The following is a 56,196-nucleotide window of genomic DNA, read 5'->3' on the forward strand; positions in this document are numbered from 1 at the left end:
GGCCGCCCTGTCCACGGCCGACTCCCCTGGTGCCTTTGGCGTGGACAGCGTGGCCTTCCTGGTCGCCGGCCATCCTGGAGCCAGCCCCAAGCCGATTGCCAAGGTGGCGTCGGGCGGCGAGCTGTCGCGCATTTCGCTGGCCATTGCCGTGACCACCAGCGAGCTGGGCGAGGCCGGCACGCTGATCTTCGACGAGGTGGACTCGGGCGTGGGCGGCGCCGTCGCCGAGACCGTGGGCCGCCTCATGCATGCGCTGGGCCGATCGCGCCAGGTGCTGTCCGTCACCCATCTGCCGCAGGTCGCGGCCTGTGCCGACCACCACTATCTGGTGGCCAAGCAGCGCGCAAGGCAGGGCACGCTCAGCACCGTGCAGCCGCTGGACAGCACCGCGCGCGAGGCAGAGCTGGCCCGCATGCTGGGCGGCGAGCGCCAGTCCGAAACCACGATGGCCCATGCCCGCGAAATGCTGGCCATGGCGCGCCAGGCACCCCCGCCCCGCCCGGCGCCGCGCAGGCCCGGCCGGCAGCGGCCGCAGGCCGACGCGCAGCGTACCCGGCCCAAGCCGGGCCGTGCGGCCAACGGCGCGCGCAACACCAATGGAGGCTGATGCCATGTCGCTTGAGATCGTGCTGATCACCGGGATGTCCGGATCGGGCAAATCCGTCGCCCTGCATGCGCTGGAGGATGCCGGCTACTACTGCGTGGACAACCTGCCTCCCGAGCTGCTGTCCGCCTTCGTCGAACTGGAGCACGGCCGCCACAGCAACAAGGTGGCCATCGCCATGGATGCGCGCAGCGCCGGGGGATTGCCCCAACTGCCCGGGCAGCTCGAACGGCTGCAGCGCCAGGGTGTCGTGCCCCACCTGGTCTTTCTGGACGCCACCACGGGCACCCTGGTGCGGCGCTTCTCCGAAACGCGGCGCCGCCATCCTCTGTCGCAAGGGCCTGTCGCCGAGGGCCGCCGCGCCCTGGTGCAGGACATAGAAACCGAGCGCGAACTGCTGGGCGAATTGCGCGAGAAATCGCATGTCATCGACACCAGCCACCTGCGCTCGTCCCAGCTGCAAAGCTATATCAAGGAGCTGATTGCGGCCCCGGTGGGCCAGATGACCCTGGTCTTCCAGTCCTTCGGCTTCAAGCACGGCCTGCCCTCGGATTCCGACTATGTGTTCGATGTGCGCATGCTGCCCAATCCGCACTACGAACCCCAGCTGCGCCCGCTGACCGGCATGGATGCGCCCGTGGCCGAGTTCCTGCGCCAGCAGCCCGGCGTGGACCAGATGCGCCGAGACATCCAGCAGTTCCTGGAATCCTGGCTGGACATGATGGCCAGCAACCACCGCAGCTATGTCACCGTGGCCATCGGCTGCACGGGGGGCCAGCACCGCTCGGTCTTCCTGGTCGAGGAACTGGCGCGGCACTTCGCCCCGCGCTGGCCCACGCTGTGCCGGCACCGCTCGCTGGACAGCCGGCCCACCCCCAAGCCTGCCGACCTGCTTGCGCACGACATCTGAAGCGCCAGGGTCCGCTCCCGGAATACTGCGATGCAAGGCATGCCGATGACGAACGCCCCGCGCGTGTTGCTGGTGGAGGACGATCCCGCCATCGCGCGCACCGTCTGCTATGCGCTGGAGCGCGACGGCATTGCCGTGCGCCACTGCCTGCAGCTGGCAGACGCACGCGCGCAATGGCAGGCGCAGCCGCCCGATGCCCTGCTGCTGGACGTGGGCCTGCCCGATGGCAACGGCCTGGACTGGTGCCGCGAGCTGCGCCAGGCCGGCGCCGCCGTGCCGCTGCTGGTGCTCAGCGCACGCGGCGAGGAAATGGACCGCGTGCTGGGCCTGGAGCTGGGCGCCGACGACTACCTGACCAAGCCCTTCAGCCCGCGCGAGCTGGTGGCCCGCACCCGCGCCCTGCTGCGCCGTGCGCAGCGCCTGCAGCCCGCGCCCACAGCCAGCACAGCGCCGCCGGCAGATGCCCTGTTCAGCATCGATACGCAAGGCCAGCGCGTGCGCATGCAGGGCGTGCCCCTGGAGCTGACGCGGCGCGAGTACCAGCTGCTGCGCTGCCTGCTGGAGCGCCCCGGACGCATCCTGAGCCGCGAGTTCCTGCTCGACAGCATCTGGGGCCAGGACAGCGACAGCACGGACCGCACCGTGGACACCCACGTCAAGACCCTGCGCGCCAAGCTGCGTGCCCAGGTGCCGCAGCAGGACTTCATCACCACCCACCGCGGCATGGGCTACAGCCTGACGCTGCCGGGCTGACACGCCGCCGCACGCCATGCGCCTCGGACTGCGGCTGTTCTTCGCCTTTTTCGTCATCAACGGCCTGGCCGCATTCTTCGTGCTGCGCGTCTTCATGGTCGAGGTCAAGCCCAGCGTGCGCAAGGTGACCGAGGACACGCTGGTCGAAACCGCCTACGCCCTGGCCGCGCTGGCCAGCGACGACATGGCCAGCGGCGTGCTGCAGCAAAGCCCCGCGGACAGCCGCTTCGCGCACCACATGCAGGCCTATGCCAACCAGACCGTCAAGGTCTGGATCTGGGACACGCGCAAGACCAGCCTGGACATGCGCGTCACCATCACCGACCAGCAAGGCCTGGTGCTGTTCGACTCGGCCGGCCTGGACCAGGGCGCCGACTACTCGCGCTGGCGCGACGTGCACCGCACGCTGCGCGGCGAATACGGCGCACGCACCACGCGCGAGGTGCAGAACGACGAGGCCAGCAGCGTCATGTATGTGTCGGCACCCATCATGGTGGAAGGCCGCATTGCGGGCGTGCTCACGGCCTCCAAGCCCGCGCACTCGGTGCAGAAGATCGTGGACAGCGCGGAAAGCAAGATGCTGCGCGGCGGCCTGCTGTTCCTGCTGCTGTCGGCCGGCGTGGGCTTTGCCGTGACCTGGTGGCTGGTCATCCATGTGCGGCGCCTGCGCAGCTATGCCCAGCAGGTACAGGCGCCCACGCTCAACGAGGCCGCCTCCCCCACCACCGCCCCGCCCATGCCCGAGGCGCCACGCATGCCCGGCGAGCTGGGCGAACTGGCCCGTGCCATGGAGAACATGCGCAGCCGCCTGGAAGGACGCGACTACATCGAGGGCTATGTGCGCGCCCTCACGCACGAACTCAAGAGCCCCGTGGCCGCCATCCGTGGCGCAGGCGAGCTGCTGCAGGAAGACCTGCCCGCCGCCGACCGCGAGCTGTTCGCGCGCCAGGTGGTGGACCAGTGCCAGCGCCTGCAGAACCTTGTGGACCAGTTGCTGCGCCTGAGCCAGCTGGAGCAGCGCCGCGCCCTGCACGCGCACACGGCCTGCAGCCTGCAGGCCTGTGCCGAACAGGCCATGGCGCAAGTCCACAGCGCAGCGCACCAGCGCCGCATCCAGCTGGTGCTGCAAGGCCAGGACAGCAGCGGCCCCTGGGAGCAGGACCTGGTGGTGCTTGCCCTCAGCAACCTGCTGAGCAACGCCATCGACTTCGCCCCCGAGGGCAGCAGCATCCAAGTGGACCTGGAGCCCGGCCGTGTCAGCGTGCGCGACCACGGCCCCGGTGTGCCCGAGGCCCTGCTGGGCCGGCTGGGCGAGCGCTTCTTCACCACCCCCCGCCCCAACGGAGAACGCAGCGGCACGGGACTGGGCCTGTCCATCGTGCTGCGCATCATGCTGCTGCACGGCGGCAGCATGCAGGCCGCCAACGCCCAGCCCGGGCTGCGTGTCACGCTGAACTGGCCACTGCGGGCACACTGACGCTCCCCTATCGGCCCTGCGAATCCGACTTCACACCCGCTTCACACACTTCATTCCGGCCACACAGCCACCGCCCAGACTGCGTCCACGATCAACGAACGGGATGTGGAATGAAGAACCGACTGCTTGCCAAAGGCGTGGCCCTGCTGGTCATGCTGGGCCTTTTGATGCTGGGCCTGGGCCTGGTACATGACGTGGTGCGCGACCGCATACGCAACCGCGACAACGCCGTGCAGGGCGTGGTCGCCAGCCTGGCCGGACGCCAGACGCTGATGGGCCCGGTGCTGGTGCAAAACTGCACCGAGACCACCGGCATAGAAAAGGGCAGCAAGACGGAATGGACCACGCGCCAGTTCCAGCGCATGCTGCTGCCCGACCAACTGCGCCATGAGGCAACGGCACGCATGGAAGAGCGCTCGCGCGGCCTGCACCAGGTCAGCACCTATGCCATGCAGGACAGCATCAGCGCCAGCTTCACGAACGCCGCCCAGTACCTGGAAAAGCCCTCCATCGACACGGCGGCCAACCAGACCGTGCGCTGCGGCGCACTGCGGGTGGCGCTGTCGCTGACCGATCCGCGCGGCATACGCTCGGCCACCATCGAGGCCGGCGGCAAGAGCCTGGACGTGGGACCCGGCACCTCGCTGGAACGCTACTCGCAAGGCCTGCAGGCGGAGCTGGCGCCTGCCCTGCTCAAGAAGGACGAGCCCCTTGAGCTGAAGATTGCCCTGGAACTGGTGGGCACCGAAAAGCTGGCCTTCGTGCCGCTGGGCAGCCACAGCCAGGTCCAGCTGTCGGCCGATTGGCCCCACCCCTCGTTCGGCGGCAGCTTCCTGCCCAACCGGCGTGAAGTCAGCGACAAGGGATTCAACGCCAGCTGGAATCTCTCGGCACTGGCCTCTTCCGCGCGCCAGGCCTTCACCGACCAGCAGCCGCTGTGCCAGCCAGGCCGCCGCGACATGGAGGAATACGCCGCCACGGCGCACGCACCCAGCAGCGGCCCCTGCCTGGAGTCGCTGGACACAGACTTCGTGGATCCCATCAACGCCTACTCGCTGAGCGACCGGGCCACCAAGTACGGCCTGCTCTTCGTGGTGCTGACCTTTGTGGCCGTCGGCCTGTTCGAGGTGCTCAAGCAATTGCGCGTGCACCCCATCCAGTACCTGCTGGTGGGATCGGCGCTGTGCAGCTTCTTCCTGCTGCTGATCAGCCTGTCGGAGCACATGGGATTTGCCAGCGCCTACGGCATTGCTGCCTCGGCCTGCGTGCTGCTGCTGGCCTACTACGCGAGCCACATCCTGGGCAGCCTGCAGCGCGGCCTGCCGTTTGCTGCGGGAATCGCCTCGCTCTACGGCCTGCTGTATGTGCTGCTGCAGCTGGAGCAAAGCGCGCTCATCGTGGGCTCCATCGCGCTGTTCGCCGTGCTGGCCCTGATCATGGTCTGCACACGGCATGTGGACTGGTATGCCTTTGGCCGGCAGGATGGCGACCGCGGCGATGCAGACGCAGGCACCCGCCCAACCGTGGGAGCGCTGCAGCCATGAACGTCCTCACCGACACCCCTGGCACGGCCGATGTGCCCGGCGTGCGCAGCCCGCTCGATCAGGCGCTGGAACGCCAGCGCTGCGAGCAGGCCTGGCACCAGGCGGTGCAAAGGGGCGACCGCCAGGCCCTGTTCAGCCTGCGTCTGCACATTGCCGAGGCCGCCGCACGCGCACGGCGCAAGCCGGGCGCACGTGAACAATGGCTGGCGTGGATGCTGCTGCGCTGCGCCCTGCTCCTGCCGCGCCGCACGTTCTAGGAAGACGCGGCGGCCTTGGGCTTCAGCCCGCAAACTGCGCATCCAGCAGCTTGCGCACCGGGGCCGGCAGGCCCATGTCGGCCCAGGCCCTGGCATCGGCCCAGCAGCCCTGGCCGTCTGCCATGGCAGCATCCGGGCCGCTGCCATGGACAGACACGCGCACCGGATGCAGATGCAAATCACGGTGGGTGAGCACATGCAGGAAAGCCGGCAGCTCGGTCCAGTCGGCGGATCGTGCGGCGGGCCAGTGCCGTGCGGCGGCCTGCTCCAGCGCCTCGCGTTCATTGAACACGGGAGGCGCATAAAGGCCCGCCCAGATGCCCTGCTGCGGGCGGCGCTCCAGCCAGACGCGGCCTTGCCCGTCCACGGCGATCAGCAGCCACCAGGCCTCGGAACTGCGCTTGAGCTTGCGCGTTCGCACGGGGTAGTTTTCGGGATTGCCGAAGCGGGCCGCCCGGCACTGCGGCTGCAGCGGACAGACCAGGCAGCTGGGCTTGCGCGGCGTGCAGATGGTGGCACCCAGATCCATCAGGCCCTGGGTATAGCGGGGCATGGCCTGCTGCAGGTCCTCGGTGGGGCACAGCTGCTGGGCCAGGTCCCACAGTTCGCGCTCGTTCCTGGACACGGCCAGATCGGCATCGAAGGCCAGCACGCGCGTGAGCACGCGCCGCACATTGGCATCGAGGATGGGCACACGCTCGGAAAAGCAAAAGGACGCGATGGCGCCCGCCGTGGACCGGCCTATGCCGGGCAGCGTGGCCAGATCCTCGGCCCTGCGTGGAAAGGCCCCCCCCCACTCCTGGACCACGGCCTGGGCGCAGCGGTGCAGGTTGCGCGCACGGCTGTAGTAGCCCAGGCCGCTCCACAGCGCCAGCACGGCATCCTGCGGCGCGGCCGCGAGGCTGGCGACATCGGGAAAGGCATCAAGGAAGCGCTGGTAGTAGCCCAGCACGGTGCTCACCTGGGTCTGCTGCAGCATGATTTCAGAGAGCCAGACGCGGTAGGGATCGCGCGTCTGCTGCCAGGGCAGGTGATTGCGTCCATGCGACGCCTGCCACTGCACGACGGGCGTGGCAATCGAGGGAAAGGTCAAGATATCAAGCAGTCAGTGAAGTTTCCTGTGCAGCCTTTGCCAGGCCGGGGAAGGCGGGCGTGGGCGACAGGGGTTGCAGCAGTTCCATGGTGGCCTGTCCCAGCTGCAGCTGCAAGGCCGTGAGCTGTTCGTCGGCGGCCTCGATTTCGGCAATGCGCTCGACCAGGCCCGAAGCCGCATTCTGGATGCGGTCCACCGCTTCGATGCGGCGGGCAAAGCTGCGCTTGCGCTCTTTCAATTGGGCATCCAGCTGGGCCGTGGCGGACTTGCTCCACATGTCCACGTCGTTGGCCGCAGACTCGAAGACCGTGCGCAGACGCATGGCAAGGGCCTTGATCAGCCGCTGGGCAAACGCGGGATTGCTGCGCCTGAGCGCGTGGCCCAGGCCCAGGTACTGGGTGTAGCTGGCCTCGATGCGCTGCAGGTCGCCGCCGAACTCGGTCAGCTCCAGCTGCGCAGGAGCCTGCAGCGAGAAGCCGAACTCGGCATTGAGTTCCTTGAAGGTCGCGCCCAGCATGGACTGGATCTCGCCGGCCTGCGCCTGGGCCCGGGTCGCCACGGTGCGCAGGCGTTCAAAGGTTTCCGCGTAGACCTTGCGCGCGCCCAGCTTCAGGCCGCGCTGCTCCAGCGCCTCCTTGAGATCGACCAGTTCCTGCTTGAGCGCGCTGGAACCGAGCTGGCGGAAGATGTCGCGCAGCATGCGCATGTGCACCAGGCGCACGGCCTGGATCCTGGCGGCGCTGGCATCGAAATCGCGCTGCTCGCTCTCGATGCGGTTGCGCATGGAGGCAATCACGCTGGCGTTCTTGCCGCGCAGGCTGCGCAGCTCGGCCATCTGGTCGTCCAGGTCGCGGCGGCGGATATTGAGCACGCGCTCCACCTCGACCTGCAACTGCTGCACATTGGCCCTGACAGCCGTCTGCAGCACCTTCTGGCGCTGGCCCATGATGCCCTCGGCCAGCATGTTCTCGAACATGGGCAGCCCGCTGGCCTGCAGCAGCGCCTCGTTGCCGGACACCTTGGCCACCAGGCCCTTTTGTGCCGACACGGGCAACACCCGCTCCACAGGCAGGCCCAGCATCTGGGCCGATTCCTGGCGCTGGCGCTGCAGTTGGGCCTGCACCTGCGTCGCGGAGCTGAGGCTATCCCACAGCGTATCTATCTTGTTGAGCACCACCAGTCGCGAATCGGCCAGTGCCTGCTGGCCCGACGCCGCATCGGGCGGCAGCACATGGTCGCGCCAGATGGCCAGGTCGGACTTGGTCACGCCGGTATCGGCCGCCAGCACGAAGACCACGGCATGGGCCTGGGGGATGAGGTTGACGGTCAGCTCGGGCTCGGCACCCACGGCATTCAGGCCGGGCGTATCCAGAATGACCAGCCCCTGCTTCAGCAGGGGATGGGGCATGTTGATCAGCGCGTGGCGCCACATGGGCACCTCCACCAGGCCCTGCTCATCCACGAAGGGATTGCCGCCCTGGTCATCGTCATGCCAGAAGCCCCAGGTTCGCGCCAGATCCACCGACACCTTGCGCACCTCGGCCACCTTGGCCAGCGTGTCGGCAATCTGCTGGGCATTGTTCACATCCAGCGGCAGCTGCAGCCAGGCCTCGGGCCGGGCGCGCCACTGGCCCAGGCTTTCCAGCGATTCGCGCGTATCGATGGGCAGCAGTCGCAGGCTGGGCTGCAGTTCGGCTTCCCAGCCCAGCTCGGCCGGGCACATGGTGGTGCGACCTGCGCTGGCCGGCATGAGGCGGCGGCCGTAGTGGGCGAAGAAGACTGCGTTGATCAGCTCGGACTTGCCGCGGGAGAACTCGGCCACGAAGGCCACCATGACCTTGTCGCCGCGCACCTGGGCTTCCAGCCGCTGCAGCCGCTCCTGCACAGCGACATCCAGCAGCTCCTGGGACTGCAACCATTCGCGCAGCGCATGCAATTGCTGCGCAAAGCCACGGCGCCATGCGCCGTGCTGGTCGAATTGCTCGTTGAATGATGGTCCCACGTGTTTCCCCCGCCATTGCATCGCCAATGCCTGCCGATGCTTAGTGATCGCCTCGACATTGCGCCGCAAGCGTGATGCCTTTTCTCATCAAAATATAGCACCGTCGCCCCGTTTTGCCCGCAGCAGCGCCCCAAGGCCGGCCCCTGGAACGGGGGGATTCAGGGCAAAACATCGTTTATTTACAAATGAAACAATATTTCACCATCAATCCAGCGCGGCTGAGGGGTGATTTTTCAGAAATGTGAGCTTCCCGCACAGACCCGATATGAATCTCGCGCAGACTGGCCTCCACAAGCGTTACGAGACGTTGAGAATTCGCTCCTCTTTTTGAGGCCATCTCACGCTTTCTGACACCGCGCGCAAAAGTAGGTGCTGCGCTGGCCCTGGCGCAGCAGCTGTATGGGCGAGCCGCAATGCGTGCAGGGCTGGCCCTCGCGGCCATACACCTTGGCCTGCAGCTGGAAGTGGCCTGCCATGCCGTCGGGCGCCGAGAAATCACGCAGCGTCGTGCCCCCTTGCTCCACCGCCAGTTCCAGCACGCGGCGAATCTCCTCGAACAGCCGGCGCACCTTGCGCGGCCCCACCTCGCAGGCCGGCTGCGTGGGCGCAATGCGTGCCATGAACAGCACTTCGGACGCATAGATATTGCCCACGCCCACCACCACGCTGCCGCTCAGCAGCAATTGCTTGATGGGCGTACGGCTGGCCTTCAGACCGGCCTTGAAGGTCTCGAACAGGAAGCTGTCATCCAGCGGCTCCATTCCCAGATGGTCCAGCAGCCTGCGCGCCCAGGGATCGTTCTCGGCCGGCACATACATCACCGCACCGAACCGGCGCGGATCGTGCAGGCGCAGCTGGCCCTTGCTGGTGTGCAGATCGAAATGGTCATGCGCGCCCGCCGGACCCAGCGGCAGCTCGTGCGGCGCCACGAAACGCAGGCTGCCCGACATGCCCAGATGCAGCATGAGCAGGCCTTCGCTCAGCTGCATCAGCAGGTACTTGCCGCGCCGGCGCACGCTGTGCACCTCGCGCCCGGTCAGAAGCTCGGGGGCAATGCCCAGAGGCCAGCGCAATGGCTTGCCCAGCGCCACGGATTCAATGCGCGCTCCGGCGATCTGCGAGGCGAACGCACGCCGCGTGACTTCTACTTCTGGCAATTCGGGCATGCGATCCGGGTTGTACTGAGGTTGTGCGAAATGCGGGCCGAGGCTTCGATTATTATGATTCGATGGATCATCGCCTTCGCCTTCAGGGACTCGCCGTGGCAGCAGCCCTGGCCATGGGTTCCGCCACTGCCTGGGCACTGCCTGGCAAGACCGCAGCCACCATCGAGACGGAATCCCCGGAACCTCCATCGTCCGCCGCCGCGTCTGCCGAAGAGGAGCGCGCAGCGCTCAACGCCGAACTGTTCTACGAGATCCTGGTCGGCGAAATCGCTGCCAGCGAAGGCGCGCTGGGCGATGCCCAGGCCATGATGATGGAGGCTGCGCGCACCAGCGGCAGCGAGCAGCTGTACCGCCGTGGCACGGAACTGGCGCTGCAGTCGCGCTCCGGTGAGCGCGCACTGGCCAATGCCCGCGCCTGGCTGGACGCCTTTCCCCAGTCACGCGATGCCAACCGCTTCGTGCTCCAGATCCTGGTGGCGCTGAACCGCATCGCCGATACCGGCAGCTATCTCAAGCGCGAGATCGAGGCCACGCCCGCTCCGTCCAAGCCCGCCACCTATCTGGGCATCACCCAGCTCTACAACAACGCCAGCGACAAGGCCCTTGCTGCCGATGTGGTCGAGCAGGCTATGGCCGGCGAAACCGACAATCCGGCCAGCGGCCCGCTGGCCTGGGCCACCATCGGCCACATGCGCCTGGGCGCCGGGCAAAAGGCCGCAGCCATGCAGGCCGTGCAAAAGGCCCAGGCGCTGACGCCCGACACAGGCCCCGTGGCCCTGCTGTCCATGGAGCTGCTGGAAGCCGGCATGCCGGAGGCGGAACCCATCGTCAAGCGCTACCTGGCCAAGAACCCGTCAGCCCAGATGCGCATGGCCTATGCCCGCGTGCTGCTGGGTCAGCAGCGCCTGGACGAGGCCCGGCAGCAACTGGTCTCCATCACCATGGATTCGCCCGACTACGCCGAAGCCTGGGCCACGCTGGCCGCCCTGCAGCTGCAAACGAACGATGTGGGTGCGGCTCAGGCGTCCACCGAGCGCTTCGGCAAGCTCGTGCCGCAGATTCCTGCCGGCGTGGCGCGCAGCGCCGGCCAGTCCCAGTACTACCTGCTGCAATCACAGATCGCTGAAAAGCAAGGCAGGTTCGACGAGGCCGATGCCCTGCTGCGCCGCATCGACGATGCCCCCAACCTGCTGAGCGTGCAGGCGCGCCGAGCGAGCCTGCTTGCACGCCAGGGCAAGCTCAAGGAAGCGCGCGCCCTGATCGAAGCCGTGCCTGCCAGCGGCCCCAGCCAGCAACGGCTCAAGCGCCTGGCCGAAGTGCAGCTGTTGCGCGACGCCAATCAGAATGCCCAGGCCTATGCGCTGCAGGCCGAGCTGCAAAAACAGGACCCCGAAGACGCCGAACTGGCCTACGACACGGCCCTGCTCGCGGAGCGCATCGGCAAGCATGACGAAATGGAGCGGCTGCTGCGCGGCATCATCGCGCGTCGGCCCGACTTCCAGCATGCCTACAACGCGCTGGGCTACTCCTTCGCCGAGCGCGGCATCCATCTGGACGAAGCAGAAAAGCTCGTGGGCAAGGCGCTGGAGATGTCGCCAGGCGACCCCTTCATCACCGACAGCCTGGCCTGGGTGAAATTCCGCCAAGGCAACCTGGACGAAGCGCTCAAGCTGCTTGAAAGCGCCTACGCCTCCCGCCCCGACGTGGAGATCGCGGCGCACCTGGGCGAGGTGCTCTGGGTCAAGGGCGATCGCGAACGCGCGCAGAAGATCTGGCGCCAGGGCCTGGCCTCCAGCCCCGACAACACCACGCTGCGCGACACCCTGCGCCGCCTGGGCGTCTCGCTTTGAGCCGCCGCGCCGTGCCCCACCCCGTGCCCCATCGTTTGCGCCGCATGCTCATACGCCGGCAGCTGTGCGCCACGGCTGCTGCCACGGCGCTACTGACTCTGGCCGGCTGCGCCCTGCCACCCCGCCAGCTCCAGGCCGATGCAGCAGCACCGGCCGCCGCCGGGCACTGGTCGGGCCGACTGGCGCTGCAGGTGGAAGATGCGCAGAACCAATCCTTCAGCGCAGGCTTCGAGCTGCTGGGCACACCCCAGCGCGGCGAGTTGCTGCTGTTCACCCCCCTGGGATCGACGCTGGCACGCCTGCTCTGGGCGCCAGGACAGGCCAGCCTGCAGCAAGGCGAGGACCGCAAGACCTCGGACTCGCTGCCCACGCTGGTGCAAGAGCTGACGGGCAGCGACCTGCCCATCGCCGCCCTGTTCGACTGGCTGCAGGGCCGGGCCACCGCAGCCGCAGGCTGGCAGGTCGATCTCTCCCGCATGGAGCAGGGCCGGCTGTCCGCCCGGCGCCATGACCCGCAGCCGCCGGCAGCGCTGCGCATCGTGCTCGACACACCCTGATTTGCGCCGGGCGCGCCCTCTGCCCCCCCCATCCCGCCGCACCCGCCTCCATCCCTCTCATCCTCTCCAGCCCATGCGCTCGCTCCACGACGTGCCGGCTCCGGCCAAGCTCAACCTGTTCCTCCATATCACCGGCCGCCGAGACGATGGCTACCACCTGCTGCAATCGGTCTTCATGCTGCTGGACTGGCACGACACGCTGCACTTCGACAAGCGCGGCGACGGCAACGTCAGCCGCGAGAACCTCTCGGGCATGGCCCTTCCTGCCGACGACCTCATCATGCGGGCCGCACGCGCGCTGCAGCAGGCCACCGGCTGCAGCCAGGGCGTGCACATAGGCGTGGAAAAGCGCCTGCCGGCACAGGCCGGGATGGGCGGAGGATCGTCGGATGCGGCATCCACCCTCATGGCGCTGAACCGCCTGTGGCAACTGAACCTGACCCGGCGCGAACTGCAGCGCATTGGACTGGGCCTGGGCGCAGATGTGCCCTTCTTTCTGTGCGGCAGCTCCGCCTGGGTGGAGGGCATAGGCGAGCACATCACGCCGCTGGAGCACAGCCATGCCCTGCCGCCCCAGCGGTTCGTGGTGGTCAAGCCCGAGGCGGGACTGGAAACCCTGTCCATCTTCCGCGCCCCCGACCTCAAGCGCGATCATGCCCATGCTACAATCGCCGACTTTGCTGCAGATCACTATGGCTTTGGCCAGAACGACTTGCAGCCCGTCGCCGAAAGGCTGCAGCCTGAAGTGAAAAAAGCCATTGATTGGCTCAAGTCCTTCAAACTGCGTGCTAGAATGACGGGCTCGGGAAGTGCAGTATTTGCACCACTGACGCAAACAATCGACTTCGAGAATGCCCCAGGCATCTGGAATGTCAGAGTTTGCAGGAATCTGCAGGCCCATCCCCTCAAGGATTGGCTCAAAGATGAGAGTTTATAGGCTGTCTGCCTGCGGCAGAGGGCCTGTGTAGGGGAGTCGCCAAGTTGGTAAAGGCACCGGATTTTGATTCCGGCATGCGAGGGTTCGAGTCCTTCCTCCCCTGCCAAACGTCTTTCGCGTCAAGGCAAACCCATCGTACTGGGGCGCTCAATGCATTCACATCATCCTGACATCATGGTCTTCACCGGCAATGCCAATCCTGGCATGGCCGCTGAAATCGTTCAGCACCTCGGCACCACGCTGGGTGCAGCCGACGTGGGTCGCTTCTCCGATGGAGAAGTCGCCGTCGAGATCAAGCAGAACGTGCGTACGCGCGACGTCTTCGTCGTGCAATCGACCTGCGCACCGACCAACGACAACCTGATGGAACTGCTGGTCATGGTGGACGCCCTCAAGCGTGCATCGGCCGAGCGCATCTGCGCGGTGATTCCCTACTTCGGCTATGCCCGCCAGGACCGCCGCCCGCGCTCCACCCGCGTGCCGATCACGGCCAAGGTCGTGGCCAACATGCTGCAGGCCGTGGGTGTCGAGCGCGTGCTGACCATGGACTTGCACGCAGACCAGATCCAGGGCTTCTTCGACATCCCCGTGGACAACATCTATGCCACGCCGGTGCTGCTGGGCGATCTGCGCCAGAAGAACTACGAAGACCTGATCGTTGTCTCGCCCGACGTGGGTGGCGTGGTCCGTGCCCGTGCGCTGGCCAAGCAGCTGGGCTGCGACCTGGCCATCATCGACAAGCGCCGCCCCAAGGCCAACGTCTCCGAAGTCATGCACGTGATCGGCGACATCGACGGCCGCAACTGCGTGATCATGGATGACATGATCGACACCGCCGGCACCCTGGTGAAGGCAGCCGAAGTGCTCAAGCAGCGTGGCGCCAAGAGCGTCTACGCCTATTGCACGCACCCGATCTTCTCGGGTCCGGCCATCGAGCGCATCGGCAACGGCAGTGCACTGGACGAGGTCGTGGTGACCAACACCATTCCTCTGAGCGCCGAAGCCCAGGCTTGCGGCAAGATCCGCCAACTGTCCGTGGCCCCCCTGATTGCCCAGACAATCCAGCGGATTTCCACCGGCGATTCGGTGCTGAGCCTGTTCTCCGAATAAAATATCGGCCCCTGTGGTCTGAACCAGCAAACCTCCTTCGGGAGGTTTGCGCGTTCCGGGATGGTTTCAGGACCATCCCGGGACACCGCAAGAGCAGCCTGTTCCGCACGGGGCAGGCGTTCTTTTATCAACGGATGAGGCTGGTCGCGGTCCATCCATCTAGGAGTTAGTTATGCAATTCGTCGCTTTTGAGCGCGCCAAGCAAGGTACGGGTGCGAGCCGCCGTCTGCGCAATTCGGGCAAGGCCCCTGGCATCGTCTACGGCGGTGCTGCCGAAGCCCAACTGATCGAGATCGATCACAACGCCCTGTGGCACGCCCTGAAGAAGGAAGTGTTCCATTCCAGCGTTCTGGACATGGAAGTCAACGGCCAGACCTCCAAGGTCGTGCTGCGCGACGTGCAATTCCACCCCTACAAGCAGCTGATCCTGCACGTGGACTTCCAGCGCGTTGACGACAAGACCAAGGTTCACCTGAAGGTGCCGCTGCACTTCGAAGGCATGGAACAGTCCCAGGCCGTCAAGGTCGAGAACTGCACCATCACTCCCCTGATCCATGAACTGGACGTGGTGTGCATGCCCGCCCAACTGCCCGAGTTCATCAAGGTGGACCTGAGCGGCCTGACCTCCAAGTCGACCCTGGGCCTGCAGAACGTCAAGCTGCCCAACGGCGTGAAGGCTGTGGTGCGCGGCTCCAACAAGAACCCGGCCCTGATCTCCATCAAGCTGCCCGAAGTGGCTCCTGATGCATCCGCAGCTCCCGCAGCGGCCCCGGCCGCTCCGGCAAAGAAGGGCAAGAAGTAATTCTTGGCTTTCCCTTGCGGCGGCTGCGGCTGCCGCAACCTGCAAAAGGCCCACCTCGCGTGGGCCTTTTGCATGGTGAACACCATCGCCTGCCTGCTGAGGCCGCCATGGAGATAATCGCCCGATGATCAAATTGTTTGTCGGCCTGGGCAATCCCGGGCCGGAGTATGAGGACACCCGCCACAACGCGGGTTTTTGGTGGATAGATGCGCTGGCGCGCGAACTCAAGGTCCACCTGGTGCCCGAGCGCAGCTACTTCGGCCTCATGGCCCGCGCCAGCGTGCGTGGCGAGAGTGTCTGGCTGCTCGAGCCGCAGACCTTCATGAACCTGTCCGGCAAATCGGTGGGCGCGCTGGCGCGCTTTTTCAAGATCCAGCCCGAGGAGGTCCTCGTGGTCCATGACGAACTGGACTTCGCCCCAGGCCAGGTCAAGCTCAAGCGCGGCGGCAGCCACGGCGGCCACAACGGCCTGCGCGATATCCATGCCCAGCTGGGCTCGGCCGACTACTGGCGGCTGCGCATCGGCATAGGCCACCCGGGGCACAAGGCCGAAGTCGCCAACTGGGTGCTCAAGAAGCCCGCGCCCGACCAGCGCCAGCTGATCGAGGACAGCATTGCCCATTCGCTCAAGGCCTGGCCCGAGCTGCAGGCGGGCGACATGGACAAGGCGACCTTGCTGATCCACACCACCAAGCCTCCACGCCCCAAGCCCGTGCGCCCGGCCACAGCCGAGAGCGACAAGGGCTGAGCGATCAGGAAGCGGCGGGAGCCTGGGATTGCAGACGCAGGTATTTCTGCATCAGCGTCTCGCGGTCTTCCACGTGGGCGGGATTCACGGGAATGCAGGCCACGGGGCAGATCTGCACGCACTGGGGTTCATCGAAATGCCCCACGCATTCCGTGCACTTGCTGTGCTCGATCTCGTAGTACTCCTCGCCCATGGAGATTGCATCGTTGGGGCACTCGGGTTCGCAGACATCGCAGTTGATGCATTCGTCGGTGATCATCAAAGCCATGGCAGGTCCCTCGCAAGCGCACGCCACGCTCCGGGCCGGGCAGGCCCTTGCACCCCGAACGGGCCTTGCAGCAAGGTGGCATCAGTCATTGCGCCATTATCCTGCCCCCTTCATACGCATGAAGGCTGCACGGGCAAGCATACGCGCCGGATCGGCACGGAGCGATGCACCTTCAAAGGCCGCTATGCTGCGCGCATGGGCCGTGCGCATTACCATTCGGGCCCGCCAAGAACCACCCACACACATTCCGCCGACGTGACAGCCCAACACCGTGCCAAGGCCGACTGCCCATGAGCGTCTTCCTGCTCAAGCGCCTGCTGATGCTGGCAGCCACGCTGCTGGGCGCCTCGGCCGTGGTGTTCGGCGTGCTGGAAGTGCTGCCCGGCAATGCGGCCCAGACGCTGATGGGGCCCGATGCCGCCCCCGAGGCCGTGCAGGCGCTGGCCGAGCAGCTGGGACTGGACCAGCCAGCCTGGCAGCGCTACCTGCAGTGGCTGCAGGGGCTGCTGCATGGCGACATGGGACTGAGCTACGCCTACAGCACACCGGTCAGCGATCTGGTGCTGGAGCGCCTGGCAGTGACCGCCCCGCTGGCCGTGATGGCCATGCTCATCACCACCGTGCTGGCCCTGGCAGCGGGCATCTATGCCGCCTCGCGCCACAACCGATGGGGCGACCTGGGCGTCATGGGCCTGGCGCAGATCGGCATTGCCATCCCCAATTTCTGGTTCGCCATCCTGCTGATCCTGGTGTTCTCGGTGAAGCTGCAATGGTTTTCCGCAGGCGGCTTCCCAGGCTGGCGCGAGGCCGATGGCGGCGGCGTCCTGCCCGCACTGCAGGCCCTGCTGCTGCCGGCGATCTCGCTGGCCGTGGTGCAGGCGGCCATCCTGGCGCGCATCACGCGCTCGGCCGTGCTGGAAGTGCTGCGCGAGGACTTCGTTCGCACGGCCCGCGCCAAGGGCCTGCCGCGCCGCGCCGTGCTCTGGGGCCACGTGCTGCGCAATGCCATGATTCCCGTGCTCACGGTCATGGGGCTGCAGTTTGCCCAGTTGCTGGCCGGCACCATCGTGGTGGAGAACGTGTTCTACCTGCCGGGCCTGGGCCGGCTGATCTTCCAGTCCATCGCCAACCGCGACCTCATCGTCGTGCGCAACTGCGTGCTGCTGCTGGCGGCCATGGTGGTGGTCATCAACTTCATCGTGGATGTGCTGTACGCAGCCATTGATCCACGCATCGAGGCCAGCGACATATGAGCCAGCCAGGCAACCCTGTTTCGCCGACCGCTGCGCCACCGGGCCACCGGCCCACGCGGGCGGTCACCCTCAGCAGGCCGGCCAGCCTGGGCCGGCGCATGCTGGGCCACCGCAGCTTCATGCTGGGTGCCATGCTGACCGCGCTGCTGCTGCTCACCGCGCTGCTGTCCTTGTGGTGGACGCCGGGCTCGGCCTACGACATGGACCTGGATGCCAAGCTGGCCGCAACCGGCAGCCTGCACTGGCTGGGCACCGATGCCTACGGGCGCGATGTGGCCTCCCTGCTGTTCCTGGGCGCGCGCAGTTCCATCCTGGTCGGCGTGATCGCCGTGGGCATCGGGCTGTCGATGGGCGTGGTGCTGGGACTGGTCGCCGCGGCCTGCCGGGGCTGGGTGGAAGAGGCCATCATGCGGCTGGCCGATTTCAGTTTCGCCTTTCCTGCGCTGCTATCGGCCATCATGCTCACGGCCGTGTTCGGCGCGGGCATCGTCAACGCCATCATTGCCATCGGCATCTTCAACATTCCCACCTTTGCGCGCATCACGCGGGCATCGGCCAAGGCGGTCTGGGCACGTGAATACGTGCTGGCTGCACGCGCCTGCGGCCATGGCCGCGCCAGCATCACCTGGCGCCATGTGCTGCCCAACATCCTGCCCGTGCTGGTGGTGCAGGCCACCATACAGTTCGCGCTGGCCATTCTGGCGGAGGCCGCCCTGTCCTATCTGGGCCTGGGCACGCAGCCGCCGCAGGCCTCCTGGGGCCGCATGCTCAGCGAGGCCCAGACCCTCATGTTCCAGGCCCCGCTGCTGGCCGTGTGGCCGGGCCTGGCCATTGCACTGTCCGTGCTCGGGCTCAACCTGCTGGGCGACGGGCTGCGCGATCTGCTCGACCCGCGCCTGTCGCGCCAGCGCTGAGGAAGACACGCGCCATGCCCCTGCTCGAAGTCTCCGGCCTCACCATCACCTTGCAGACCCCGCGCGGCCGCGCGCGTGCCGTGCAGAACCTGGAATTCATCCTGGAGCGCGGCGCCACGCTGGGCCTGATCGGCGAGTCGGGCTGCGGCAAGTCGCTGACCGCCCTGGCGCTGATGGGCCTGCTGCCGGAGCATGCGCAGGTGGACGGCAGCATCCGGCTCAACGGCCAGGAGCTGCTGGACATGGACGAGCGCGCGCTGTGCCGCCTGCGCGGCAACCGCATGGCCATGGTGTTTCAGGAGCCCATGACGGCCCTCAACCCCGTGCACGGCATCGGCCGCCAGGTGGCCGAGCCGCTGCGCCACCACCAGCGCCTGGGCCGCCAGGCCGCGCGCGAGCGCGCAGTGGCCCTGTTGGAGCGCGTGGGCATTGCCCGCGCAGCCCAGCGCTTTGATGACTATCCGCACCAGTTCTCGGGCGGCCAGCGCCAGCGCATCACCATCGCCATGGCCCTGGCCTGCGGGCCCGACCTGCTGATCGCCGACGAACCTACCACGGCGCTGGACGTGACCGTGCAGCAGCAAATTCTCGATCTGCTGCAGGAACTGGTGGCCGAGCACTCCATGGCCTTGCTGCTGATCTCGCACGATCTGGGAGTGATCGCGCAAAACGTGGAGCAGCTGCAGGTGATGTACGGCGGCACCGTGGTCGAAAGCGGCATGACCGAGGCCATCTTCGCGCGCCGCGCCCATCCCTACACGCGCGGCCTGTTCGCCGCCAGGCCGCAGCTGGAGCCTTCGGGACCAGGCCACCAGCCGCCGGCGCGGTTGCCCACCATTGCCGGCACCGTGCCCGAGCTGGTGGACCTGCCAGCCGGCTGCGCCTTCGCGGGCCGCTGCAGCTATACCGAGCCCACCTGCCACAGCGAGCGCCCGCGCGCCCTGATGCTGGAGCGCCCGCAGCGGCCCACGCCCACTGCCCTGCAGGCCTGGGCACAGCCGCATGTGGTGCGCTGCCTGCGCTCCGAGGCCATTGCGCCGGGCATGCATACGCAGGGCCGCAGCACATGACGGAGCACGACCGCCAGGCACCGGCCGCTGCCGATCCGCCCCTGCTGCAGGTGACGGACCTGGCCCGCAGCTACCGGCTGCCACGCCGCTCGTTGTGGCGTGCGCCGGAGCAGGTGCATGCGCTGCGCGGCGTGGATTTCACGCTGACGGCGGGGCGCAGCCTGGGCGTGGTGGGCGAGTCGGGTTCCGGCAAGTCCACGCTGGCACGCCTGGTCATGGCGCTGGACACTCCCAGCGCCGGCAGCGTGCAGCTGCTGGGCCAGGATCTGCACCGGCTCGGCAACCAGGCACTGCGCATGGCGCGCCGCGATTTCCAGATGGTGTTCCAGGATCCTTACGGTTCGCTGGACCCGCGCATGACGGTGGAACACATCGTCTGCGAGCCCCTGACCGCCCAGCCTGCACCGCCCGAGCGCGCAGCCCGGCGCGACCTGGCCCGCGCCACGCTGGAGCAGGTCGGGCTGCGCGTGCAGGACCTGGACAAGTACCCGCATGAATTCTCGGGCGGCCAGCGCCAGCGCATCGCCATTGCACGCGCCCTGGTCACGCGGCCCCGCCTCATCGTGGCCGATGAGCCCGTGAGCGCCCTCGACGTCTCGGTGCAGGCCCAGGTACTGAACCTGCTGCGCGATCTGCAGCAGCAGCTGGGCCTGTCCTACCTGTTCATCAGCCACGACCTGGCCGTGGTCCAGCACCTGTGCGACGACGCCATCGTGCTGAGCGAAGGCCGCATCGTCGAGCGCGGGGCTCCGCAGCAACTGTTCCACGCCCCGCAGCATCCCTACACCCAGGCCCTGGTACGGGCCGTGCCACGCATCGCCCTGCAGCACCGCGCCTGAAAGCCGAAAGCTGACAACCACCGGAGCGGACCGGGCCCTCATGGCCACGCGCACGCGCGCCCTGGTGTAAAAACACTGCTGCAGGCCGCAGCCAGCGGCCCATGACCCATCTGCAAGAATTTCCGGAGACCTGTTCATGTTCAATCGCCGTTCCCTGCTGGCCAGCTCCGCTGCTGCCGGCCTGCCCCTGCTGATGCCCTGGCCTGCGCTGGCCCAGGGCCGCAAGGACAGTGTCACGCTGGCGATGACGCTGGAGCCGCCGGGACTGGACCCCACGGCCGGCGCCGCATCGTCCATTGGCGAGATCGTGCTCTACAACCTGTTCGAGACGCTGACCAAGATCAATCCGGACGGCAGCGTCTCCCCGCTGCTGGCCGAAAGCTGGGAGGTCTCGCCCGACCTCAAGACCTACACCTTCCGCCTGCGCAAGGGTGTGAGTTTCCAGAACGGCGAGCCCTGCAACGCCCACAGCGTGAAGTACTCCTTCGACCGCGCGGGCGACGACAAGAGCACCAACAAGGACAAGCGCACCTTCGCCGGCCTGTCCACGCGCGTGGTGGATGACCACACGGTGGTCGTCACCAACAAGGACATCGACCCCGACTTCCTCTTCGTGCTGGGGCAGGCGACCTCCATCATCGTGGAGCCCAAGAGCGCTGCCACCAACGCCACGCGCCCCGTGGGCACGGGCCCCTACCAGCTGGGCAACTGGAACAAGGGCGCCTCGGTCACGCTCACGGCCTGGCCCCGGTACCGCACGGCCCCCGGCCTGCGCATTCGCCGTGCCACCTTCCGCTTCATCTCCGACCCTGCAGCCCAGGTGGCCGCACTGCTGGCCGGCGATGTCGACGCCTTCCCGCGCGTCACGCCGCGCAGCGTGGCCCAGTTCAAGGCCAACGGGCGCTTCCAGGTCGTGGTCAGCGGCTCGCGGGCCAAGACCATCCTGGCCATGAACAACGCGCGCAAGCCCTTGAACGATGCGCGGGTGCGCCGCGCCATCGCCGCCGCCATCGACCGCAAGGCCGTCATCGACGGCGCGGGCGACGGCTACGGCCTGCCCATTGGCAGCTACTACGTGCCCACGGCCTTCGGCTACGTGGACACCACGGGCATCAACCCCTTCGACGTGGAAAAGGCCAAGGCGCTGCTGGCCGAGGCCGGCGTCAAGACGCCGCTGGAGCTGACCATGACCCTGCCGCCCACGCCCTACGCGCGCCAGGGCGGCGAGGTGATTGCCGCGCAGCTGGCCAAGATCGGCATCCGAGCCAAGCTGCAGAACGTCGAATGGGCGCAGTGGCTGTCGGGCACCTACACGCTCAAGAACTACGACCTGACGCTGATCTCCCATGTCGAGCCCTTCGACCTGGGCAACTTCGCCAAGCCCGACTACTACTGGGGCTACCAGTCGTCCCAGTTCAACGAGCTGTACGACAAGATCAAGAACGCCTCGCGCCCCGCCGACCGCTCGCGCCTGCTGGGCGATGCGCAGCGCCTGCTGGCCCAGGATTGCGTGCATGCCTTCCTCTACACGCCGCAATGGGTCACCGTGGCCAACAAGAACCTGCGCGGACTGTGGAAGGACATGCCCGTCTTCGTCAACGATCTCTCCGCACTGTCCTGGGCCACCTGAACCGCGCACAGGCTGAGCCACAGGCGACAGGCGCGCCGGTGGCACCGGGCCACACTGCGCCAGATCTGCCGCAAGAACCGCCATCTTCGAGGAAGCCGCGATGACTGGAACGACACAGGCCCTGCACGACCTGCCCGCCCATGCGCTGCTGCGCGCCTACCGGGACCGCAGCCTCTCGCCCGTCGAGGTCATGCACGACCTGCTGGCCCATGTGCAGCGCTGGGAGCCGGCCCTGCACGCCACCTACCTGCTGCGCCCCGAGGCCGCCCTGGCCCGGGCCCGCGAGAGCGAGGCCCGCTGGCTGCGCGGCGAGCCGGCCGGCCTGCTCGACGGCGTTCCCGCCACGGTCAAGGACAACATCGCCACGCGCGGCGATCCCACGCCCGTGGGCACGGCCGCCATGCCGCAGGTCGCGGCCCCGCTGGATGCCCCACCCGCAGCGCGCCTGCGCGAGGCAGGCGCCATCCTTTTCGCCAAGACCACCATGCCCGACTACGGCATGCTGTCGTCCGGCCTGTCCTCGCTGCACGGCAACACCTTCAACCCCTGGGATCCGGACAAGACGCCGGGCGGCTCCAGCGCCGGTGCGGGCGCCGCTGCGGCGGCCGGCTACGGGCCGCTGCACGTGGGCACGGACATCGGCGGCTCCATCCGCCTGCCGGCGGGCTGGTGCGGCATCTTCGGCCTCAAGCCCAGCCTGGGCCGCGTGCCCATAGACCCGCCCTACACCGGCCGCTGCGCAGGTCCCATGACCCGCAGCGTGGCCGACGCCGCGCTGATGATGCAGGTGCTGTCCCTGCCCGATGCACGCGACAGCATGGGCCTGCCGCACCAGGAGATTGCATGGGACAGCTTCGACATGGACCCTGCCCAGGTGCGCGGCCTGCGCATAGGCCTGCTGCTGGATGCCGGCTGCGGCCTGCCCCTGCAGCCCCGCGTGCGCGCCGTGGTGGAGCAGGCTGCGGACTTGCTGGAATCGGCCGGCGCGCACATCGAGCGCATCGAGCCCTGGCTCACCCGCGACATGCTCGACGGCCTCGACCATTTCTGGCGCATGCGATCACATGTGGAAATGCAGTCGCTGACGGATGCGCAGCGCCGCGTGATCCTGCCCTTCATCCGCGAATGGGCCGACAGTGCCGCGCCACTGACAGCCACGCAGCTGTTCGTGGCCAGCCAGCAGTCGCACCTTCTGCGCACGGCCACGGTGCGGGCCACGGCGGCCTACGACTACGTGCTGTCACCCGTGGCGCCGATCACGGCCTTCCCGGCCCACCTGCCCAGCCCCACCAACGACCCGCTGCGGCCGCTGGAGCACATTGCCTTTACCGTGCCCTACAACATGTCCGAACAGCCCGCCGCATCCGTGCCCTGCGGGCATGACGGGCAGCTGCCCATAGGCGTGCAGATCGCAGGCCGCCGGTTCGACGACCTGGGCGTGCTCCGGCTCAGCCGGGTGCTGGAGCAGTTGCGCCCACCCCAGCCCGCCTGGCCACAGCCCGTTCAGTCGGGCCAGGACCGGGCGCAGACTGCATCGGCTACTCCAGCCTGATTCCCGCCTCCTTCACGATGCGCGCCCAGCGCGGCATGTCGCGCGCCATGACGGAGGCCAATTCCTCGGGCGTGCCGCCCACCGGGCGCAGGCCCATGGAGGCCAGGCGGCCGCTGAGTTCGGGCGTGGCCACGATGCGCCGCACCTCCGCCGAGAGCCGGTCCACGATGGGCCGCGGCGTTCCCGCCGCCACGAAGGTGGCGAACCAGCCATTGGCCTCGAAGCCGGCCAGGCCCAGCTCGGCAAACGTGGGCACCTCGGGCAGCGCCGGGTGGCGCTGCATGCCGGTGATGGCCAGGATGCGGATCTTGTCCGACTTCAGGTGCGCATTGGCCGAAGACACATCGATGAAGCCCGACGACAGCTGCCCGCCCAGCACGTCGTTGACCAGCGGCGCCGCACCCTTGTAGGGAATCAGCGCCAGGTCCAGCCCGGCCCTGGCGCGCAGCAGCTCGCCATGCATGTGCGAGGAGGTGCCGTTGCCGTAATTGCCGTTGCTGTACTTGCCCGGATGGGCCTTGACCAGGGCGATGAATTCCTGCAGCGTCGTGGCCGGCACGTCGCGCGGCACCACGAACAGGTCCGAGGACAGGGCCACCTGCGATACGGGGGCAAAGTCCTTGAGCACGTCATAGGGCATCCTGGCGTACAGCGCAGGCGACTGGATCATGGCCGTGATCCCCAGCAGCAGCGTGTAGCCGTCTGGCGGCGACTTGGCCACCACGTCGCCGCCGATGATGCCGCTGGAGCCCGGCCGGTTCTCCACCACCACGGGCTGGCCCCAGGCCTGGCTCAGTTGCTGGGCAATGATGCGCCCGATGATGTCGGTGCCGCCGCCTGCCGGGTAGGGAATCACCATGCGCAGCGGCTTGGACGGGTAGGCACCGCCTGCCGGCTGTGCAAAGGCGATCGGCGATGCCGTTCCCAGGGCGGCACCCAGTGAGGCGCTGGCAGCGCATGCCAGCGCCGCCCGCAGGCAGCCGCGTCGGCTCGATTCCATGGCTTGTCTCCTTGTCCTTCGGTGCTCCGCCCTCGTTGGCGGGGCGGTGTGCCCTGCCGCAGTGGCAGGGTCCATGGACAGTGTGGCCACCAGGCCTTCAGCCACCAATCGCCGATCGTCTCAAAATGATTGGCAAAAAAGATCAGCGGCCGCGATGCTGGGCCTGCCGGTAGGCGCCCGGCGGCAGGCCGGTCCAGCCCTTGAAGGCGCGGTGGAAGGTGCTGGCCTCGGCAAACCCCACGCGCGCGGCGATATCGGCCAGCGTCAGCTCCGGCCGGTTCAGCAGCTCGATGGCCGCGTCGCGGCGCAGGTCGTCCTTGAGGGATTGGAAACCCAGGCCTTCGTCGCGCAGGCGGCGGCGCAGCGTCTGCGGCGTCATGGACAGCGCGGCGCCCACCTGCTCCAGCGAAGGCAGCTCGCCCGCCAGATCGCGGCGCAGCAGGCGGCGGATGCGCTCGCCCAGGCGCGTGCGGTCGCGGTAGCGGATGACCAGGCCCATGGCCGCCTGGTCCAGGAATTCGGCCAGGCTCTCAGGGGTCTGCACCACGGGCAGCTCCAGCCAGCGCGCATCGAACTCCAGCCCCGTGAAGTCGCGGTCGCGCTGCAGCGGCGCCAGGAACAGGCGCTGCGCCTCCGTGCCATACGGCATGCTGGCGCCGGCCGGCGCGCACACGCCCGTCAGCTCTATCCTGCGCGACACCAGCCACGACATGACGCCATAGCCCAGAAAGCAGAAGGACCGCTCGGCATAGGCCAGCGGCGCATCGCGCTCGCGCAGCGACACCATGGCGATGCGGGCCACGCCGTCCACGACCTGCAGCCGGGGCGCGAAGTCGCGCAGCACCAGGCGGTAGAAACGCAGCCCGGCCTGCAATGCCTCGCCCAGCGTGCGGCAGGGCAGCATGGTGCGGCAGGCCTGGGCAAAACTGCCCACGGGCAGCGGATGGCGGCACAGGCCCCACAGCTCGTCGCGGCAGACGCGGCGCAGCACGCGGATCAGCGCCGCGTACTGCGCCTGGGTCACGCGCGACAGCGGCGCATCCAGCAGAGCAGGCGCAATGCCGGCGCGGCGCAGGATGGCTGGCACATCCATGCCATTGCGCTGCACGCCCTGCACGATCTGCAGGACCTGGACGATGGCAATGGTGTGGGCCGTGGTCTGTGGCATGGGTTGGATGAGGACGCCGCTGCTCATGGCGCCAAGGGGCGTGAGCGAAAAAGCATGGAGGGACTGTGCCACGGCCCCGCACTAGTGTGAACAGGCCCTAGCGCTGCACCAGCGCCAGCCGCACCGCCATGCCCAGGAACACCAGCCCGGCCACGCGGTTGAGCCAGTTCTGCGCACGCACGGATCGCTGCAGCAGCACGCCGAACCAGCCCGAGCAGCATGCGATGGCACCGAACACCAGCAGCGCCGCCAGCATGAACACGCAGCCCAGCACCATCACCTGCGTGGCCACGCCGCCGCGCGCGGGGTCCGCGAACTGCGGCAGAAAGGCCAGGAAGAAGATCAGCACCTTGGGGTTGGTGAGGTTCATCACCACGCCACGCCCCACCCAGCGCAGCGCCCGTGCGGGGGTCAGCGGGTCGGCTGCGCCGGCCTGCGGCATCTCGCCCGGCCGGGCCACGGCGCGCAGCACACCCCAGGCCAGCCAGGCCAGGTAGGCGGCGCCGCACAGCTTGATGGCGGTGAACAGCAGGGGCGACGCAGCCACCAGCGCCGCCAAACCCAGCGCAACCGCCGCCGTATGCACCACCAGCCCCAGGCACAGGCCCAGTACCACGCACAGGCCCACGCGCCAGCCGCGCTGGGCCGATTGCATGAGCACGAACAGGTTGTCAGGCCCCGGGCTCAGGCCCAGCAGCACGGCCACGCCGAAAAAGGCCAGCAAGGTTTCAAAGGTGGGCATCGCTTGTCTCTTCCCGATTCGAGTATTTCAGTGCGGCGCAGATCAGGCCTGGGCCGTGACGATCCAGCCTTCCAGCGGGTCCAGGTCGTGCGGCAACCCGTAGAGCGCATCGCCCTGCGCATGGCGGGCCGCAGCCCAGGCGGCCTGCAGCATGCAGATTGCGGCGTCCAGCCGGTCTCCGCTGCCGTCCGCCAGCAACTGGTTGCGGGTTTCTTCGGCGTCGATACGCAGGCGCAACGCCAGCGGGTTGTCGCCGCGCTCCAGCGCCGCCAGCAATTGCACGCGCGCCTGATGGCGTTCGGGCGTTTGCCGTGCGGGTTCGTCGCTTTTGTAGCTGAGGCGGCCGATCACGGCGCGCGCCAGCATGCCCGGGTAGGCTTCCAGCGCCACGCGGCGCGCATCGCCTTTGCCGGGAGGCTGCAGGCCCGGCAGGTGCACGCCGGCCGCGCGCAGCAAGGGCAGCCCGGCATGCAGCATGTAGGCCACGGGCGGGTTCACCCATTTCATGGAAGGGCTGGCACCGGCAGGCCCGTCCGTGGCCCGGTGCGCGAACTTTCCGCCTGCGGGCCGCGCCGCGCAAAAGGCCTTGAACTGCTCGCGTATGGCCTGGCGCGTGAGGCCGGCGTAGTGGTCCATGCAGGCCGCCCATTCCGTGGGCCAGCACAGCTGCTCCACCAGTTCGCGCGGCAGGGCAAAAGGCAGGTCGAAACCGCCCACCCAGGCTGACTGCGCCGAATCGGCAGGCCGGGCCAGCCAGGCGGCCCAGGCGTCCAGCGAGGCGAACTCCAGCAAATCCTGCAGGACCACCGTGTCCCCAGCCAGCAGGCGGCCCAGGGCCATGGTGATGGGCTTGCGCGCCGTAGGTCGGCTGCTGAAATCGCAGCCCAGTACCCGCATTGCCGCCATGGTGCTCAGCCCAGGCCCAGCGCCGTCACACCGACGGCAATGCACACGGCGCCCGCAATGCGTGCCAGGCGATCGCCTTCGCGCAGCATGTGCCCGCCGATCAGCGCCGCGAACAGCATGGAGACTTCGCGCGCAGGCGCCACGTGCGACATGGGCGCATCCTGCATGGCGTAGAGCACCAGCACGTAGGCGATGGGGCTGATCAGCGCCACCAGGGCCGCGAAGCGCCACTGCGCGCGCCACAGATGCCGGGCCGTGGGCAGGTCGCGCAGCACCACGGGCGCCAGCAGGAACACGCGCACGAAGTTGCCCATGTAGTCGATGAGGATGGGCGACATCAGCAGCAGCTTCACGCCATAGCCGTCCACCACGGTGTAGCTGGCGATGAAGGCGCCCGTCAGCAGGCCGTACCACAGGCCCATCCTGAGCCGTTCGCGGGCTTCGGGATCATGGCGCGCGCGCAGCAGGCCGGGGCCTCCCGCGATCAGGAAGACGCCGACCACCACGCCGACAATGCCCAGCACGCCCAACGAGGAAATCCGCTCACCCAGAAAGAGGATGGCCACCATGGACGACAGCAGCGGCCCCGAGCCGCGCGCCAGCGGATAGACCACGGTGAGGTCCGCGCTGCGGTAGCCGCGCAGCAAGGTCACGTAGTAGGCCACGTGCAGCAGGCCGCTGGCCAGCACCACCAGCCATTCGTTGCGGCCCCATGTGGGCACCACATCGCGCCCCACCCACCAGCCCAGCGGCGCCCAGATCACCATCATGATGACCGAGGTGAAGAAGGCAAAGCGCGAATCACCGCCCGCCTTCTTGGCCACGATGTTCCAGCCGGCATGGATGAGGCCGGCAATGATGATCAGGGCAAAGGCTTGCAGCGACATGGGCAGGTCCGGGGAAAGCGGGGCGTGGCGCGGGAAAGAAAAAAGGCCGCGCACTGCGCAGCCTGGGGTGTTGTGTGAGGCGTCCGGGGACGCCACCCCGGGGATTTACTTGCGGCTGGACACCAGCGAGAGGAACTCGCGGCGCAGTTCCGGGTTGGTGAGGAAGGCGCCGCGCATGACGGAGTTCAGCATCTTGCTGTCCATCTCGCGCACACCGCGCCAGGACATGCAAAAGTGCGAAGCCTCCATGACCACGGCCAGGCCGTCGGGGCGGGTCTTGTCGAGGATCAGGTCGGCCAACTGGATGATGGCCTCTTCCTGGATCTGGGGACGGCCCATGATCCAGTCCACCAGCCGCGCGTACTTCGACAGGCCGATGACATTGGTGTTCTTGTTGGGCAGCACGCCGATCCAGATCTTGCCGATCACCGGGCACAGATGGTGGCTGCAGGCGCTGCGCACCGTGATCGGGCCGACGATCATCAGCTCGTTGAGGTGCTCAGCGTTGGGGAATTCGGTGATGGCGGGCTGCGCCACATAGCGGCCCCGGAACACCTCGTTGACATACATCTTGGCCACGCGGCGCGCCGTGGCGCGCGTGTTGTGGTCGTGCGTGGTGTCGATGACCATGCTGTCGAGCACGCCCTGCATCTTTTCCTGGACTTCGTCGAGCAGTTGCTCGAGTTCACCGGGCTCGATGAATTCGGAGATGTTGTCGTTCGCATGAAAGCGCTTTTGCGCCTGCTTCAGTCGTTCGCGGATCTTGACCGAGACGGGGGTGCCCTCGGCCTGGCTGTCTTGTTTCATGTCGACGAGTTCTCTGAACATGGCTGGCATGGTAACAGCGAAACCCGCAGCATGGCACGCAAGGGATTTTCCACCCAAACGCAGGTTCTGCCCGCCCCGAAAGCTATCAATTCAATAGCAAAAGAGTGGCGTGTGTCAGAGCGGCCAGGGCTAGAGGCGGAATTCCGCAATCAGCGGCAGATGGTCCGACATGCGCCACCAGATGCGCCCCTTGGGCACATGCAGGCCCAGCGGCGTGAGGCCGCGCACATAGACGTGGTCCAGCTGGGCCAGCGGCAGGCGCGAAGGATAGGTGGGCACGCTGGGCAATTCGTCGTATTCGTACAGGCCGAAACCGCCCAGCATGCGCTTGATCTGGCCACCCCAGTCGTTGAAGTCGCCAGCCACCACCACGGGCGCGCCCGGCGGCACCTCTCGCTCGATGAAGCGCTTGAGCTGGGAGACCTGGCGCACGCGGCTGCCGGGGATCAGCCCCAGGTGCACCACGATGGTGTGCACGCGCCGGTTCTGCACTTCCACCTCCACATGCAGCAGGCCACGCTGCTCGAAGCGGTGGTCGGAGATGTCCTCGTGCTGGTGGCCCACCACGGGCCAGCGGGTGAGCAGCGCGTTGCCGTGCTCGCCGTGGCGGGTGTAGGCGTTGGTGCGGTAGACGGCCTCATAGCCCAGGGGAGCCAGATACTCCGCCTGCGATACCTGGGGCCAGCGCTCGAAGTACGCAGCCTCCTTGTGGTTCATCTTGCGCACTTCCTGCAGGCAGACGATGTCGGCATCGAGCTGCTCCACGGCGTGGCCCAGGTTGTGGATTTCAAGGCGGCGCGCGGGACCCATGCCCTGCACGCCCTTGTGGATGTTGTAGGTCGCGACGCGCAGTATCGACGGGCCGGGGTCCACCTGATGGGAATTCGCGTTTTCAGTCATGGCGGTTCGGGAACGCAGGTGAGGGGTTCAGTCCGGCTTCGTTGGGGAAAAACGTGGAAGCAGCAAGATGGCCTCCGCATTGGACGGTGAATAGCAGCGCTGGGCAGCCTCACGCCAATGATGCCAAGCAGATGCGGTATGTTCCCTCGGATTCAAGAACACAGGGGTGTAGGACGGAATCCGCAGCCCGAAAACCCTCTCGCGGTTGTGCCATACACCGGGCGCATAGCGGTGCTGCCAGGCAGGGTAGATGGTGTAGATGTTCTCCAGCGCCCAGTCCTGCAGCAGGCAGCCGGGCGCCTCGGCATCGATGCCGGTTTCTTCCCGCACCTCGCGCACCGCGGTCTCGCGCCAGGACTCGCCCTCATGGTCCTTGCTGCCCGTCACCGACTGCCAGAACTCCCCGCCCTCAGGCGCCGGTGCCGTGCGACGCATCAGCAGCACCTGCCCGTCATCACGGTGGATGACGACCAGCACCGACTCGGGGATCTTGTGGCCGGCCATGGCTGGCTTCAGTTCCTGCCCTGCCCGGCCTTGGTGGCCACCGGCGGTGGCAGCTCCTTGGCCTGCAGCGCGCGCACCTGGAAGACCAGCTGGTTGTGCGCATCCAGAAAGGCAGCGGCGATGACCTTGCCCTCGTTGGTATTGCTCCAGCCCGCGCCCGCAGCGCCCAGGCGGCCCAGCACCATGCCGCCCACGCCCAGATCGGTGGTGCGGGCTGCACCCGTGGCAGCGGCCACCTGCTCGGTGGTTTCGTTGTCCGACAGCAGCAGCGCGGTCTGCGCCTCCTTGAACTTGACCTGCTCGACCAGGCCGGCCAGCCCTGCAATGTCTCGCAGCACCGGGATCATGGCGACCACGCCGGCCAGCCCGCGGCCCGCGTCCTGCTCGCTGAAGGTCAGGCTGGGCGTCAGCGTGTACTGGGCCTCGTAGCCCCGGCCCTTGCGCACCGTGGAGTTCTCGCGCAGCACGCCGGAATTCTTCAGGTCCTGCTCCTGCACCGTGCCGCGCAGGCCCGCTCCCCGGTCCACCACGCGAAAGCACCCGCTTTGCTGGGCCAGCAGCTTGACCAGCGGAACGGGCGAGGCCGGCAGCTGATAGCCCGAGCCCATGACGTAGCCGTTGGGATTCTCGGCCAGGGCCAGCGTGGCCACGGGCGCATCGCAGCGCACGAGTTCGCGCGACCCGTTGTTCGCCCCCAGCGGCCCGGCAGAGCCCGTGATCTCCGAACCGCCCTGCCCCAGCTCGGTCTTCTTCTCGCCGCAACCGGACAGGCCCAGCCCTACCGACACCGCCAGCGCCACCGATGCAATGCCTTGAAAACGCATGAAAGCTCTCCGCAAAAAGAAAAACGGCAGAAGCTGCGCCAGCTCCTGCCGTTCCTGTCAAGCCGTGAAGCCTGCTCCTCAGCCCTGCGTGGCCGCCAGCGGATTGCGCAGGCGGATGTGCAGCTCGCGCAGCTGCTTTTCGTCCACGGGCGAAGGTGCCTGCGTCAGCAGGTCCTGGGCGCGCTGGGTCTTGGGGAAGGCGATCACGTCGCGGATGGAGTCGGCGCCCGTCATCAGCGTGATCAGGCGGTCCAGGCCGAAGGCCAGGCCGCCGTGCGGGGGGGCGCCGTACTGCAGCGCGTCCAGCAGGTAGCCGAACTTGGCGCGTGCGTCTTCGGGCGAGATCTTGAGCGCGTCAAACACCTTGCTCTGCACGTCGGCGCGGTGGATACGCACCGAGCCGCCGCCCAGCTCCCAGCCGTTCAGGACCATGTCGTAGGCCTTGGCCAGGCAGTTGCCCGGATCGGTGACCATGAGTTCCTCGTGGCCGTCCTTGGGCGAGGTGAACGGGTGGTGCACGGCCGCCCAGCGGTCGTTTTCCTCGTCGTGCTCGAACATGGGGAAGTCCACCACCCACAGCGGCGCCCAGCGGTCCTCGAACAGGCCGTTGGCCTTGCCGAAATCGCTGTGGCCCACCTTCAGGCGCAGCGCGCCGATGGAGTCGTTGACGATCTTTTCCTTGTCGGCGCCGAAGAAGATGAGGTCGCCGTCCTGTGCACCCGTGCGCTTGAGGATTTCGGCAAGGGCTGCGTCATGCAGGTTCTTGACGATGGGCGACTGCAGGCCATCGCGGCCCTTGGCCACTTCGTTGACCTTGATCCAGGCCAGGCCCTTGGCGCCGTAGATCTTGACGAATTCGGTGTACTGGTCGATCTCGCCGCGCGAGATCTGCGAGCCGCCCGGCACGCGCAGTGCCACCACGCGGCCGCCCTTGGTCGTGGCGGGCGTGGAGAACACCTTGAAGTCCACGTCCTTCATGACCTCGGTCAGTTCGGTGAACTCGAGCTTGACGCGCAGGTCGGGCTTGTCCGAGCCGAAGCGGAAGGCCGCTTCCTGGTACGTCATCATCGGGAACTCGCCCAGATCCACGTTCAGCTGGGTCTTGAAGACCTCGGTGATCATGCGCTGGAAGATGGCGCGGATTTCCTCTTCGCCCAGGAACGAGGTCTCGCAGTCGATCTGCGTGAACTCGGGCTGGCGGTCGGCGCGCAGGTCTTCGTCGCGGAAGCACTTGGTGATCTGGTAGTAGCGGTCGTAGCCGGCCACCATCAGCATCTGCTTGTACAGCTGGGGCGACTGCGGAAGGGCGAAGAACTCGCCGTCGTGCACGCGGCTGGGCACCAGGTAGTCGCGCGCGCCTTCGGGCGTGCTCTTGCCCAGCATGGGCGTTTCGATATCGATGAAGCCTTCCTTGTCCAGGAAGTTGCGCACCTGGATGGCCGTGCGGTAGCGCAGCATCATGTTGCGCTGCATGTAGGGGCGGCGCAGGTCCAGCACGCGGTTGGTCAGGCGCACGGTCTCGGACAGGTTCTCGTCGTCCAGCTGGAACGGCGGGGTGACCGAGGCGTTGAGCACGTTCAGCTCATGGCACAGCACTTCGATCTGGCCGCTCTTGAGCTTGTCGTTGGTCGTGCCTTCGGGACGTGCGCGCACCAGGCCCTTGACCTGCACGCAGAACTCGTTGCGCAGGCCTTCGGCGGTCTTGAACATCTCGGCGCGATCGGGATCGCAGACCACCTGCACATAGCCTTCGCGGTCGCGCAGGTCGATGAAGATCACACCGCCATGGTCGCGGCGACGGTTCACCCAGCCGCACAGGGTAACGGTTTCGCCCATCAGGGCTTCGGTCACGAGACCGCAGTAGTGGGAGCGCATGGCCATGATGAAAAGCTTCCTGCGCCCGGCAAGGGCGCGACAGTTTGTTATTTGGGTTCCGCGGGCACTGCGAGATCCGGTGGAGTCACCACGCCCATGGAAACAATGTACTTGAGCGCGGCATCCACGCTCATTTCCAGTTCGATGCAATCGCTCTTGCGAACGATGACGAAATAGCCGCCCGTCGGGTTGGGCGTGGTCGGCACGAAGACGCTCAGGTATTCGTCGCGCAGGTAGGCGGCAACCTCCCCGCTGGGCGAGCCGGTGACGAAGGCCACGGTCCAGACGCCTTCACGCGGCCACTGCACCAGCACGGCGGTGCGAAACGCATTGCCGCTGTCCGAGAACACGGTATCGGACACCTGCTTGACGCTGGAATAGATGGAGCGCACCACAGGAATGCGGCTGACCACCGCATCGCCCCAGGACACGAGCTTGCGGCCGATGAAGTTGCTGGCCGCCGCACCGACCACGAGCAGGATCAGCAGCGTCAGCACGACACCGAAGCCGGGGATATGGAAGCCCAGCAACCGATCCGGATGCCAGGCCTCGGGCAGGATGGTCAGCGTCTGGTCGAGCGTGCCGATGATCCAGTTGAGCACGCCCAGCGTGATCACCAGCGGAACGATCACCAGCAGGCCGGCGAACAGCCATTTGCGCAGAGCGGACATGAAATGCAAGCCTTGATCAATGGGCCGTTGCGGGCGCGGAGGCAGATGCAGGGGCCGCAGCGGGCGCGGACGCAGTTGCCGCTGGTGCGGCAGAAGTATCCGAGGCAGGAGCATCGGCTGCGGGAGCCGGTGCGGCGGCGCTCTTGCCACCGCTGTTCTTGAAGTCGGTCGCATACCAGCCCGAGCCCTTGAGCTGGAAGCCGGCAGCTGTCAGCTGCTTGGAGAAGGTCTCGGCCCCGCAGGCCGGACAGGTCGTCAGCGGGGCATCCGAGATTTTCCGCAGCACGTCCTTGGCATGACCGCAGGAGCCACACTTGTATGCATAAATAGGCATGGCGCTAATGCTAATACGAGGGAAGATGCAAAACTTTCGATTATAGGCATCCGTCCGATACTGCGGCTGTCTCAAGCCCAATGGCCCAGGCGGGGCAGGCCACAAGGCGCGCGTACAGGGCCGGCAACTGGTGGCCTCCAATGAGAAATGCCAGTCGCGAAGACTGGCATTCCATCAGGCCCGACCGCCCCCGCTGCCGGGGGCTTGCCGCATCCGTGCTCAGCGCCGTACCCGGCCTCGCTGCGTTCCCAGGCCCGCCAGCATGACGGCCAGGCCCATCAGCACCAGGGCAGGCACCCCGGTGGCGGGGACCGGCTCCGGCGCCAACGCGGCAGCAACCACCAACTCCTGGTCACGCGAATTGTTGGCCGGCTCCGGGTCCGTGGTTCCACTGACCGCCGTCACGGTGGCTGTGAGGCTGCCCTGCGTGGTGGGCGTGAAGCTCACCGTGCAGGCAATGCTTGCGCCAGAGGCCAGCGGCGTGCCTGTCGGCACCGCAGGCGTGCATGAGGTGCTGGCATCTGCCGGCAGCCCTGCGATGGAACAATTGGCAAAGGCCGCCGCATTGGGGCCGGCATTCGTGCAGACGAAAGAGCCCTTCACGGGAACACCCACGTTGGCGGTGGCCGGCAGCGTGACGCTGGTGGCCTGCATGTCGGCCCGCTCCACGGGATTGAAGGGGTGTGCCTTGGTGTTGTTGGCCGGCACCGGATCCACGGTGCTGCTGCTCGCCGTCACCAAGGCCGCGATGGTGCCCGTTGTGGTGGGCGTGAACTGCACCGTGCAGGCAATGCTGCCGCCCGATGCCAATGGCGAGGCCGTGGGAACGCTGGGTGTGCAGGACGTGGTCGCCCCGACGGGCAGGCCGGAGATCACGCACGAGGCCGCCGAGGCCTCACTGGGGCCGGCATTGGTGCAGCTGAAGCTGCCGGACACCGGCGCGCCCACCGTCATGGTCAGGGGAAGCGTGATGGAGGTGGCCTGCATGTCGGCCGCTGGCGCAACCGCCAGCACAGCCAGTGTGGCCGGCTGGTTCAGGCCAATAAGACTGAGGTTGGAAGGACCGTTGGTGAAGCTACCTGTCGCGGTCGGACGCACGTCGAGGCTCACCTCGCAAAAGGCGGCGCCCTGGGCCAGGTCTCCGTTGGACACGGTCACGGTACTGCCACCTGCTGCTGCCTGCACGTTCGTGCCGGGGCAGGTGGTGCTGGCATTGCCCTCGACAACCAGTCCTGCAGGCAGGTTGTCGGTAAACGACCAGCCTTGCTTGCGCAGCAGATCGGTCGTATTGGTGATGGTCATGGTCAGCCGGGAGACCTGGCCGAGTTGGATGCTAGCAGGCGAGAAGGCCTTGTCCAGTTGCGGCGTGACATCGATGATCTGCGCGTTGTCGATCGACGAATCGTTGCCCATGGAGCCGGTCTGGTCGTTGTGCAGAACAAACCCGACAGAGGTCCCGCTGAAGAGCAGTGCTCCCGGAGAAGTCACCGTCTGGGCCACAGCGGTCTGGGTGCCGGCAATACCGATAGGTGTTGTATTGAATGACTGTCCACCCACGCATGGATTGATCGCGGTCGTGGAGATGGGCAGCTCCGTACCAGCGTCATTGATCAGGGAAAAACGCAGCAGCGGGGCGACAAATCCCGACGAGCAGAAGGTCGCCACCACATCGGTACGGGCCGTGAGGAATCTGCTGCTGGCACTTTGTGCAATATTGGTGGCGGTGCGAAAGGCAATTGCGCCAGCAGGAAAGGTCCCATTCGCTGTAAGCATTGCCATGACGTGATTGTTGCGTGCAGCCGCCGCACTCTGGCCCTGATAGCGCCCGGCGACCTCGGCCATCTGCTGCAGGTTGTTCCAATTGCCATGGTCCGAGCAGGCCGCAATCATCACCGTCGAACCTGGAGCCTGGCTGAAGGACGTCACTATGCCATTGCACTGGTTGGCGCTCATCCGGTACAGGGGGTCGGCGGTGTACGTCTGTCCCGCAGGGGCCGCGCCCTTGTAGGCCAGCAGATCCCGCCCCTCCGTGTCGATGGGGGGTGTCTGCGAGTTTTCGAAATCCTCGCTCCAGACAATGACCGGCGCGACCGGGATCCTCGGTGCAGCCATTGCCACCTGGCCGCACAGGGCTGGCACAAGCAAGGCGCCTCCAAGCCCTCCCCATCGCAATCGGACGCCGGCAGCAGTCCGCAGCCTCAGCCGGCAAGTCTTCGCAATCAGTTCCAGTGTTCTCATGACAGTGCTTCCTCCCAAGCGTTTGATTTCGGAGGTCCGCCGTACTGTCAGGATCTGTGCTTCATACCGCACATGTCAGCATCTTGGGACCTCCATGATCCCAAGCGCCAACTTTATAGAAAATAACTATCGATAATTGTGATCAATTGTTTTCCAGGTCACATTCAGGCATGCGTTTACCTTTCGGGCCTGAACTCAAGAATGTCTGCGCTGCGATTGGCCAGCCACTGGGGTGCCAGTGACCCGGCCAACATCCCCGTCACAGCCGCCAGCAGTCCCGCCAATTGCTGCGGAAATGCCTCGTGCAAAGCCGGCGTGGCCATGAAGACCACCCACACGCCAATGCCCAGTGCCACGGCGCAAATGGCGCCCTGCGTGGTGGCGCGCTTCCAGTACAGCCCGAAGACCAGCGGTACGAAGGCACCGACCAGCGGCACCTGGTAGGCGCTGGAGACCAACTCATAGATGGGCGTTCCTTCCATCTTGATCGAGTAGGCCAGCACGCAGATGCTGAAGACGAGCACGCTGATGCGCATGGCCAGCAGCATTTCCCGGTCGCTGGCCTGGGTGCGGAACTGGCGCCAGATGTTCTCAGTGAAGGTCACGCTGGGTGCCAGCAACGTGGCCGAGGCACAGGACTTGATGGCCGACAGCAGCGCGCCGAAGAACAGCACCTGCATGACGAAGGGCATCTTGTCCATGACCAGGGTGGGCAGCACCTTCTGCGGGTCCTGCCCGAGCAGTTCCGCCGCCTCCTGCGGCATGATGATCAGCGCGCTGGTCACCAGGAACATGGGCACGAAGGCAAAGAAGATATAGGCCGTGCCGCCGATGACGGTACCGCGCGTGGCGGCCTTTTCGCTGTTGGCCGACATCACGCGCTGGAACACGTCCTGCTGGGGGATGGAGCCCAGCATCATGGTGATGGCCGCGCCAAAGAAGAAGAGGATGTCATGCCAGCTGGGTTCGGGCCAGAACTGGAACAGGTCGCGGCTCACGGCCAGGTCGATGACCTTGTCGGCACCACCGGCCATGTCGCCCGCAAACCAGGCCAGCACCACGAGTCCGACCACGAGGATGATCATCTGCAGGAAATCGGTCACGGCCACCGACCACATGCCGCCGAACAGCGTGTAGGCCAGGATGGACACCACGCCGATGGCCATGCCCACGGGAATGCTGACCGTGCCGCCCGACAGCAGGTTGAAAACCAGGCCGAGCGCCGTGACCTGGGCCGAGACCCAGCCCAGGTAGCTGAGCATGATGATCAGCGAGCAGACGATCTCGATGGAGCGCCCATAGCGGTGGCGGTAGTAGTCGCTGATGGTCAGCAGCGTCATGCGGTAGAGCTTGCCCGCGAAGAACAGGCCCACCAGGATCAGGCACATGCCCGCGCCGAACGGGTCCTCGACCACGCCGCGCAGGCCGCCCTCGATGAACTTGGCGGGCACGCCCAGCACGATCTCCGAGCCGAACCACGTGGCAAACGTGGTGGTGATGATCATGTACATGGGCAGATGGCGCCCGGCAATTGCAAAGTCGGCCGTGTTCTTGACCCGCCTGGCCGCCCACAGGCCAATGGCTATGGTCACGAACAGGTAGGCGATCACCATTGAGAGCAGCACGCTGGCACTCCTGATTCAAAGTGGGAAAAGTCAGAGGGCTTGAAACCCGTCGGTGTTCTCAGTACCAGCGCAGGCGCACCACCAGTTGCAGCAGGATCAGCGCGATCACAAAGCCTATGCCCGCGCTGACGATGGCCTGAAGCAGGCGGTTGGTGAGCTTTTGCTGCTGCAGCAGTTCCTTGAGCAGTTCGTCGTGCTCGCCGGAGTTGCGCGTGAGCCGGCGATGGATCAGGCGCGGCAGCTCGGGAATGAGCTTGGCGTAGCGCGGCGCCTCGGCCTGCAGCTCGCGCCACAGCCGCTGCGGGCCCATCTGGTCCAGCATCCATTTTTCGAGGAAGGGCTTGGCGGTACTCCACAGGTCCAGATTGGGGTCCAGCTGGCGGCCCAGGCCTTCGATGTTGAGCAGCGTCTTTTGCAGCAGCACCAGCTGCGGCTGGATCTCGACATGGAAGCGGCGCGAGGTCTGGAACAGGCGCATCAGCACCATGCCCAGCGAGATCTCTGCCAACGGACGGTCGAAATACGGCTCGCACACCGCGCGGATGGCGGCTTCCAGCTCGTCCACGCGCGTGCTCGGCGGCACCCAGCCGCTTTCGATGTGCAGCTCGGCAACGCGCTTGTAGTCGCGGCGGAAGAACGCCGTGAAGTTCTGCGCCAGGTATTCCTTGTCGTACTCGGTCAGCGTGCCGACGATGCCGAAGTCCAGCGAGATATAGCGCCCGAAGGTCTCGGGCTCCAGGCTGACCATGATGTTGCCCGGGTGCATGTCGGCGTGAAAGAAACCGTCGCGGAACACCTGAGTGAAGAAGATGGTCACGCCGTCGCGTGCGAGCTTGGGGATGTCGACCCCGGCCTCGCGCAGGCGCTCGACCTGGCTGATGGGCACGCCCTTCATGCGCTGCATGACCATCACGTCGTTGCGGCAGAAATCCCAGTACACCTCGGGGATCAGCACCAGGTCCAGGCCTTCCATGTTGCGGCGCAGCTGCGCGGCGTTGGAGGCTTCGCGGATCAGGTCCAGCTCGTCGTGCAGGTAGTTGTCGAATTCGGCCACGACCTGGCGGGGCTTGAGGCGCTTGCCGTCGGCCGACAGCCGCTCGACCCAGCGCGCCATCATGTGCATGAGCGCCAGGTCCTTGTCGATCACGGCCTTCATGCCCGGGCGCAGCACCTTGACGGCCACATCGCGCTGCACGCCGTTGCGGTCGCTGATCACGGCAAAGTGCACCTGCGCGATGGAGGCACTGGCCACCGGCTCGCGCTCGAAGCTCACGAAGATCTGGTCCAGCTTCTTGCGGAAGGCACGCTCTATGGTGTCCACCGCAATCTGCGAATCGAAGGGCGGCACGCGGTCCTGCAACCGGGCCAGCTCCTCGGCCACGTCGGGCGGCATCAGGTCGCTGCGCGTGGACAGCACCTGACCGAACTTCACGAAGATGGGGCCCAGCTCCTCCAGCGCCTCGCGCAGGCGCTGGCCGCGCGGCTTGTCCAGCCGGCGGCCCAGGGTGAGCACCGCGCGTGCGCGGCGCATCCAGGGATGCTCGAAGCTCGACAGCACCAGCTCGTCGAGTCCGTAGCGGAACACCACCCAGAGGATGGTCAGCCCGCGAAGAAACCGGCTCATGGCTTGTCGTTCTCGAAACCGGGCAGGGACACCACGGGGGAACCAACGGGCGCGCTGGCGGGCGCTGCCGAACGTGCGGCTTCAGGGGCGGGGGCATCGGCATCGGGCTTGCCGGCCATGCGGGCGCCCACGAACTGGCGCAGTGCCTGGGCAGCGCTGCGGGCCACCTTGGCCACGGTGTGCGCGGGCGCATCGCCGATGATGCGGGCGAGGTCTTCCTCCACATCCCATTCGACGTGGTCCACCAGCCAGTTGATGTCGGCGGCCAGTTGCACGTCGCCTTCGATGCGGATGGAGGGCTTGTCGCCGCGCAGGGCCACCTGGGCCAGGGCCAGTGCGGAGGTCTCGGTCACTTCGAGCAGCAGATCGGGCTGCGCGTCTTCAGGCGCCACGTTGAACAGGCCGGCCGGCGTGATCTGCAGGGCCATGGAGTAGCCGCGCCACTGCACGCGCGCCACGCGGCCCTTTTGCCGCACCAGGCGCTCGGTGGCCTCCTTTTCCTGCATCAGCACATGGTTGAGGAACAGCACGATGCGCTGATGCACCTCGCTGACCAGCCATTGCGGCGGTTGCGGGCCGGCCATCACGCGTTCCATGAGGCCGTTCAGGAAAGAAAAAGGGGACTGTGTTGCCATAGTCCCCGATTATTCCCGAAGTGAGAGGAATTACTGCAATGCCTGGACTCCGGCGACCAGCCATCCGCTGCTGCCGCTCTTGGGCTTGGTCATGTTCCAGACTTCGCGGAAGGGTGTGGGACCTGCCGAGGCGTCCTCGCGGATCATGCCCGAGAATTCCACGCTGGCCATATAGTCATTGCCCAGGTCCTCGATGCCCAGCAGTTGGGCGTCGATCATGACTACGTCGGTCTGGTTGGGCTGGCCGGGACGCTGGGCCTCGCGTTCGCTGAGCTGGCCACGGATCTCGGTCAGCATCTCGTCGGTCATCATGGCGCGCAGCGACGCGATGTCGGAGCGGTCCCAGGCCGATTGCAGCGTGACGAAGTTGCGCTTGGCAGCGGTGAGGAAGCCCTCGGTATCGAAGCCTTCAGGCACACCCCAGTTCTGCGAGCCTGCCAGGGCCGAGCCGATCTGCACGCCGGAGCCCGAGCCTGCAGCCAGGGCGGCCGGCTGATGGTTCTGCTCCCAGGGACGGGCCGATGCGTCGTTGCCGACCTTCTCGGGGTTGTACTGGCGTGCCAGCGGTGCGCTGTCCACGTTGCCACCGATATTGCCGGCACCGGCAGGCGCTGCGTTCTGGAAGGCAAAGGGGCTGGACGATGCCTGCTGCGCGCCAGCCGCTGCACGGCGCGAACGCATGACCATGCCCACCACCACCATGATGACCAGGGCCAGCAGGCCGATCAGCAGGAACTGGCCGAAGGCGGCGCCCAGGCCCAGCGAGCTCGCCAGCCAGGCCAGGCCCAGGCCAGCGGCCAGGCCGCCAAGCATGGCGCCCCAGGGCTTCTTGGCGGGAGCAGCTGCCGGTGCAGTGGCAGGCTTGCCTGCAGCGTTCTGTGTGGCGGCGTTCTGCGGCGGCGTGTTCTGTGTCGGCGCGCGCGCGGCTTCACGCTGCGTCACGTTGCTCGACTGCTTGCCCACCGATCCGCCACCGCCCATGCGCTTGGCGTCGGCCGTGCCGTGGACCACCACCAGCATCGCGACCAAGACCATAGACCATAGCTTTTTCATGTCATCTCCTCGAATAATCGTGTTGCCGTCACCTCACCGAGCACCTCACGCGCTCAGCACTTGATTCCCACATGCAGCGCGGCAATGCCGCCCGTCATGTTGTGATAGTCCACATGGCCGAAGCCGCATTCCTGCATCAGGCGCTTGAGATCTTCCTGGCCGGGGTGCATGCGGATGGACTCGGCCAGATAGCGGTAGCTGGCGTCATCGCCCGCCACGAGCTTGCCCATGGCCGGAAGAATCTTGAAGGAATACCAGTCGTAGGCTTTCTCCAGGGGCTTGGCCACCTTGGAGAATTCCAGCACCAGCAGCTTGCCGCCGGGGCGCAGGACGCGGTTCATTTCCTTGAGCGCCGCATCCTTGTGCGTCATGTTGCGCAGGCCGAAGGCCACGCTGACCAGATCGAAATGGTTGTCCGGAAACGGCAGGGCCTCGGCATCGCAGACCATGGTGGGCAGGATCACGCCCTTGTTGATCAGCCGGTCCCGGCCTACGCGCAGCATGGCTTCGTTGATGTCGGTGTGCACCACCTGGCCAGTGGAGCCGACCTTCTTGGCGAAGGCCAGGGCCAGGTCGCCCGTGCCGCCCGCGATGTCCAGCGCCTTGTCGCCTTCCTTGAGGTTGGCCACCATCACCGTATAGGCCTTCCAGGCACGGTGCAGACCACCCGACATCAGGTCGTTCATGACGTCGTAGCGCGAAGCGACCGAGTCGAACACGCCGCGCACGCGGCTGGCCTTCTCGCGCTCGTCCACCGACTGGAATCCGAAATGTGTGGTGCTCATAACAACGATGCTAAGCAAGCAGTAGTAATGCGTACAGCGACAACCCCGTGTGGCCACGGGCTTTGCCGGGCAAGGGTTATCAAGAACAAACAGCCTGAAACGCCTTCAAACAAAGACTTTCAAGCTATTTTTAATATAGCACCACCCCCAATAACCCTGTGCTGTGCAAAGGTCCTGAATGTGGCGCTGCGGGAACGGCGCGGCAGACGCCGCGCCCCGGCCCCTGCGTGCGTACTGCGTCAGTGGCTGCCGCAGCCGTGCCCGCCGCCGCCGGCCTTGCCGGGCATGGGGGTGTCGCGGTCCATGCCGGATTCCTGCAGGCGGTCCAGGTACTGGGTCCAGAACTCGTCCTGGCGGCGGCCCAGTTCGTAGAGGTATTCCCAGGTGTACAGGCCGCTTTCATGCCCGTCGCTGAAGAAAGGCTTGATGGCGTAGTTGCCCACGGGCTCGATGGCCGTGATGGCCACGTCGCGCTTGCCGGTCTGCAGCACTTCCTGGCCCGGGCCATGGCCTTGCACCTCGGCCGAGGGGGAGTACACGCGCAGCAGCTCGAAGGGAATGCGAAAGCTTGCGCCATCGGAATAGGCCACTTCCAGCACGCGCGATGCGCCGTGCACGGTCAGGGCTTCGGGAGTTGGGGTGTCAGGGGTCAGGCCGGCCATGCGGTGCTCCTCATTCAGTGGCGGGGTGCTGCTGCCAGGCATCGAGTGCCTGCGACAGCGCCGTGTCAATGGCTGGCAAGCGCGCTGCCACCTCGGCCTCGCGCTCGCCATTGCGCGGGCGCTGGGCAGCAGCCCAGACCGAGCCCGGAAAATGGCTGTCCCATTCGAAGCGCGCAACCACATGCCAGTGCAGGTGCGGCACCATGTTGCCCAGCGCCGCCAGGTTGATCTTGGCCGGCGCAAGGCGCTCGCGCAAGACGCGCTCGACCACGACCACGGCATCCATGCAGTGCTGGCGGTCGGCGGCATCCAGGTCGGAGAACTCGGCCACATGCGCATTCCAGACCACGCGGTAGAAGGCCGGGAAGCCCTCTTCCTGGGCGCGGATCACTCGCAGGCGCCGGCCGCGCCAGACGGGCACGCCGCCTTCTGTGGCGCACAGGGGGCAGGAAGCAGAAGCAGCCATCAGACCAGAACCCGTTCGATGCCGCCGGCGTTGGCGCGCTGAACATATTCGGCCATCCAGTTCTCGCCCAGGATTTGGCGCGCCATCTCGACCACGATGTAGTCGGCCTCCAGCAGGCCGTTGTTCATGTCGCCGCCGTAGCGCGACAGGCCCTGCAGGCAGCTGGGGCAGCTGGTGAGGATCTTCACGTTGTCCTTCTCGGCCAGGGCGCCGCTGGCGCGCAGCGCGGCCTCGCCCTTTTTGAGTTCCTCTTCCTTGCGGAAGCGGATCTGCGTGGAGATGTCGGGGCGCGTGACGCCCAGCGTGCCCGATTCGCCGCAGCAGCGCTCGCTCTTGATCACGCCGTCGCCGACCAGGGCCTTGACGGTCTTCATGGGGTCCTGCAGCTTCATGGGCGAGTGGCAGGGGTCGTGGTAGAGGTAGCCCTCCTTGCCCTGCAGCGTCACGCCCTTTTCCAGCAGGTACTCGTGGATGTCGATGATGCGGCTGCCCGGGAAAATCTTGCCGAACTCGTAGCCCTGCAATTGGTCGTAGCAGGTGCCGCAGCTGACCACCACGGTCTTGATGTCCAGGTAGTTGAGCGTGGTGGCGACGCGGTGGAAGAGCACGCGGTTGTCCGTGATCATCTTCTCGGCCTTGTCGAACTGGCCGCTGCCGCGCTGGGGATAGCCGCAGCACAGGTAGCCGGGTGGCAGCACGGTCTGCACGCCGGCATGCCAGAGCATGGCCTGGGTGGCCAGGCCCACCTGGCTGAACAGGCGCTCGGAGCCGCAGCCGGGGAAGTAGAACACCGCCTCGGTGTCCGCGCTCGTGGTCTGCGGGCTGCGGATGATGGGCACGTAGTCCTTGTCCTCGATGTCCAGCAGGGCGCGCGCCGTCTTGTTGGGCAGGCCGCCGGGCAGCTTCTTGTTGACGAAGTGGATCACCTGCTCCTTGAGCGGCGCGCGCCCCACCGAGGCCGGCGGATGCTGGGTCTGCTTCCTGGCCAGGCTGTGGAGCACGTCGGAGGCCAGGCGCTGGGCCTTGAAGCCCACGCCGACCATGGCCGAACGCATGAACTTGATGGTGTCCGGATTGGTGGCGTTGAGCATGGCCATGGCCAGCTTGTTGCCGGGCCGGAAGCTCTTCTTGTCCATCTTGCGCAGCAGATTGCGCATGTTCATGGTCACGTCGCCGAAGTCGATCTTCACCGGGCAGGGGTTGAAGCACTTGTGGCAGACCGTGCAGTGGTCCGACACGTCCTCGAACTCCTGCCAGTGGCGCAGCGACACGCCGCGGCGCGTCTGCTCCTCGTAGAGGAAGGCCTCGACCAGCAGCGAGGTCGCCAGGATCTTGTTGCGCGGGCTGTACAGCAGGTTGGCGCGCGGCACGTGGGTGGCGCACACGGGCTTGCACTTTCCGCAGCGCAGGCAGTCCTTGACCGAGTCGGCAATGGCGCCGATGTCGCTTTGCTGCATGATCAGCGACTCGTGCCCCATCAGGCCGAAGCTGGGCGTGTAGGCGTTGGTCAGGTCGGCGAACATCAGCGATTCGCGCGGCGAGCGGCCGTCATGGCTCTGGCCCACCACGGCCTGCAGCTTCTCGTTGCGGATCAGCTTGCCCTTGTTGAAGCGGCCTTCGGGGTCCACGCGCTGCTTGTAGGCGGCAAAGGGCGCCAGCTCGTCGTCGCTGAGGAACTCCAGCTTGGTGATGCCGATGCCATGCTCGCCCGAGATCACGCCGTCCAGATGGCGCGCCAGCACCATGATGCGTGCCACGGCCTCATGGGCGGTCTGCAGCATCTCGTAGTCGTCGCTGTTGACCGGAATGTTGGTGTGCACGTTGCCGTCGCCGGCGTGCATGTGCAGCGCCACCCAGACACGGCCCTTGAGCACGCGCTGGTGGATGGCGTTGACTTCGGCCAGCAGCGGCTGGAAGGCCGCGCCCGCGAAGATCTGGGCCATGGGCGCCTTCAGCTGGGTCTTCCAGCTGGCGCGCAGCGTGTGGTCCTGCAGCTGCGGGAAAAGATTCTCGACATCGTCCAGCCAGCCCTGCCACAGCGTGCGCACGTCGGCCACCAGGGCCAGGGCCTGCTGCACGCGGTCCTCCAGCAGCTCGGCCGAGGGGATGTCGCCCGCATCGTCCTGCTTGCCCAGCGGCAGGTCGCCGTGCTGGAAGAAGTCCGTCAGCGCATCGCACAGCTTGAGCTTGTTGCGCAGCGACAGTTCGATGTTGATGCGCTCGATGCCGTCCGTGTACTCCCACATGCGGGGCAGCGGGATCACCACGTCTTCATTGATCTTGAAGGCGTTGGTGTGACGCGAGATGGCGGCCGTGCGCTTGCGGTCCAGCCAGAATTTCTTGCGCGCCTCGGCGCTGACGGCCGTGAAGCCTTCGCCGTTGCGCGAGTTGGCAATGCGCACCACCTCGGCGGCCACGCGGGCCACATCGTCGGCGTTGTCGCCGGCAATGTCGCCCAGCAGCACCATCTTGGGCAGATGGCCGTTGCCCTTCTTGCTCTTGGTGGCGTAGCCCACGGCCTTCAGGTAGCGGTCGTCCAGGTGTTCCAGGCCGGCCAGCAGCACGCCCGAGCGCTTTTGCTCGGCGAACATGAAGTCCTTGATCTCGACAATGCTGGGCACGGCGTCCTTGGCGTTGCCGAAGAACTCCATGCAGACCGTGCGCGTGTGCTCGGGCATGCGGTGCACGACCCAGCGCGCGCTGGTGATCAGGCCGTCGCAGCCTTCCTTCTGGATGCCGGGCAGGCCCGACAGGAACTTGTCGGTCACGTCCTTGCCCAGGCCTTCCTTGCGGAATTTCTGGCCGGGAATGTCCAGGCGCTCGCTGCGGATGGAGGTCTTGCCGTCTGCCTCGAAGTACTGCAGCTCGAAGCTGGCCGTCTCGGCGTCATGGATCTTGCCGAGGTTGTGGCCCACGCGCGTGACTTCCAGCCACTGCGCATCGGGCGTCACCATGCGCCAGGACACCAGGTTGTCCAGCGCCGTGCCCCAGAGCACGGCCTTCTTGCCGCCCGCATTCATGGCAACGTTGCCGCCGATGCACGAGGCCTCGGCCGATGTGGGGTCCACGGCGAAGACGAAGCCCGCGCGCTCGGCCGCATCGGCCACGCGCTGCGTGACCACGCCGGCTTCGGTGAAGATGGTGGGCACCTCGTGGTCCACGCCGGGGATGCGGCGCATCTCCACCTCCGTCATGGCCTCGAGCTTTTCGGTGTTGATCACCACGCTGCGCCAGGTCAGCGGGATCGCGCCGCCCGTGTAGCCCGTGCCGCCGCCGCGCGGAATGATGGTCAGGCGCAGCTCGATGCAGGCACGCACCAGGGCGGCCATCTCGGCTTCGGTATCGGGGGTGAGCACGACGAAGGGATACTCGACGCGCCAGTCGGTGGCGTCCGTCACATGGGCCACGCGCGACAGGCCGTCGAACTTGATGTTGTCCTTGGCCGTGTGGCGGCCCAGGCTCTTTTGCACCCGGCGGCGCAGTTGCTCGGCCTCGACGAAGGTGGCGTTGAACTCATGCACGGCGCGGCGCGCCGCATCCACCAGCTGGCCCACCAGCGCATCGCGCCCGGGATCCTGCTGCGGAGCACGGCGCTTGTTGATCTCGCCCAGGCGGTGCTCCAGTGCTTCCACCAGCGCCTTGCGGCGATCGGGGCTGTGCAGCAGGTCGTCCTGCAGGTAGGGATTGCGCTGGACGACCCAGATGTCCCCCAGCACCTCGTAGAGCATGCGGGCGGAGCGGCCCGTGCGCCGCTCCTGGCGCAGCTGGTTGAGCACATCCCACATGGAAGTACCCAGCAGGCGGATCACGATCTCGCGATCGGAAAACGAGGTGTAGTTGTAGGGAATCTCTCGCAGACGTGCAGGTTCGGCTGCCTGTGCCTGCAGGGCCGCCAACGCAATCGGTACATTCATGGGGGTAGACCGTGTCTGGCGCTCTAGGGGCGCCGCTAAGCCAAGTGGGAGCGCAATTTTAAGCGAGCCCCTCGAAGGCCCGCTTCCTACGGGGCTCTGGGCGGCTCGCCGTCTTGCCCTGAGACGCCAGCCCTCGCCAACACCACGGGGTAGACACGCCCCGGCGAACCGGCCTTATACAGAAAGAGCACAAACGAGCCAATACGAACAACCCGTGCTTTTGAAACGAAATGGTATTGACCTAAAATAGCGCCGCTTCGCGTGTCATTTTTTGTCACACGACTGACATACGGGACCAGCGGCTCACCGGGTTTGGCCTGTAGTGCGGTAAGAAGCATCCGAAAACAATGACACAGACATGTCATGCCCCTGCCTTACCGTGGCAGCGGTCTGAAACCGTCACCGAACTAGAGGAGTCCTCATGCAACTGAAGCAACTGGCCATGGCGGCCGCGATCGCGGCCACCACCATCTCGGCACAAGCCCAAACCGAAATCCAGTGGTGGCACTCGATGAGCGCGGCCCTGGGCGACTGGGTGAATGACCTGGCCAAGGAGTACAACGCCAGCCAGACCCAGTACAAGATCGTGCCGACCTACAAGGGCCAGTATGACGAGTCCATGACAGCTGCCATCGCCGCGTTCCGCGCCGGCAATGCACCTGACATCCTGCAGGTCTTCGAAGTGGGCACGGCCACCATGATGGCCTCCAAGGGTGCCGTGGTTCCGGTCACCAAGGTCATGAACGACGGCGGCTTCAAGTTCGACCAGGGCGAGTACATCTCCGCCGTGGCCGGCTACTACACCGCCCCCAACGGCCAGATGATGAGCTACCCGCTCAACAGCTCTACCACCATCTTCTACTACAACAAGGACGCCTTCAAGAAGGCGGGCCTGGACGAGAACAAGCCGCCCAAGACCTGGCCCGAAGTGTTCGCCGCCGCTGAAAAGCTCAAGGCCTCGGGCCACCGCTGCGCACTGACCACGAGCTGGATGAGCTGGACCCAGCTGGAGAGCTTCTCGCTGTGGCACAACACCCTGTACGCGACCAAGAACAACGGCTTTGACGGCACCGATGCCAAGCTGGTGTTCAACTCGCCGCTGCACGTCAAGCACTTCGAGAACCTGGCCAAGGCCGCCAAGGACGGCAGCTTCGTCTACAAGGGCCGCGGCAACGTGCCCGACGCCGCCTTCGCTTCCGGCGAGTGCGCGATGATCACGGGCTCCTCCGGCCTGTACGCCCGCGTGGTCAAGGAAGGCAAGTTCGCCTTCGGCCAGTCGCAGCTGCCCTACTACGCCGATGTGAAGGGCGCCCCCCAGAACACGGCCATCGGCGGTGCTTCCCTGTGGGTGATGGCTGGCAAGAGCGCCGAACGCTACAAGGGCGTGGCTGACTTCTTCAACTTCCTGAACAACACCAAGATCCAGGCCGCCAGCCACCAGCGCACCGGCTACCTGCCCGTGACCACCGCTGCGTACAAGCTGACCGAGGCTTCGGGCTTCTACGAAAAGCATCCCGGCACCGACACCGCCGTGACGCAGATGATCCGCAAGACCACCGACAAGTCGCGCGGCATCCGCCTGGGCAACTTCGTTCAGATCCGCACCATCATCGATGAGGAAACCGAACAGATCTGGACCGGCAAGAAGACTCCCCAGCAGGCACTGGACACCGCTGTCACCCGTGGCAACGAGCAACTGGGCCGCTTCGCCCGGGCCAACAAGTAATCCTCCCATGTGATCTGCGGTGTGGCCGCTGCGCAGGCAGCCCGCACCGTGCATCACAGGCCCGCAACCGGCGGCCCCACGGCCATCCGGTTTGCGGGCTGTTTTGTTCTACCGAGTTCCGTCATGGAAAAACGCGTTCTTTTTCGATCCGCCTGGCTGCCGTGGTTGCTGATAGCACCACAGATGGTCATCGTGCTGGTCTTCTTTTTCTGGCCCGCAGGCCAGGCCATCGTGCAGTCTTTCCAGGCGCAGGATACGTTTGGCTTTTCCACCGAATGGGTGGGCTTCGCCAACTTCCAGCATCTGCTGGATGACCCTGCCTACCTGGCCTCGTTCAAGACCACGGCCATCTTTTCCCTGCTGGTGGCGGTGTTCGGCATCGCGCTGTCGCTGATGCTGGCCATTTTTGCGGACCGCGTGATCAAGGGTGCGCTCGCCTACAAGACCGCCTTGCTGCTGCCCTATGCGGTGGCGCCCGCCGTGGCAGGCGTGCTGTGGGTGTTCATGTTCTCGCCGTCCATCGGCGTCGTGGCCTATGCGCTGCGCATGATCGGCTATGACTGGAACCACCTGCTGAACTCCGGCAACGCCATGACGCTGATCGTCATCGCCGCGATCTGGAAGCAGATCTCCTACAACTTCCTGTTCTTCCTTGCGGGCCTGCAGTCCATCCCCAAGTCGCTGATCGAGGCCGCCGCCATCGACGGCGCGGGCCCCATGCGCCGCTTCTGGGACATCCAGTTCCCGCTGCTGTCGCCCACCACGTTCTTCCTGCTGGTGATGAACGTGGTCTATGCCTTCTTCGACACCTTCGGCATCGTGGACGCCACGACCCAGGGCGGTCCGGGCCAGGACACCTCCATCCTGGTCTACAAGGTCTATCACGATGGCTTCAAGGCCATGGACATGAGCGGCTCGGCTGCCCAATCCGTCGTGCTGATGGTGATCGTGGTTGCACTCACCGTGATCCAGTTCCGCTATGTTGAGAAGAAAGTGCAGTACTGATCATGGTTGAACGCAGTCCTCTTCTGACCTTTTTCTCGCACCTGATCATGGTGCTGGGCGTGTTGATCGTCGGCTTTCCGCTGTACCTGGCCTTCGTGGCCTCCACGCACACGCCGCAGGACATCATCCAGGTGCCCATGCCCCTGGTGCCCGGCAGCAACTTCTGGGAAACCTACAAGGCCGCGCTGTTCGGCGGCTCGGGCCCTGGCTCCAGCGCGCCCGTGGCACGCATGATGTGGATCAGCTTCGTCTCGGCCATGGTGATCACCGTGGGCAAGATCGCGATCTCGCTGCTGTCGGCCTTCGCACTGGTGTACTTCCGCTTCCCGTTCAAGAAGATCTGCTTCTGGCTGATCTTCGTGACCCTGATGCTGCCCGTGGAAGTGCGCATCGGCCCCACCTACGAAGTCGTCTCCACGCTGGGCATGCTCAACAGCTACGCCGGCCTGACGATTCCGCTGATCGCCTCGGCCACGGCCACCTTCCTGTTCCGCCAGTTCTTCCTGACGGTGCCGGACGAGCTGGTGGAGGCCGCCCGCATCGATGGCGCCGGCCCCATGCGCTTCTTCAAGGATGTGCTGGTGCCGCTGTCCAAGACCTCGATCGCGGCGCTGTTCGTGATCCAGTTCATCTACGGCTGGAACCAGTACCTGTGGCCGCTGCTCGTGACCACCTCGGAAGACATGTACCCCGTGGTCATCGGCATCAAGCGCATGGTGGCCAGCGGCGATACCGGCAACGACTGGAACGTGGTGATGGCGACGGCCCTGCTGGCCATGCTGCCGCCCGCTGCCGTGGTGATCCTGATGCAGCGCTGGTTCGTCAAGGGCCTGGTGGACACCGAAAAGTAAGCCGTCCACCGCCCCCACCCACCGTATAGAACCCCGCAGAGCAAGCGCCAGCGCCCTTCGCTCTGCGACTCAACCAGAATCTTCGTATGGCATCCATTTCCTTTCGCAACCTGATCAAGCGCTACGGCCACGGCCCGTCGGCCAACCAGGTACTGCACGGCGTCAACGCCGAAATCCAGGACGGCGAGTTCGTCGTCATCGTCGGCCCTTCGGGCTGCGGCAAGTCCACCCTGCTGCGCATGGTGGCGGGCCTGGAAGAGATCTCCGACGGCCAGCTGCTGATCGGCGACAAGGTCGTCAACGACGTGGAACCGGCCAAGCGCGACATCGCCATGGTGTTCCAGAACTATGCGCTGTACCCGCATATGTCGAACTACGAGAACATGGCCTACGGCCTGAAGATCGCCAAGGTGCCGCCCGAGGAGATCAAGCGCCGCGTGGACAAGGCCGCCAAGATCCTGGAGCTGTCGCACCTGCTGGACCGCAAGCCGCGCCAGCTGTCGGGCGGCCAGCGCCAGCGCGTGGCCATGGGCCGTGCCATCGTGCGCCAGCCCAAGGTCTTCCTGTTCGACGAGCCGCTGTCCAACCTGGACGCCAAGCTGCGCGGCCAGACCCGCATCGAGATCCAGAAGCTGCACGCCGAGCTGGGCATCACCAGCCTGTTCGTGACCCACGACCAGGTCGAGGCCATGACCCTGGCCCAGCGCATGATCGTCATGAACGGCGGCGTGATGGAGCAGTTCGGCACGCCCGAAGAGGTCTACCACACGCCCGCCTCCACCTTCGTGGCCAGCTTCATCGGCTCGCCCCCGATGAACCTGCTCAAGAACGCGCCCGGCGGCACGGCCGGCCGCATCCTGGGCATCCGCCCCGAGCACCTGGTCGTCGTCAACGAAGGCGGCTGGGAAATCAAGGTGGACACCGTGGAAATGCTGGGCGCCGAGCGCCTGGTCTATGGTTCGCTCAATGGCGAGACGATGACGGTACGCATCGACGAAGGCGCGCCCTTCCCCAAGTCCGGCGAGACCATGCGCGTGCGTCCTTCCGAAGAGCGTCGCCTGCACTGGTTCGACGCAGAAAGCGGCAAGCGGATCTGATCCCCTGAAGGCCGGCTCTCCGACCTTTTCCAAGAGAGCCCCAGAGGCTCTCTTTTTCCATCCAAGCTCCCTTCTTTTGACGGACTCGCCATGACCGAGAACCTGAAATCCTGGCCCTACCCCCTGTGGGTGGCCCACCGTGGCGCCGGCAAGCTGGCGCCCGAAAACACCATGGCCGCTTTCCGCCTGGGCGCCGCGCACGGCTATCGCATGTTCGAGTGCGATGCCAAGCTGTCTGCCGACGGCGTGCTGTTCCTGATGCACGACGCCACGCTGGAGCGCACCACCAACGGCCACGGCACGGGTGGCGACCTGTCCATGGGCGAGATCGCCCAGCTCGACGCCGGCAGCTGGCACTCGCGCGCATATGCGGGCGAGGCCCTGCCCACGCTGGAAGCCCTGGCGCGCTGGTGCCTGGCCAACCACTTTTTCCTGAACGTGGAGATCAAGCCCACGCCGGGCCAGGAAGAGGCCACGGGCCGCGCCACGGGCGAGCTGATGAACCGCATCTGGCCCCAGGACCGGGTCCCGCCGCTGTTCACCTCGTTCAAGACCGATGCCCTCAAGGGCGCACGCGACACGGCGCCCCACATTCCGCGCGGCCTGCTGGTGGACAGGCTGGCAGACGCCACGGGCGACGCCGACCTGCGCACCGCGCTGGAATTGGGCTGCGCAGCCATGGTGCTCAACCACGCGCTGTGGGATGCAGCCCTGGTCGCCAAGGTGCATGGCGCGGGCCTGCGCTGCAGCAGCTACACGGTCAACGATGAGTGGGCCGCGCAGCGCCTGATCGACCTGGGCACGGACGGCGTCATCACCGACCGTGTCGATATGTTCAGTCCCGCATCGCGCTGAGACGGCTGCCGGCTGGCGGGGCCGGACCTTTGGAAACAACCGCTGCAGCGGCCCGCCGCACAATGTGCGTCCATGACACCGCCCTGCAGCCCTCTTCCGCAGCGCCCCATGTGGGCACAGGCCCTTCGCCCATGCCTGGCCATCTGGCTGATGGCTCTGGCGATGCTGCTCCTGTCTGCACCCGGCCCGGCCCTGGCTCAGGACGGCGCCACAGCCGCGGGCGCGACCGCAGAAGACGGCCGGCCCGCCCTGCCCAGCGTAGACGATCTGCGCAAGCAGCTGGACGCCATTCCCCGCAAGCTGGCCGAGGACGATGACGGCCGCAAGCTGCTGGACGAGGCTGCAGCCATTGGCACGGCAGCCGACCAGGTGGCGGCCCGCCGCACAGAGGAACTGGCCGATATCGATTCGCGCCTGGCCGGCCTGGGGCCGGCACCCGAAAAAGGCGCCCCCGCCGATGCGCCCGATGTGGCCGAGCAGCGCGCCAGCCTGGCCAAGCAACGCAGTGCCGTGGATTCCGAACTCAAACTCGCGCGGCTGGTGTCGGTCGATGCCGACCAGCGCGGCAACGAGCTGATACGCCAGCGCCGCGAGCAATTCCAGGCCGCGCTGACGGCCCGCACCGATTCACCGCTGGGCCGTCCCTTCTGGCGCAATCTGAGCACCGCCGCGCCCCTGGACGCGGCGCGCCTGCAGGGGCTGGGGCGCGAGCTGCGCCAATCGGTGAGCTCCACCTTGGCCTCCGATCGCCGGGGCGGCTTTATCGCCAGCCTGGCCGCTGCCTTGCTGATCGCCCTGCTCGGCCCCTGGCTGGCCGAGCGCCTGCTGGTGCGCGCCGCGCCCGCACGCCTGCCCAGCGGCCGCCTGCGCCGCTCGCTGCGCGCGGCGGCCACGGTGGTGATCAACACGCTGCTGATCGGCCTGGCGGCGCAGCTGGCCTGGAGCGTGCTCAAGGCCAGCGATGGCTTCGGCGAGTCGCTGGACGCGCTGGCCAAGGCCAGCGTGCAGGTCACGCTGTTCGGCGCCTTCGTGGTGTCGCTGGGCCAGACCCTGCTGTCGCGCAAGCGCAGCTCATGGCGCCTGCCCGGCGTGTCGGATGAGCTGGCCGAGCGGCTCAGCCCCTATCCCTGGTGGATTGCGGCAGGTGCCGCGATCAACGGCCTGGTGACCGAGGTCAACGCCATCATCGGCGCCAGCCTGGCCGCCGAGGTCACGGTGCACGCCCTGTCGGCCCTGCTGATTTCGGCCGTGGTCATGCTGGCCCTGCGGCATCTGCGCGCGCCGGCGCCAGTGGCGCAGGAAGACGGCGCCCAGGCGGAGCCCGCGCCGCCCCGGCCCTTGTGGGTGGGACTGCTCGTGGCCTGCGCGGCGGTGGCCAGCATCGCCACCATTGCGCTGGCCGTGACCGGCTATGTGGCGCTGGCCGGCACGCTGGCACGCCAGATGGTGTGGACCGGCGTGGTCTTTGCCACCACCTACCTGCTGTTCCAGCTGGGCGACGATCTGTGCGAGGCCCTTCTGTCGTCCAAGGGCAGCTTCGGCACCCGGCTGAACCAGGGCCTGGGCATCGAGGGTCGGCTGCTGGACCAGGCCTCGGTCCTGGTCTCGGGACTGTTGCGCGTGGCCCTGCTGTTCTACATGGTGATCGCCCTGCTGGCCCCGCTGGGCACGGGGCCCGACGAGGTGTTCCGCCGTGGCAGCACGGTCAATCACAGCCTCAAGGTGGGCGACTTCACCATGGCGCCCCAGGCCCTGTTCACCGCATTCGCCGTGATCGTCACGGGCCTGATCGTGATCCGCGTGATCAAGCGCTGGCTGACGGACCGCTACTTCCCCAACACCTCGCTGGAGCCTGGCATGCGCAGCTCCATCACCACGCTGCTGGGCTATGTGGGCGGCATCTTCGTGGTGGCCGTGGCGCTGGCGGGGCTGGGCATCAGCGTGGAGCGCATCGCCTGGGTGGCCAGCGCGCTGTCGGTGGGCATTGGTTTCGGCCTGCAGGCCATCGTGCAGAACTTCATCTCGGGCCTGATCCTGCTGGCCGAGCGGCCCGTCAAGGTGGGCGACTGGGTGGTGCTGGGCGATACCGAGGGCGACGTGCGCCGCGTCAACGTGCGCGCGACCGAGATCCAGCTGGGCGACCGCTCCACCGTCATCGTGCCCAACTCGGAATTCATCACCAAGACCGTGCGCAACATGACGCTGGCCGGCGCGCCCGGGCGGGTGCTGCTGCGCCTTCCCGCACCGCTGGACACCGATGCCGAGCGCATGCGCACCCTGATCCTGGAAGCATTTCGCGCGCATGAAGGCATCCTGGACACGCCCGAGCCTTTGGTGCAGCTCGAAGGCATCGCCAACGGCACGCTGACCTTCCTGGCCATCGGCTACGTCGGCAATCCGCGCAATGCGGGTGGCGTGCGCAGCGATGTGCTGTTCAGCATCCTGGCCTCGCTCAAGGGCGCAGGCCTGTACCTGTCGCCACCGGCCACCACCTCGGTGGCGGCACCCGTGGTGACAGGTACGCCGGGCACGCCGGGCACGCCGACCATGCCCGGTGATCCGGCCAGCCCGGGCTAGCCGCGCCTTGCCATTTCCGATCGCACATGCGCCGCGACCACGGCCATCAGTTCACGCAGATGGCCGCGCAGCGGCTCGAATCCCGCATTGGGCTCGCGCGTGTCCTCGTCCATGTAGACCGGGCGGCGGATCTCGATCTGCAGGCTGTGCCGGCCCAGGTGCGGCTGGCCTATGCGCCCGATCAGCTCCACGCCCTTGTAGGGCTCGTTGTAGGCCACGCTATAGCCAAAGCCCGCCAGCGTCTCGCCCACCAGCTGGATGAACTCGGGCGCGCAGGTCGTGCCGTCGCGGTCGCCCAGCACGAAGTCGGCCAGCGGCGGCGCGTCGGTACGGCCCAGGCGCTTGTAGACATCGTTGGGCATGGAGTGCAGGTTCAGGTGCCAGACGCCGCCAAAGCGCTGCACGCTGCCATCGATGGCCTGCGCCAGCGCCGCATGGTAGGGGCGCCAGTAGCGCGCGATGCGGTGCTCCACCTCGGCCACCGTGCGCGGACGGTCATACAGCGGCGTTGCCACGCCGTCGCGGCTGATGCGCTGCCAGATCAGGCCCAGGCCCTGGCGCGTCTTGACGCTGGGCGCCAGGGGCACGGGCCACTGGCCGTCGATCTGGGCCGGGTCCAGGTCGGCCTCGCTGCGGTTGGGGTCGATGTAGGTGCGCGGAAAGGTGGCCTCGATCAGCGTCGCGCCATGCGCGGGCCACTGGTCCCAGAGCGCGGCCACATGCGTGTCCTCGCCACGGCGCAGCAGGGACATGGGCACGGCATGGCCGAAATCCTCGGGATAGGAGGTGCCGCTGTGCGGCGAGTCGCAGACGATGGGCAGCACCTCGCCGGTGGCGGGATGCACCACGACCGGGGTGTCCGGCCGGGGGCGCAGGAAATCCGACTGTGCCATGCGGTCCATCAGTCGAGCTTGATGTTGGCGCGCTTGGCCACGGCCGTGTAGCGCTCGATGGCGGCCTTGATCTGCTTGGCGAATTCCTCGGGCGTGTTGCCCATGGACTCGCCCGAGATGGATTTTTGCTTTTCCAGGTAGTCAGGCATGGCCATGGCCTTGTGCGCGGCGGCATTGAGCTTGTCGATGATGGGGCGCGGCGTGCCGGCCGGCGC

51 protein-coding genes and 1 tRNA gene (2 of these 52 cut by a window edge) are annotated in these 56,196 nt (G+C 66.7%); 25 read left to right on the plus strand and 27 right to left on the minus strand.

Annotated elements, in window-relative coordinates; genetic code table 11:
• The 6 genes from recN to ACF8ME_RS02115 all read left to right on the plus strand — a co-directional run.
• Window positions 1-607 carry the end of a DNA repair protein RecN gene (gene recN, locus ACF8ME_RS02090; RefSeq protein ID WP_313280297.1) on the plus strand. The gene continues 1,169 nt to the left of window position 1, outside the view, so 607 of the gene's 1,776 nt are visible here — the last part of the coding sequence; its start codon lies off the left edge, out of view; it ends in the stop codon at window positions 605-607.
• 4 nt (window positions 608-611) lie between these two features.
• Entirely contained in the window at window positions 612-1,514 is a 903-nt protein-coding gene (rapZ, locus tag ACF8ME_RS02095) for an RNase adapter RapZ (RefSeq protein ID WP_392415068.1), read from the plus strand.
• 30 nt (window positions 1,515-1,544) lie between these two features.
• Window positions 1,545-2,267: a two-component system response regulator CreB gene (gene creB, locus ACF8ME_RS02100; protein WP_016445708.1), complete on the plus strand. Its 723-nt coding sequence runs from the start codon at window positions 1,545-1,547 to the stop codon at window positions 2,265-2,267.
• Window positions 2,268-2,283: 16 nt separating this feature from the next.
• Window positions 2,284-3,744, plus strand: coding sequence for a two-component system sensor histidine kinase CreC (gene creC, locus ACF8ME_RS02105; protein WP_392415069.1), 1,461 nt, complete (start codon window positions 2,284-2,286; stop codon window positions 3,742-3,744).
• A gap of 110 nt (window positions 3,745-3,854) precedes the next feature.
• Window positions 3,855-5,288 (plus strand): cell envelope integrity protein CreD, encoded by a 1,434-nt coding sequence (creD, locus tag ACF8ME_RS02110; protein WP_392415070.1) that lies wholly within the window; start codon window positions 3,855-3,857, stop codon window positions 5,286-5,288.
• On the plus strand, window positions 5,285-5,545 hold the full coding sequence (locus ACF8ME_RS02115; protein ID WP_016445705.1) for a hypothetical protein: 261 nt from the start codon (window positions 5,285-5,287) through the stop codon (window positions 5,543-5,545). The genes creD and ACF8ME_RS02115 overlap by 4 nt, the downstream gene beginning before the upstream one ends.
• 22 nt (window positions 5,546-5,567) lie before the next feature.
• Here the strand turns inward: ACF8ME_RS02115 and mutY are convergent, their stop codons facing one another.
• The 3 genes from mutY to mutM form a co-directional block, all read right to left on the minus strand.
• Window positions 5,568-6,638, minus strand: a complete 1,071-nt coding sequence (mutY, locus tag ACF8ME_RS02120) for an A/G-specific adenine glycosylase (RefSeq protein WP_392415072.1) — start codon at window positions 6,636-6,638, stop codon at window positions 5,568-5,570.
• A 4-nt stretch (window positions 6,639-6,642) separates the two neighbouring features.
• Window positions 6,643-8,640 (minus strand): dynamin family protein, encoded by a 1,998-nt coding sequence (locus ACF8ME_RS02125; RefSeq protein ID WP_017405122.1) that lies wholly within the window; start codon window positions 8,638-8,640, stop codon window positions 6,643-6,645.
• 338 nt (window positions 8,641-8,978) lie between these two features.
• Complete coding sequence (mutM, locus tag ACF8ME_RS02130) at window positions 8,979-9,806, minus strand: bifunctional DNA-formamidopyrimidine glycosylase/DNA-(apurinic or apyrimidinic site) lyase (RefSeq protein WP_016445702.1); 828 nt, start codon at window positions 9,804-9,806, stop codon at window positions 8,979-8,981.
• Window positions 9,807-9,868: 62 nt separating this feature from the next.
• On the opposite strand from mutM, the gene ACF8ME_RS02135 reads away from it, so the two are divergent.
• The 7 genes from ACF8ME_RS02135 to pth all read left to right on the plus strand — a co-directional run bounded on the left by ACF8ME_RS02135 (window position 9,869) and on the right by pth (window position 15,810).
• On the plus strand, window positions 9,869-11,656 hold the full coding sequence (locus ACF8ME_RS02135; protein ID WP_026062311.1) for a tetratricopeptide repeat protein: 1,788 nt from the start codon (window positions 9,869-9,871) through the stop codon (window positions 11,654-11,656).
• Between the two features lie 44 nt (window positions 11,657-11,700).
• Complete coding sequence (locus ACF8ME_RS02140; protein ID WP_047326560.1) at window positions 11,701-12,213, plus strand: outer membrane lipoprotein LolB; 513 nt, start codon at window positions 11,701-11,703, stop codon at window positions 12,211-12,213.
• Between the two features lie 73 nt (window positions 12,214-12,286).
• Window positions 12,287-13,150, plus strand: coding sequence for a 4-(cytidine 5'-diphospho)-2-C-methyl-D-erythritol kinase (gene ispE, locus ACF8ME_RS02145; protein ID WP_392415073.1), 864 nt, complete (start codon window positions 12,287-12,289; stop codon window positions 13,148-13,150).
• Window positions 13,151-13,179: 29 nt separating this feature from the next.
• Window positions 13,180-13,256, plus strand: a tRNA-Gln gene (locus ACF8ME_RS02150).
• 44 nt (window positions 13,257-13,300) lie between these two features.
• A complete protein-coding gene (locus tag ACF8ME_RS02155) occupies window positions 13,301-14,260 on the plus strand; it encodes a ribose-phosphate pyrophosphokinase (protein ID WP_026063011.1) in 960 nt (319 codons plus the stop codon).
• Window positions 14,261-14,432: 172 nt separating this feature from the next.
• Complete coding sequence (locus ACF8ME_RS02160; RefSeq protein ID WP_016445697.1) at window positions 14,433-15,062, plus strand: 50S ribosomal protein L25/general stress protein Ctc; 630 nt, start codon at window positions 14,433-14,435, stop codon at window positions 15,060-15,062.
• Window positions 15,063-15,186: 124 nt separating this feature from the next.
• A complete protein-coding gene (gene pth / locus ACF8ME_RS02165) occupies window positions 15,187-15,810 on the plus strand; it encodes an aminoacyl-tRNA hydrolase (RefSeq protein ID WP_016445696.1) in 624 nt (207 codons plus the stop codon).
• 4 nt (window positions 15,811-15,814) lie between these two features.
• Here pth and ACF8ME_RS02170 read toward each other — a convergent pair whose 3' ends face one another.
• Window positions 15,815-16,078 carry a YfhL family 4Fe-4S dicluster ferredoxin gene (locus tag ACF8ME_RS02170; protein WP_016445695.1) on the minus strand — a complete coding sequence of 88 codons (264 nt, stop codon included), beginning with the start codon at window positions 16,076-16,078 and terminating at the stop codon, window positions 15,815-15,817.
• A 290-nt stretch (window positions 16,079-16,368) separates the two neighbouring features.
• Between ACF8ME_RS02170 and ACF8ME_RS02175 the strand changes: the two genes are divergently transcribed.
• The 6 genes from ACF8ME_RS02175 to ACF8ME_RS02200 all read left to right on the plus strand — a co-directional run bounded on the left by ACF8ME_RS02175 (window position 16,369) and on the right by ACF8ME_RS02200 (window position 23,336).
• Window positions 16,369-17,331, plus strand: a complete 963-nt coding sequence (locus tag ACF8ME_RS02175) for an ABC transporter permease (RefSeq protein WP_392415075.1) — start codon at window positions 16,369-16,371, stop codon at window positions 17,329-17,331.
• The gene (locus ACF8ME_RS02180) at window positions 17,328-18,245 is read left to right on the plus strand and encodes an ABC transporter permease (protein WP_392415076.1); all 918 of its coding nucleotides are present in this window, start codon (window positions 17,328-17,330) and stop codon (window positions 18,243-18,245) included. The genes ACF8ME_RS02175 and ACF8ME_RS02180 overlap by 4 nt, the downstream gene beginning before the upstream one ends.
• A 14-nt stretch (window positions 18,246-18,259) precedes the next feature.
• Window positions 18,260-19,315 (plus strand): ABC transporter ATP-binding protein, encoded by a 1,056-nt coding sequence (locus ACF8ME_RS02185; protein WP_392415078.1) that lies wholly within the window; start codon window positions 18,260-18,262, stop codon window positions 19,313-19,315.
• On the plus strand, window positions 19,312-20,154 hold the full coding sequence (locus ACF8ME_RS02190) for an ATP-binding cassette domain-containing protein (RefSeq protein ID WP_016445691.1): 843 nt from the start codon (window positions 19,312-19,314) through the stop codon (window positions 20,152-20,154). The genes ACF8ME_RS02185 and ACF8ME_RS02190 overlap by 4 nt, the downstream gene beginning before the upstream one ends.
• A 136-nt stretch (window positions 20,155-20,290) precedes the next feature.
• Window positions 20,291-21,784, plus strand: coding sequence for an ABC transporter substrate-binding protein (locus ACF8ME_RS02195; RefSeq protein WP_392415080.1), 1,494 nt, complete (start codon window positions 20,291-20,293; stop codon window positions 21,782-21,784).
• Between the two features lie 100 nt (window positions 21,785-21,884).
• Window positions 21,885-23,336: an amidase gene (locus ACF8ME_RS02200; RefSeq protein WP_392415082.1), complete on the plus strand. Its 1,452-nt coding sequence runs from the start codon at window positions 21,885-21,887 to the stop codon at window positions 23,334-23,336.
• On the opposite strand, the gene ACF8ME_RS02205 is transcribed toward ACF8ME_RS02200, so the two are convergent.
• The 21 genes from ACF8ME_RS02205 to ACF8ME_RS02305 all read right to left on the minus strand — a co-directional run bounded on the left by ACF8ME_RS02205 (window position 23,323) and on the right by ACF8ME_RS02305 (window position 46,977).
• On the minus strand, window positions 23,323-24,336 hold the full coding sequence (locus tag ACF8ME_RS02205; protein WP_016445688.1) for a tripartite tricarboxylate transporter substrate binding protein: 1,014 nt from the start codon (window positions 24,334-24,336) through the stop codon (window positions 23,323-23,325). The genes ACF8ME_RS02200 and ACF8ME_RS02205 overlap by 14 nt on opposite strands.
• A 142-nt stretch (window positions 24,337-24,478) precedes the next feature.
• Window positions 24,479-25,504, minus strand: a complete 1,026-nt coding sequence (locus tag ACF8ME_RS02210; protein WP_026062612.1) for an AraC family transcriptional regulator — start codon at window positions 25,502-25,504, stop codon at window positions 24,479-24,481.
• 97 nt (window positions 25,505-25,601) lie between these two features.
• Entirely contained in the window at window positions 25,602-26,246 is a 645-nt protein-coding gene (locus tag ACF8ME_RS02215; protein WP_154833628.1) for a LysE family translocator, read from the minus strand.
• Between the two features lie 42 nt (window positions 26,247-26,288).
• Window positions 26,289-27,143 (minus strand): DUF429 domain-containing protein, encoded by an 855-nt coding sequence (locus ACF8ME_RS02220; protein ID WP_034347629.1) that lies wholly within the window; start codon window positions 27,141-27,143, stop codon window positions 26,289-26,291.
• A gap of 14 nt (window positions 27,144-27,157) precedes the next feature.
• Window positions 27,158-28,039, minus strand: a complete 882-nt coding sequence (locus ACF8ME_RS02225; RefSeq protein WP_392415084.1) for an EamA family transporter — start codon at window positions 28,037-28,039, stop codon at window positions 27,158-27,160.
• Between the two features lie 105 nt (window positions 28,040-28,144).
• Window positions 28,145-28,867 carry a GTP cyclohydrolase I gene (gene folE / locus ACF8ME_RS02230; RefSeq protein WP_016445683.1) on the minus strand — a complete coding sequence of 241 codons (723 nt, stop codon included), beginning with the start codon at window positions 28,865-28,867 and terminating at the stop codon, window positions 28,145-28,147.
• A 129-nt stretch (window positions 28,868-28,996) separates the two neighbouring features.
• A complete protein-coding gene (locus ACF8ME_RS02235) occupies window positions 28,997-29,767 on the minus strand; it encodes an endonuclease/exonuclease/phosphatase family protein (RefSeq protein ID WP_016445682.1) in 771 nt (256 codons plus the stop codon).
• A gap of 27 nt (window positions 29,768-29,794) precedes the next feature.
• Window positions 29,795-30,271, minus strand: a complete 477-nt coding sequence (gene nudB / locus ACF8ME_RS02240; protein ID WP_047468134.1) for a dihydroneopterin triphosphate diphosphatase — start codon at window positions 30,269-30,271, stop codon at window positions 29,795-29,797.
• A gap of 8 nt (window positions 30,272-30,279) precedes the next feature.
• Window positions 30,280-31,095 (minus strand): CsgG/HfaB family protein, encoded by an 816-nt coding sequence (locus tag ACF8ME_RS02245; protein WP_392415086.1) that lies wholly within the window; start codon window positions 31,093-31,095, stop codon window positions 30,280-30,282.
• A 78-nt stretch (window positions 31,096-31,173) separates the two neighbouring features.
• Entirely contained in the window at window positions 31,174-32,976 is a 1,803-nt protein-coding gene (aspS, locus tag ACF8ME_RS02250) for an aspartate--tRNA ligase (protein ID WP_016445679.1), read from the minus strand.
• Window positions 32,977-33,017: 41 nt separating this feature from the next.
• A complete protein-coding gene (locus tag ACF8ME_RS02255; RefSeq protein WP_016445678.1) occupies window positions 33,018-33,641 on the minus strand; it encodes a DUF502 domain-containing protein in 624 nt (207 codons plus the stop codon).
• 16 nt (window positions 33,642-33,657) lie between these two features.
• Window positions 33,658-33,975 carry an FmdB family zinc ribbon protein gene (locus ACF8ME_RS02260; RefSeq protein WP_016445677.1) on the minus strand — a complete coding sequence of 106 codons (318 nt, stop codon included), beginning with the start codon at window positions 33,973-33,975 and terminating at the stop codon, window positions 33,658-33,660.
• 219 nt (window positions 33,976-34,194) lie between these two features.
• On the minus strand, window positions 34,195-36,213 hold the full coding sequence (locus tag ACF8ME_RS02265) for a hypothetical protein (RefSeq protein ID WP_392415088.1): 2,019 nt from the start codon (window positions 36,211-36,213) through the stop codon (window positions 34,195-34,197).
• Window positions 36,214-36,389: 176 nt separating this feature from the next.
• Window positions 36,390-37,838, minus strand: a complete 1,449-nt coding sequence (locus tag ACF8ME_RS02270) for a sodium:solute symporter family protein (protein ID WP_016445675.1) — start codon at window positions 37,836-37,838, stop codon at window positions 36,390-36,392.
• A gap of 58 nt (window positions 37,839-37,896) precedes the next feature.
• Complete coding sequence (ubiB, locus tag ACF8ME_RS02275) at window positions 37,897-39,462, minus strand: ubiquinone biosynthesis regulatory protein kinase UbiB (protein ID WP_016445674.1); 1,566 nt, start codon at window positions 39,460-39,462, stop codon at window positions 37,897-37,899.
• Window positions 39,459-40,097: an SCP2 domain-containing protein gene (locus ACF8ME_RS02280; RefSeq protein WP_026062830.1), complete on the minus strand. Its 639-nt coding sequence runs from the start codon at window positions 40,095-40,097 to the stop codon at window positions 39,459-39,461. The genes ubiB and ACF8ME_RS02280 overlap by 4 nt, the downstream gene beginning before the upstream one ends.
• Before the next feature lie 30 nt (window positions 40,098-40,127).
• A complete protein-coding gene (locus ACF8ME_RS02285) occupies window positions 40,128-41,150 on the minus strand; it encodes a Tim44 domain-containing protein (RefSeq protein ID WP_016445672.1) in 1,023 nt (340 codons plus the stop codon).
• Between the two features lie 53 nt (window positions 41,151-41,203).
• Window positions 41,204-41,935, minus strand: coding sequence for a bifunctional demethylmenaquinone methyltransferase/2-methoxy-6-polyprenyl-1,4-benzoquinol methylase UbiE (gene ubiE / locus ACF8ME_RS02290; RefSeq protein WP_012207259.1), 732 nt, complete (start codon window positions 41,933-41,935; stop codon window positions 41,204-41,206).
• 239 nt (window positions 41,936-42,174) lie between these two features.
• Window positions 42,175-42,597: a gamma-butyrobetaine hydroxylase-like domain-containing protein gene (locus ACF8ME_RS02295; RefSeq protein ID WP_016445670.1), complete on the minus strand. Its 423-nt coding sequence runs from the start codon at window positions 42,595-42,597 to the stop codon at window positions 42,175-42,177.
• Window positions 42,598-42,607: 10 nt separating this feature from the next.
• On the minus strand, window positions 42,608-43,063 hold the full coding sequence (locus tag ACF8ME_RS02300; protein ID WP_047217083.1) for an HIT family protein: 456 nt from the start codon (window positions 43,061-43,063) through the stop codon (window positions 42,608-42,610).
• Window positions 43,063-46,977, minus strand: coding sequence for a DUF3683 domain-containing protein (locus tag ACF8ME_RS02305; RefSeq protein ID WP_392415089.1), 3,915 nt, complete (start codon window positions 46,975-46,977; stop codon window positions 43,063-43,065). The genes ACF8ME_RS02300 and ACF8ME_RS02305 overlap by 1 nt, the downstream gene beginning before the upstream one ends.
• Window positions 46,978-47,398: 421 nt before the next feature.
• Between ACF8ME_RS02305 and ugpB the strand changes: the two genes are divergently transcribed.
• From ugpB to ACF8ME_RS02335, 6 genes are all read left to right on the plus strand, one after another.
• The gene (ugpB, locus tag ACF8ME_RS02310) at window positions 47,399-48,703 is read left to right on the plus strand and encodes a sn-glycerol-3-phosphate ABC transporter substrate-binding protein UgpB (RefSeq protein WP_012207263.1); all 1,305 of its coding nucleotides are present in this window, start codon (window positions 47,399-47,401) and stop codon (window positions 48,701-48,703) included.
• Window positions 48,704-48,826: 123 nt separating this feature from the next.
• Window positions 48,827-49,708 (plus strand): sn-glycerol-3-phosphate ABC transporter permease UgpA, encoded by an 882-nt coding sequence (ugpA, locus tag ACF8ME_RS02315; protein WP_016445667.1) that lies wholly within the window; start codon window positions 48,827-48,829, stop codon window positions 49,706-49,708.
• Window positions 49,709-49,710: 2 nt separating this feature from the next.
• Entirely contained in the window at window positions 49,711-50,559 is an 849-nt protein-coding gene (gene ugpE, locus ACF8ME_RS02320) for a sn-glycerol-3-phosphate ABC transporter permease UgpE (RefSeq protein ID WP_016445666.1), read from the plus strand.
• Window positions 50,560-50,645: 86 nt separating this feature from the next.
• Complete coding sequence (ugpC, locus tag ACF8ME_RS02325) at window positions 50,646-51,656, plus strand: sn-glycerol-3-phosphate ABC transporter ATP-binding protein UgpC (RefSeq protein ID WP_016445665.1); 1,011 nt, start codon at window positions 50,646-50,648, stop codon at window positions 51,654-51,656.
• A 90-nt stretch (window positions 51,657-51,746) separates the two neighbouring features.
• On the plus strand, window positions 51,747-52,511 hold the full coding sequence (gene ugpQ / locus ACF8ME_RS02330) for a glycerophosphodiester phosphodiesterase (RefSeq protein ID WP_016445664.1): 765 nt from the start codon (window positions 51,747-51,749) through the stop codon (window positions 52,509-52,511).
• 150 nt (window positions 52,512-52,661) lie between these two features.
• Window positions 52,662-55,088, plus strand: a complete 2,427-nt coding sequence (locus tag ACF8ME_RS02335; RefSeq protein ID WP_392415490.1) for a DUF3772 domain-containing protein — start codon at window positions 52,662-52,664, stop codon at window positions 55,086-55,088.
• Here the strand turns inward: ACF8ME_RS02335 and ACF8ME_RS02340 are convergent.
• Both ACF8ME_RS02340 and ACF8ME_RS02345 read right to left on the minus strand, forming a co-directional pair.
• The gene (locus ACF8ME_RS02340; protein WP_209799667.1) at window positions 55,085-55,990 is read right to left on the minus strand and encodes an N-formylglutamate amidohydrolase; all 906 of its coding nucleotides are present in this window, start codon (window positions 55,988-55,990) and stop codon (window positions 55,085-55,087) included. The two genes, ACF8ME_RS02335 and ACF8ME_RS02340, sit on opposite strands and share 4 nt — an antisense overlap.
• Window positions 55,990-56,196 carry the 3' portion of a tripartite tricarboxylate transporter substrate binding protein BugE gene (locus tag ACF8ME_RS02345; protein WP_016445661.1) on the minus strand. It continues 786 nt past the right edge of the window, so the window shows 207 of its 993 coding nt (coding positions 787-993); its start codon lies beyond the right edge, outside the window — the gene reads right to left on this strand; the stop codon is at window positions 55,990-55,992. Before ACF8ME_RS02345 ends, ACF8ME_RS02340 begins: the two co-directional genes overlap by 1 nt.

The organism is Delftia sp. WSY_7, from assembly GCF_043104845.1.
GTDB lineage: Bacteria > Pseudomonadota > Gammaproteobacteria > Burkholderiales > Burkholderiaceae_C > Comamonas > Comamonas tsuruhatensis.

Bases quoted from the DNA above. Each gene is read 5' to 3' on its own strand.
- rapZ (WP_392415068.1), top strand. From the start codon at position 612: ATGTCGCTTGAGATCGTGCTGATCACCGGGATGTCCGGATCGGGCAAA.
- creB (WP_016445708.1), top strand. From the start codon at position 1,545: ATGCAAGGCATGCCGATGACGAACGCCCCGCGCGTGTTGCTGGTGGAG.
- creC (WP_392415069.1), top strand. From the start codon at position 2,284: ATGCGCCTCGGACTGCGGCTGTTCTTCGCCTTTTTCGTCATCAACGGC.
- creD (WP_392415070.1), top strand. From the start codon at position 3,855: ATGAAGAACCGACTGCTTGCCAAAGGCGTGGCCCTGCTGGTCATGCTG.
- ACF8ME_RS02115 (WP_016445705.1), top strand. From the start codon at position 5,285: ATGAACGTCCTCACCGACACCCCTGGCACGGCCGATGTGCCCGGCGTG.
- mutM (WP_016445702.1), bottom strand. From the start codon at position 9,806: ATGCCCGAATTGCCAGAAGTAGAAGTCACGCGGCGTGCGTTCGCCTCG.
- ACF8ME_RS02135 (WP_026062311.1), top strand. From the start codon at position 9,869: ATGGATCATCGCCTTCGCCTTCAGGGACTCGCCGTGGCAGCAGCCCTG.
- ACF8ME_RS02140 (WP_047326560.1), top strand. From the start codon at position 11,701: ATGCTCATACGCCGGCAGCTGTGCGCCACGGCTGCTGCCACGGCGCTA.
- ispE (WP_392415073.1), top strand. From the start codon at position 12,287: ATGCGCTCGCTCCACGACGTGCCGGCTCCGGCCAAGCTCAACCTGTTC.
- ACF8ME_RS02155 (WP_026063011.1), top strand. From the start codon at position 13,301: ATGCATTCACATCATCCTGACATCATGGTCTTCACCGGCAATGCCAAT.
- ACF8ME_RS02160 (WP_016445697.1), top strand. From the start codon at position 14,433: ATGCAATTCGTCGCTTTTGAGCGCGCCAAGCAAGGTACGGGTGCGAGC.
- pth (WP_016445696.1), top strand. From the start codon at position 15,187: ATGATCAAATTGTTTGTCGGCCTGGGCAATCCCGGGCCGGAGTATGAG.
- ACF8ME_RS02170 (WP_016445695.1), bottom strand. From the start codon at position 16,078: ATGGCTTTGATGATCACCGACGAATGCATCAACTGCGATGTCTGCGAA.
- ACF8ME_RS02175 (WP_392415075.1), top strand. From the start codon at position 16,369: ATGAGCGTCTTCCTGCTCAAGCGCCTGCTGATGCTGGCAGCCACGCTG.
- ACF8ME_RS02180 (WP_392415076.1), top strand. From the start codon at position 17,328: ATGAGCCAGCCAGGCAACCCTGTTTCGCCGACCGCTGCGCCACCGGGC.
- ACF8ME_RS02185 (WP_392415078.1), top strand. From the start codon at position 18,260: ATGCCCCTGCTCGAAGTCTCCGGCCTCACCATCACCTTGCAGACCCCG.
- ACF8ME_RS02190 (WP_016445691.1), top strand. From the start codon at position 19,312: ATGACGGAGCACGACCGCCAGGCACCGGCCGCTGCCGATCCGCCCCTG.
- ACF8ME_RS02195 (WP_392415080.1), top strand. From the start codon at position 20,291: ATGTTCAATCGCCGTTCCCTGCTGGCCAGCTCCGCTGCTGCCGGCCTG.
- ACF8ME_RS02200 (WP_392415082.1), top strand. From the start codon at position 21,885: ATGACTGGAACGACACAGGCCCTGCACGACCTGCCCGCCCATGCGCTG.
- ACF8ME_RS02205 (WP_016445688.1), bottom strand. From the start codon at position 24,336: ATGGAATCGAGCCGACGCGGCTGCCTGCGGGCGGCGCTGGCATGCGCT.
- ACF8ME_RS02210 (WP_026062612.1), bottom strand. From the start codon at position 25,504: ATGCCACAGACCACGGCCCACACCATTGCCATCGTCCAGGTCCTGCAG.
- ACF8ME_RS02215 (WP_154833628.1), bottom strand. From the start codon at position 26,246: ATGCCCACCTTTGAAACCTTGCTGGCCTTTTTCGGCGTGGCCGTGCTG.
- ACF8ME_RS02220 (WP_034347629.1), bottom strand. From the start codon at position 27,143: ATGCGGGTACTGGGCTGCGATTTCAGCAGCCGACCTACGGCGCGCAAG.
- ACF8ME_RS02225 (WP_392415084.1), bottom strand. From the start codon at position 28,039: ATGTCGCTGCAAGCCTTTGCCCTGATCATCATTGCCGGCCTCATCCAT.
- folE (WP_016445683.1), bottom strand. From the start codon at position 28,867: ATGTTCAGAGAACTCGTCGACATGAAACAAGACAGCCAGGCCGAGGGC.
- ACF8ME_RS02235 (WP_016445682.1), bottom strand. From the start codon at position 29,767: ATGACTGAAAACGCGAATTCCCATCAGGTGGACCCCGGCCCGTCGATA.
- nudB (WP_047468134.1), bottom strand. From the start codon at position 30,271: ATGGCCGGCCACAAGATCCCCGAGTCGGTGCTGGTCGTCATCCACCGT.
- ACF8ME_RS02245 (WP_392415086.1), bottom strand. From the start codon at position 31,095: ATGCGTTTTCAAGGCATTGCATCGGTGGCGCTGGCGGTGTCGGTAGGG.
- aspS (WP_016445679.1), bottom strand. From the start codon at position 32,976: ATGGCCATGCGCTCCCACTACTGCGGTCTCGTGACCGAAGCCCTGATG.
- ACF8ME_RS02255 (WP_016445678.1), bottom strand. From the start codon at position 33,641: ATGTCCGCTCTGCGCAAATGGCTGTTCGCCGGCCTGCTGGTGATCGTT.
- ACF8ME_RS02260 (WP_016445677.1), bottom strand. From the start codon at position 33,975: ATGCCTATTTATGCATACAAGTGTGGCTCCTGCGGTCATGCCAAGGAC.
- ACF8ME_RS02265 (WP_392415088.1), bottom strand. From the start codon at position 36,213: ATGAGAACACTGGAACTGATTGCGAAGACTTGCCGGCTGAGGCTGCGG.
- ubiB (WP_016445674.1), bottom strand. From the start codon at position 39,462: ATGAGCCGGTTTCTTCGCGGGCTGACCATCCTCTGGGTGGTGTTCCGC.
- ACF8ME_RS02280 (WP_026062830.1), bottom strand. From the start codon at position 40,097: ATGGCAACACAGTCCCCTTTTTCTTTCCTGAACGGCCTCATGGAACGC.
- ACF8ME_RS02285 (WP_016445672.1), bottom strand. From the start codon at position 41,150: ATGAAAAAGCTATGGTCTATGGTCTTGGTCGCGATGCTGGTGGTGGTC.
- ubiE (WP_012207259.1), bottom strand. From the start codon at position 41,935: ATGAGCACCACACATTTCGGATTCCAGTCGGTGGACGAGCGCGAGAAG.
- ACF8ME_RS02295 (WP_016445670.1), bottom strand. From the start codon at position 42,597: ATGGCCGGCCTGACCCCTGACACCCCAACTCCCGAAGCCCTGACCGTG.
- ACF8ME_RS02300 (WP_047217083.1), bottom strand. From the start codon at position 43,063: ATGGCTGCTTCTGCTTCCTGCCCCCTGTGCGCCACAGAAGGCGGCGTG.
- ACF8ME_RS02305 (WP_392415089.1), bottom strand. From the start codon at position 46,977: ATGAATGTACCGATTGCGTTGGCGGCCCTGCAGGCACAGGCAGCCGAA.
- ugpB (WP_012207263.1), top strand. From the start codon at position 47,399: ATGCAACTGAAGCAACTGGCCATGGCGGCCGCGATCGCGGCCACCACC.
- ugpA (WP_016445667.1), top strand. From the start codon at position 48,827: ATGGAAAAACGCGTTCTTTTTCGATCCGCCTGGCTGCCGTGGTTGCTG.
- ugpE (WP_016445666.1), top strand. From the start codon at position 49,711: ATGGTTGAACGCAGTCCTCTTCTGACCTTTTTCTCGCACCTGATCATG.
- ugpC (WP_016445665.1), top strand. From the start codon at position 50,646: ATGGCATCCATTTCCTTTCGCAACCTGATCAAGCGCTACGGCCACGGC.
- ugpQ (WP_016445664.1), top strand. From the start codon at position 51,747: ATGACCGAGAACCTGAAATCCTGGCCCTACCCCCTGTGGGTGGCCCAC.
- ACF8ME_RS02335 (WP_392415490.1), top strand. From the start codon at position 52,662: ATGGCTCTGGCGATGCTGCTCCTGTCTGCACCCGGCCCGGCCCTGGCT.
- ACF8ME_RS02340 (WP_209799667.1), bottom strand. From the start codon at position 55,990: ATGGACCGCATGGCACAGTCGGATTTCCTGCGCCCCCGGCCGGACACC.